Source organism: Microtetraspora fusca, assembly GCF_001570365.1.
GTDB classification, from domain to species: domain Bacteria; phylum Actinomycetota; class Actinomycetes; order Streptosporangiales; family Streptosporangiaceae; genus Microtetraspora; species Microtetraspora fusca.
This window is the reverse complement of sequence record NZ_BBYK01000046.1, coordinates 114,923-170,817: the sequence shown is the minus strand read 5'-3', so window position 1 is coordinate 170,817 and position 55,895 is coordinate 114,923. Positions and strand designations below refer to the sequence as shown.

Annotated in this window: 55 protein-coding genes, 1 tRNA gene and 2 riboswitches (2 of these 58 running past the window's edge); of the genes, 26 read left to right on the top strand and 30 right to left on the bottom strand. The window is 71.4% G+C overall.

The features are described from left to right. From clpS to AWQ68_RS16145, 5 genes are all read left to right on the top strand, one after another. Nucleotides 1-12, top strand: partial view of an ATP-dependent Clp protease adapter ClpS gene (clpS, locus tag AWQ68_RS16165; protein WP_373281525.1) — the final stretch only. Its footprint begins 258 nt before the window's first position; the window shows 12 of its 270 coding nt (coding positions 259-270); its start codon lies beyond the left edge, outside the window; it ends in the stop codon at nt 10-12. Between the two features lie 88 nt (nt 13-100). Beyond that, a complete protein-coding gene (locus tag AWQ68_RS16160) occupies nt 101-625 on the top strand; it encodes a DUF2017 domain-containing protein (RefSeq protein ID WP_066941163.1) in 525 nt (174 codons plus the stop codon). 4 nt (nt 626-629) lie between these two features. Next, a complete protein-coding gene (locus AWQ68_RS16155; RefSeq protein WP_066941161.1) occupies nt 630-1,046 on the top strand; it encodes a M67 family metallopeptidase in 417 nt (138 codons plus the stop codon). 234 nt (nt 1,047-1,280) lie between these two features. Next, entirely contained in the window at nt 1,281-1,559 is a 279-nt protein-coding gene (locus AWQ68_RS16150; protein WP_066941159.1) for a MoaD/ThiS family protein, read from the top strand. Between the two features lie 17 nt (nt 1,560-1,576). Next, a complete protein-coding gene (locus tag AWQ68_RS16145; protein WP_066941157.1) occupies nt 1,577-2,524 on the top strand; it encodes a PLP-dependent cysteine synthase family protein in 948 nt (315 codons plus the stop codon). 140 nt (nt 2,525-2,664) lie between these two features. Here AWQ68_RS16145 and AWQ68_RS16140 read toward each other — a convergent pair whose 3' ends face one another. After that, entirely contained in the window at nt 2,665-4,275 is a 1,611-nt protein-coding gene (locus tag AWQ68_RS16140; RefSeq protein ID WP_066941155.1) for a DUF3352 domain-containing protein, read from the bottom strand. Nucleotides 4,276-4,429: 154 nt separating this feature from the next. Here AWQ68_RS16140 and AWQ68_RS16135 point away from each other — a divergent pair, with 154 nt between their 5' ends. The 8 genes from AWQ68_RS16135 (at nt 4,430) to AWQ68_RS16100 (ending at nt 11,268) form a co-directional block, all read left to right on the top strand. Continuing rightward, entirely contained in the window at nt 4,430-5,224 is a 795-nt protein-coding gene (locus AWQ68_RS16135; RefSeq protein WP_066941154.1) for a thioesterase family protein, read from the top strand. Between the two features lie 99 nt (nt 5,225-5,323). After that, nucleotides 5,324-6,238: a glutamate racemase gene (murI, locus tag AWQ68_RS16130; protein ID WP_066941152.1), complete on the top strand. Its 915-nt coding sequence runs from the start codon at nt 5,324-5,326 to the stop codon at nt 6,236-6,238. Then, entirely contained in the window at nt 6,235-6,987 is a 753-nt protein-coding gene (locus AWQ68_RS16125; protein ID WP_066941150.1) for an MBL fold metallo-hydrolase, read from the top strand. Before murI ends, AWQ68_RS16125 begins: the two co-directional genes overlap by 4 nt. Before the next feature lie 5 nt (nt 6,988-6,992). Next, nucleotides 6,993-7,709 carry a ribonuclease PH gene (gene rph, locus AWQ68_RS16120; RefSeq protein WP_066941325.1) on the top strand — a complete coding sequence of 239 codons (717 nt, stop codon included), beginning with the start codon at nt 6,993-6,995 and terminating at the stop codon, nt 7,707-7,709. A gap of 48 nt (nt 7,710-7,757) precedes the next feature. Beyond that, a complete protein-coding gene (locus tag AWQ68_RS16115; RefSeq protein ID WP_066941148.1) occupies nt 7,758-8,366 on the top strand; it encodes an XTP/dITP diphosphatase in 609 nt (202 codons plus the stop codon). An 82-nt stretch (nt 8,367-8,448) separates the two neighbouring features. Further along, complete coding sequence (locus AWQ68_RS16110; protein ID WP_066941146.1) at nt 8,449-10,077, top strand: molybdopterin-dependent oxidoreductase; 1,629 nt, start codon at nt 8,449-8,451, stop codon at nt 10,075-10,077. Nucleotides 10,078-10,204: 127 nt separating this feature from the next. Further along, entirely contained in the window at nt 10,205-11,023 is an 819-nt protein-coding gene (locus AWQ68_RS16105; protein ID WP_245655940.1) for a toxin glutamine deamidase domain-containing protein, read from the top strand. Continuing rightward, on the top strand, nt 11,020-11,268 hold the full coding sequence (locus AWQ68_RS16100) for an SUKH-4 family immunity protein (RefSeq protein WP_066941142.1): 249 nt from the start codon (nt 11,020-11,022) through the stop codon (nt 11,266-11,268). Before AWQ68_RS16105 ends, AWQ68_RS16100 begins: the two co-directional genes overlap by 4 nt. 65 nt (nt 11,269-11,333) lie before the next feature. Here the strand turns inward: AWQ68_RS16100 and AWQ68_RS16095 are convergent, their stop codons facing one another. The 4 genes from AWQ68_RS16095 to AWQ68_RS16080 form a co-directional block, all read right to left on the bottom strand. Further along, nucleotides 11,334-13,835, bottom strand: coding sequence for an ABC transporter permease (locus tag AWQ68_RS16095; protein WP_066941140.1), 2,502 nt, complete (start codon nt 13,833-13,835; stop codon nt 11,334-11,336). Nucleotides 13,836-13,838: 3 nt separating this feature from the next. Next, the gene (locus tag AWQ68_RS16090) at nt 13,839-14,582 is read right to left on the bottom strand and encodes an ABC transporter ATP-binding protein (RefSeq protein WP_066941138.1); all 744 of its coding nucleotides are present in this window, start codon (nt 14,580-14,582) and stop codon (nt 13,839-13,841) included. 116 nt (nt 14,583-14,698) lie between these two features. Then, entirely contained in the window at nt 14,699-15,367 is a 669-nt protein-coding gene (locus AWQ68_RS16085) for a response regulator (RefSeq protein ID WP_218006893.1), read from the bottom strand. A gap of 67 nt (nt 15,368-15,434) precedes the next feature. After that, nucleotides 15,435-16,610, bottom strand: a complete 1,176-nt coding sequence (locus AWQ68_RS16080) for a sensor histidine kinase (RefSeq protein WP_066941134.1) — start codon at nt 16,608-16,610, stop codon at nt 15,435-15,437. A 169-nt stretch (nt 16,611-16,779) separates the two neighbouring features. On the opposite strand from AWQ68_RS16080, the gene AWQ68_RS42500 reads away from it, so the two are divergent. Then, a complete protein-coding gene (locus AWQ68_RS42500; protein WP_066941132.1) occupies nt 16,780-17,721 on the top strand; it encodes a hypothetical protein in 942 nt (313 codons plus the stop codon). Between the two features lie 234 nt (nt 17,722-17,955). On the opposite strand, the gene AWQ68_RS16070 is transcribed toward AWQ68_RS42500, so the two are convergent. From AWQ68_RS16070 to bcp, 9 genes are all read right to left on the bottom strand, one after another. Beyond that, a tRNA-Leu gene (locus AWQ68_RS16070) sits at nt 17,956-18,029 on the bottom strand. After that, nucleotides 18,020-18,499 (bottom strand): HNH endonuclease signature motif containing protein, encoded by a 480-nt coding sequence (locus AWQ68_RS40860; protein ID WP_084464052.1) that lies wholly within the window; start codon nt 18,497-18,499, stop codon nt 18,020-18,022. Before AWQ68_RS40860 ends, AWQ68_RS16070 begins: the two co-directional genes overlap by 10 nt. Before the next feature lie 263 nt (nt 18,500-18,762). Beyond that, nucleotides 18,763-19,857 carry a branched-chain amino acid ABC transporter permease gene (locus AWQ68_RS16065; protein ID WP_066941130.1) on the bottom strand — a complete coding sequence of 365 codons (1,095 nt, stop codon included), beginning with the start codon at nt 19,855-19,857 and terminating at the stop codon, nt 18,763-18,765. Next, nucleotides 19,854-20,720, bottom strand: coding sequence for a branched-chain amino acid ABC transporter permease (locus tag AWQ68_RS16060; RefSeq protein WP_066941128.1), 867 nt, complete (start codon nt 20,718-20,720; stop codon nt 19,854-19,856). The genes AWQ68_RS16065 and AWQ68_RS16060 overlap by 4 nt, the downstream gene beginning before the upstream one ends. A 58-nt stretch (nt 20,721-20,778) precedes the next feature. Continuing rightward, nucleotides 20,779-21,474 (bottom strand): ABC transporter ATP-binding protein, encoded by a 696-nt coding sequence (locus AWQ68_RS16055; protein WP_066941127.1) that lies wholly within the window; start codon nt 21,472-21,474, stop codon nt 20,779-20,781. Beyond that, nucleotides 21,471-22,247 carry an ABC transporter ATP-binding protein gene (locus tag AWQ68_RS16050; protein ID WP_066941125.1) on the bottom strand — a complete coding sequence of 259 codons (777 nt, stop codon included), beginning with the start codon at nt 22,245-22,247 and terminating at the stop codon, nt 21,471-21,473. The genes AWQ68_RS16055 and AWQ68_RS16050 overlap by 4 nt, the downstream gene beginning before the upstream one ends. Then, complete coding sequence (locus AWQ68_RS16045; RefSeq protein WP_066941123.1) at nt 22,244-23,446, bottom strand: substrate-binding domain-containing protein; 1,203 nt, start codon at nt 23,444-23,446, stop codon at nt 22,244-22,246. Before AWQ68_RS16045 ends, AWQ68_RS16050 begins: the two co-directional genes overlap by 4 nt. Before the next feature lie 325 nt (nt 23,447-23,771). Continuing rightward, nucleotides 23,772-25,121, bottom strand: a complete 1,350-nt coding sequence (locus tag AWQ68_RS16040) for an extracellular catalytic domain type 1 short-chain-length polyhydroxyalkanoate depolymerase (RefSeq protein WP_245655939.1) — start codon at nt 25,119-25,121, stop codon at nt 23,772-23,774. A 201-nt stretch (nt 25,122-25,322) separates the two neighbouring features. Continuing rightward, a complete protein-coding gene (gene bcp / locus AWQ68_RS16035) occupies nt 25,323-25,790 on the bottom strand; it encodes a thioredoxin-dependent thiol peroxidase (protein WP_066941121.1) in 468 nt (155 codons plus the stop codon). A 167-nt stretch (nt 25,791-25,957) separates the two neighbouring features. Here bcp and AWQ68_RS16030 point away from each other — a divergent pair, with 167 nt between their 5' ends. Next, nucleotides 25,958-26,272, top strand: coding sequence for a DUF3618 domain-containing protein (locus tag AWQ68_RS16030; RefSeq protein WP_066941119.1), 315 nt, complete (start codon nt 25,958-25,960; stop codon nt 26,270-26,272). Nucleotides 26,273-26,346: 74 nt separating this feature from the next. Here AWQ68_RS16030 and AWQ68_RS16025 read toward each other — a convergent pair whose 3' ends face one another. Further along, nucleotides 26,347-27,516 (bottom strand): amino acid deaminase/aldolase, encoded by a 1,170-nt coding sequence (locus tag AWQ68_RS16025; protein ID WP_066941117.1) that lies wholly within the window; start codon nt 27,514-27,516, stop codon nt 26,347-26,349. Between the two features lie 185 nt (nt 27,517-27,701). On the opposite strand from AWQ68_RS16025, the gene AWQ68_RS16020 reads away from it, so the two are divergent. Both AWQ68_RS16020 and AWQ68_RS16015 read left to right on the top strand, forming a co-directional pair. Next, nucleotides 27,702-28,304, top strand: coding sequence for a DUF6286 domain-containing protein (locus AWQ68_RS16020; RefSeq protein ID WP_157545345.1), 603 nt, complete (start codon nt 27,702-27,704; stop codon nt 28,302-28,304). A 2-nt stretch (nt 28,305-28,306) separates the two neighbouring features. Next, nucleotides 28,307-28,783 carry a hypothetical protein gene (locus AWQ68_RS16015; protein WP_157545343.1) on the top strand — a complete coding sequence of 159 codons (477 nt, stop codon included), beginning with the start codon at nt 28,307-28,309 and terminating at the stop codon, nt 28,781-28,783. Here AWQ68_RS16015 and AWQ68_RS42495 read toward each other — a convergent pair. The 3 genes from AWQ68_RS42495 to AWQ68_RS16000 all read right to left on the bottom strand — a co-directional run bounded on the left by AWQ68_RS42495 (nt 28,712) and on the right by AWQ68_RS16000 (nt 32,258). Continuing rightward, nucleotides 28,712-30,106 carry a hypothetical protein gene (locus AWQ68_RS42495; protein WP_066941111.1) on the bottom strand — a complete coding sequence of 465 codons (1,395 nt, stop codon included), beginning with the start codon at nt 30,104-30,106 and terminating at the stop codon, nt 28,712-28,714. The two genes, AWQ68_RS16015 and AWQ68_RS42495, sit on opposite strands and share 72 nt — an antisense overlap. A gap of 417 nt (nt 30,107-30,523) precedes the next feature. Then, nucleotides 30,524-31,483: a sugar kinase gene (locus AWQ68_RS16005; RefSeq protein WP_066941109.1), complete on the bottom strand. Its 960-nt coding sequence runs from the start codon at nt 31,481-31,483 to the stop codon at nt 30,524-30,526. Beyond that, nucleotides 31,476-32,258, bottom strand: a complete 783-nt coding sequence (locus tag AWQ68_RS16000) for a GntR family transcriptional regulator (protein ID WP_066941107.1) — start codon at nt 32,256-32,258, stop codon at nt 31,476-31,478. The genes AWQ68_RS16005 and AWQ68_RS16000 overlap by 8 nt, the downstream gene beginning before the upstream one ends. A 127-nt stretch (nt 32,259-32,385) precedes the next feature. Here AWQ68_RS16000 and AWQ68_RS15995 point away from each other — a divergent pair, with 127 nt between their 5' ends. The 3 genes from AWQ68_RS15995 to AWQ68_RS15985 are packed head-to-tail and all read left to right on the top strand — an operon-like array spanning nt 32,386 to nt 36,447. Next, nucleotides 32,386-33,762, top strand: a complete 1,377-nt coding sequence (locus AWQ68_RS15995; protein ID WP_084464049.1) for an MFS transporter — start codon at nt 32,386-32,388, stop codon at nt 33,760-33,762. Between the two features lie 26 nt (nt 33,763-33,788). Further along, nucleotides 33,789-34,997 (top strand): D-mannonate dehydratase ManD, encoded by a 1,209-nt coding sequence (gene manD, locus AWQ68_RS15990; protein WP_066941105.1) that lies wholly within the window; start codon nt 33,789-33,791, stop codon nt 34,995-34,997. Nucleotides 34,998-35,046: 49 nt separating this feature from the next. Further along, nucleotides 35,047-36,447: a mannitol dehydrogenase family protein gene (locus tag AWQ68_RS15985; RefSeq protein WP_066941103.1), complete on the top strand. Its 1,401-nt coding sequence runs from the start codon at nt 35,047-35,049 to the stop codon at nt 36,445-36,447. On the opposite strand, the gene AWQ68_RS15980 is transcribed toward AWQ68_RS15985, so the two are convergent. From AWQ68_RS15980 to gcvT, 3 genes are read right to left on the bottom strand one after another with little or no spacing between them, the layout of a single operon-like run. Further along, nucleotides 36,434-37,807: an L-serine ammonia-lyase gene (locus tag AWQ68_RS15980; protein ID WP_066941101.1), complete on the bottom strand. Its 1,374-nt coding sequence runs from the start codon at nt 37,805-37,807 to the stop codon at nt 36,434-36,436. The genes AWQ68_RS15985 and AWQ68_RS15980 overlap by 14 nt on opposite strands. A gap of 34 nt (nt 37,808-37,841) precedes the next feature. Then, on the bottom strand, nt 37,842-38,231 hold the full coding sequence (gene gcvH, locus AWQ68_RS15975; protein ID WP_066941099.1) for a glycine cleavage system protein GcvH: 390 nt from the start codon (nt 38,229-38,231) through the stop codon (nt 37,842-37,844). After that, nucleotides 38,228-39,313 (bottom strand): glycine cleavage system aminomethyltransferase GcvT, encoded by a 1,086-nt coding sequence (gcvT, locus tag AWQ68_RS15970; protein WP_066941098.1) that lies wholly within the window; start codon nt 39,311-39,313, stop codon nt 38,228-38,230. Before gcvT ends, gcvH begins: the two co-directional genes overlap by 4 nt. Before the next feature lie 30 nt (nt 39,314-39,343). After that, nucleotides 39,344-39,442: riboswitch (glycine riboswitch) on the bottom strand. Further along, nucleotides 39,443-39,540: riboswitch (glycine riboswitch) on the bottom strand. Nucleotides 39,541-39,708: 168 nt separating this feature from the next. Here gcvT and AWQ68_RS15965 point away from each other — a divergent pair. Together AWQ68_RS15965 and AWQ68_RS15960 are read left to right on the top strand one after the other, a co-directional pair. Further along, nucleotides 39,709-40,323 carry a VOC family protein gene (locus AWQ68_RS15965; RefSeq protein ID WP_066941096.1) on the top strand — a complete coding sequence of 205 codons (615 nt, stop codon included), beginning with the start codon at nt 39,709-39,711 and terminating at the stop codon, nt 40,321-40,323. Between the two features lie 213 nt (nt 40,324-40,536). Continuing rightward, nucleotides 40,537-41,001, top strand: a complete 465-nt coding sequence (locus AWQ68_RS15960; protein ID WP_066941094.1) for a helix-turn-helix transcriptional regulator — start codon at nt 40,537-40,539, stop codon at nt 40,999-41,001. A 150-nt stretch (nt 41,002-41,151) separates the two neighbouring features. On the opposite strand, the gene AWQ68_RS15955 is transcribed toward AWQ68_RS15960, so the two are convergent. Beyond that, nucleotides 41,152-41,703 (bottom strand): GNAT family N-acetyltransferase, encoded by a 552-nt coding sequence (locus AWQ68_RS15955; protein WP_066941092.1) that lies wholly within the window; start codon nt 41,701-41,703, stop codon nt 41,152-41,154. 51 nt (nt 41,704-41,754) lie between these two features. Here AWQ68_RS15955 and AWQ68_RS15950 point away from each other — a divergent pair, with 51 nt between their 5' ends. Next, nucleotides 41,755-42,387 carry a TetR/AcrR family transcriptional regulator gene (locus AWQ68_RS15950; RefSeq protein ID WP_218006891.1) on the top strand — a complete coding sequence of 211 codons (633 nt, stop codon included), beginning with the start codon at nt 41,755-41,757 and terminating at the stop codon, nt 42,385-42,387. A gap of 78 nt (nt 42,388-42,465) precedes the next feature. On the opposite strand, the gene AWQ68_RS15945 is transcribed toward AWQ68_RS15950, so the two are convergent. After that, nucleotides 42,466-43,464: a helix-turn-helix domain-containing protein gene (locus AWQ68_RS15945; RefSeq protein ID WP_218006890.1), complete on the bottom strand. Its 999-nt coding sequence runs from the start codon at nt 43,462-43,464 to the stop codon at nt 42,466-42,468. 150 nt (nt 43,465-43,614) lie between these two features. On the opposite strand from AWQ68_RS15945, the gene AWQ68_RS15940 reads away from it, so the two are divergent. After that, nucleotides 43,615-46,584: a S8 family serine peptidase gene (locus tag AWQ68_RS15940; protein WP_066941087.1), complete on the top strand. Its 2,970-nt coding sequence runs from the start codon at nt 43,615-43,617 to the stop codon at nt 46,582-46,584. Between the two features lie 220 nt (nt 46,585-46,804). Here the strand turns inward: AWQ68_RS15940 and AWQ68_RS15935 are convergent, their stop codons facing one another. Next, nucleotides 46,805-47,380, bottom strand: coding sequence for a PadR family transcriptional regulator (locus tag AWQ68_RS15935; protein ID WP_066941086.1), 576 nt, complete (start codon nt 47,378-47,380; stop codon nt 46,805-46,807). Between the two features lie 73 nt (nt 47,381-47,453). On the opposite strand from AWQ68_RS15935, the gene AWQ68_RS15930 reads away from it, so the two are divergent. Further along, the gene (locus AWQ68_RS15930) at nt 47,454-48,164 is read left to right on the top strand and encodes an ABC transporter ATP-binding protein (protein WP_084464048.1); all 711 of its coding nucleotides are present in this window, start codon (nt 47,454-47,456) and stop codon (nt 48,162-48,164) included. After that, the gene (locus AWQ68_RS15925; protein WP_066941084.1) at nt 48,161-50,971 is read left to right on the top strand and encodes an FtsX-like permease family protein; all 2,811 of its coding nucleotides are present in this window, start codon (nt 48,161-48,163) and stop codon (nt 50,969-50,971) included. Before AWQ68_RS15930 ends, AWQ68_RS15925 begins: the two co-directional genes overlap by 4 nt. 27 nt (nt 50,972-50,998) lie before the next feature. Here AWQ68_RS15925 and AWQ68_RS15920 read toward each other — a convergent pair whose 3' ends face one another. From AWQ68_RS15920 to AWQ68_RS15895, 6 genes are all read right to left on the bottom strand, one after another. Then, nucleotides 50,999-51,742, bottom strand: coding sequence for an SDR family NAD(P)-dependent oxidoreductase (locus AWQ68_RS15920; protein WP_066941082.1), 744 nt, complete (start codon nt 51,740-51,742; stop codon nt 50,999-51,001). 32 nt (nt 51,743-51,774) lie between these two features. Further along, on the bottom strand, nt 51,775-52,665 hold the full coding sequence (locus tag AWQ68_RS15915; RefSeq protein WP_066941080.1) for an SDR family NAD(P)-dependent oxidoreductase: 891 nt from the start codon (nt 52,663-52,665) through the stop codon (nt 51,775-51,777). A gap of 106 nt (nt 52,666-52,771) precedes the next feature. Continuing rightward, entirely contained in the window at nt 52,772-53,470 is a 699-nt protein-coding gene (locus AWQ68_RS15910; RefSeq protein ID WP_066941079.1) for a gamma-glutamyl-gamma-aminobutyrate hydrolase family protein, read from the bottom strand. A gap of 100 nt (nt 53,471-53,570) precedes the next feature. Beyond that, the gene (locus tag AWQ68_RS15905; protein WP_066941077.1) at nt 53,571-54,335 is read right to left on the bottom strand and encodes a 3-oxoacyl-ACP reductase; all 765 of its coding nucleotides are present in this window, start codon (nt 54,333-54,335) and stop codon (nt 53,571-53,573) included. A 6-nt stretch (nt 54,336-54,341) separates the two neighbouring features. Continuing rightward, nucleotides 54,342-55,679, bottom strand: coding sequence for an aldehyde dehydrogenase family protein (locus AWQ68_RS15900; protein WP_245655949.1), 1,338 nt, complete (start codon nt 55,677-55,679; stop codon nt 54,342-54,344). A 44-nt stretch (nt 55,680-55,723) separates the two neighbouring features. Then, nucleotides 55,724-55,895 carry the final stretch of a glutamine synthetase family protein gene (locus tag AWQ68_RS15895; protein ID WP_066941073.1) on the bottom strand. 1,232 nt of this gene lie beyond the right edge of the window, so 172 of the gene's 1,404 nt are visible here — the last part of the coding sequence; its start codon lies off the right edge, out of view; it ends in the stop codon at nt 55,724-55,726.

The window sequence follows — 55,895 nt, the reverse complement described above, 5'->3', positions numbered from 1 at the left end:
CAGGACAGATGATGGGCGCGGCGCGTGCGGGGCGGCCCCGGAGGTGTCGGCTCGGTGGCGGGCGAGGAGTTCGTCCGCCGTACGGAGAACGGAGTGACGGGTGAGCACCGGCTTCACGCCCGCGGGTGAGGGTGTGTCGATCGCCCTCGACTCCGGAGAGGTGGCGGTCCTCACGTCGCTCGTCTCCCAGATCCTCACCCTGGTCGAGCCCGGAGTGACAGGGGAGGACCCGCTGGAGCGGGCGCTCGGCATCGGCTCGGGCGAGGTCCCCTCCGATCCCGTGCTCGCCCGGCTGTTCCCGTCGGCGTACGCCGAGGACGACAAGGCGTCGGAGGAGTTCCGGCGCTACACCGAGGCGACGCTGCGCGACGGCAAGCGGGCCGACGCGCGGACGTTGCTGGACACGGCCGAGCCCGGCGTGGTGAAACTCACCGCGGATCAGGGGCGGGCGTGGCTGCGCGCGCTCAACGACGTGCGGCTCGCGCTGGGCGTCCGGTTGGAGGTCACCGAGCAGATCCACGAGGAGATGGCGGAGATGCCGGAGGAGGATCCGCGCTACCCCGCCCTCGCGATCTACGAGTGGCTGACCTACCTCCAGGACACGCTCGTCCGTGCCCTATGGTGAGGCCATGCTGACCATCGCACGGGAACTGGTGGACAAGATCGTGGCCCACGCGCGGGCGGATCACCCGGACGAGGCGTGTGGCGTGATCGCCGGCCCGGTGGGCTCTGACCGGCCGGAACGGTTCATCCCGATGGAGAACGCCGAGCGCTCTCCGACGTTCTACCGGTTCGACTCCATGGAGCAGTTCCGGGTGTGGCGGGACATGGACGACAGGGACGAGGAGCCGGTCGTCATCTACCACTCCCACACAGCGACGGAGGCGTACCCCTCGCGCACGGACGTGGCGTACGCGTCCGAGCCGAACGCGCACTACGTGCTCGTCTCGACCGCCTCCGAGGACGACGTGGAGTTCCGCTCCTACCGGATCGTGGAGGGCGTCATAACCGAGGAGCCAGTCAAGATCGTGGAGGCGTACGGCTAGACTGGCGCCATGCCTTTTGATGACGTCCGCCCCGGGATGTCGTCGGCTGTCCTCCCGGGCCGAGTGTGTCCCGGATCTCCCGTGCAGAAGTTCCTCTTCGCGCACACCCCTTCTGTCGTCGTCTACGACTGTCGCTGAGTTCCGTTCCGTATCGGAATCGCCGCCTGCCCGCCTCCGTTCCAATGAGGTGGGCTGTTCACCATGACGACCACTGATCAAGGAGACTGACCCGCGATGGCCATCGAGATCCGCATCCCGACCATCCTCCGCACCTACACCGGCGGCGCCAAGGCCGTGGACGGCACGGGCGCCACCCTGGAAGAGGTGATCGGCGACCTCGAGTCGCGCCACCCGGGCCTGCGGGACCGCCTGGTGGACGACTCGGGGCTGCGCCGCTTCGTCAACGTGTACCTCAACGACGAGGACGTCCGGTTCCTCGGCGGGCTGAGCACGCCGGTCGCCGACGGCGACACGGTGACGGTGCTGCCCGCCGTCGCCGGCGGCGCCCGCTAGGCGAGAGCCGTACGAGCATGCGTTTCGACTCTCTGATCGACTCGGTCGGTCGCACGCCTCTGGTCGGCCTGCCGCGTCTGTCCCCCTCGGACGACGTGCGGATCTGGGCCAAGCTGGAGGACCGCAACCCGACCGGGTCGGTCAAGGACCGCCCCGCGCTGTGGATGGTCGAGCAGGCGGAGAAGGACGGCCTACTCACCCCCGGCTGCACCATCCTGGAGCCGACGTCCGGCAACACCGGCATCTCGCTGGCCATGGCCGCCCGGCTCAAGGGATACAAGCTGATCTGCGTCATGCCGGAGAACACCTCCGAGGAACGCCGCCAGCTCCTGCGCATGTGGGGCGCGGAGATCATCTCCTCGCCGGCGGCGGGCGGCTCCAACGAGGCGGTCCGGGTCGCCAAGGGGCTCGCCGCCGAGCATCCCGACTGGGTGATGCTCTACCAGTACGGCAACCCCGCCAACTGGCGCTCCCACTACGAGTCGACCGGGCCGGAGATCTTCGCCGACCTGCCGACGGTCACCCACTTCGTGGCGGGCCTGGGCACCACGGGCACGCTCATGGGCGTCGGGCGCTACCTGCGGGAGAAGGTGCCCGACATCAAGATCGTCGCGGCCGAGCCCCGGTACGGCGAGCTGGTCTACGGCCTGCGCAACGTGGACGAGGGGTTCGTCCCCGAGCTCTACGACGCCTCGGTGCTGACCACCCGGTTCTCGGTGACCTCGGCCGACGCGCTGCGCCGGACCCGGGAGCTGCTCGCGACCGAGGGGATCTTCGCCGGCATCTCCACCGGATGCGCCCTGCACGCCGCCCTCGGCATGGCGCGCAAGGCCGTACAGGAGGGGGAGCGGGCCGACATCGTGTTCATCGTGGCGGACGGCGGCTGGAAGTACCTGTCCACCGGCGCCTACGAGGGCACCCTCGACGAGGCGGAGGATCGGCTCGAAGGCCAGCTCTGGGCCTGAACCTTCTTCGCGCGGACTCGTGAGCGAGGGCCGGTTCCGATCGATCGGAACCGGCCCTCGGCGTTCCGGCCGGGCCGAGGAGCCCGAACCGAAAAGCGCCCCCGATGGACGGGGGCGCTTTCCGACGACTGGGGACGATGTCAGTTGAACAGGACGCGGAGCGTGAATCCGGCGTTCTCGCCGGAGATCCGGCCGCTGAGGCCCACCGCCCGCAGCACCTGGAGGTTGGCCCGCTCCTCGGGCCGCATGTCGTCGTCGAGGTAGAACTGCTCGAACCGGTCGAGGTCGGCGTACAGGCCGAACGTGGCGTTGTCGGCGCCGGGCACCGCCAGCTTGAACGTCTCGTCGTCGCCGAGGGCGCCACCGGTGGAGAGCGTCTTCGCGTAGTCCTCCGAGGTCGCCGCGGCCAGCTTGCCGTCCCCGTCGACCTTGACGAGCAGGGGCACGCCCTCGCCCTCGGTCACGGCCGACTCGATCTTGGCCAGGACCTCGCGCGCCTTGGCCGGGTCGGTCCGCAGCAACACGCCGACGTTCGGCTGGTCGCCGCTCAGGCCTTCACGATCCACCGCCACGGCGGTGCTCTCGCCGAGCAGCGTGACCAGGTCGTCCGGCAGCTTGATGCCGTACTTCTCGCCGGACTGGGTGAGGGAGCGCCCCTCAGGGGTCTTCTCCGCCGCCTGCCGCAGCTTCGCCCACTGGTCGCGCACGATGTCGCCCAGGCCGGAGACGCCGAACGCGGCGGCGGTGGTGGCGGGCAGCTCGCCCAGCTTGACGGGCACGGTCTCGGTCTCGGCCGACTTGAGGCCCGTGCCGCTGACGAACCCCGTCAGCTCGGCGTAATTGTCCCCGAACCTGAGGGCTCCGGTGACGCGGCCGTTCCGTACCAGCTCGGCCGCGTCCTGCGCCTCGCCTACGTTCTTGGCGATCGCGCCCAGGTCGGCCCAGAAGGACAGCACGCCGGGCTCGCCGAGCGCGTCCGTGTCGCCGGCGAACCGCTCGTTCTGCGACAGCGGCGCCGCCTTCGCGTACTGGTCGGCTTCCGCCTGGGTGCGCGCGAGGATCGCGTATCCGTCGCGGAAGGCGATGCCCGACCCGCTCTCCTTCGTGCCGGCGCCCAGCTTGTTCAGGCCCGCGCGCGCCGCGGACTCGTCCTTCACCTGGACGGCGAGCACGACGTTCTCGCCCGACCGGTCCTCCGATGTCTGGGGCAGCACGGCGAAGCCCACGCGGTCGCCCAGCCAGGGCTCGACGTCCTTGGCGTAGTCGACCGCGGCGAGGTCGCCGGCTTCCTCGCGGAACACCTTGAACAGAGCCTCGCGAGGATCGTCTCCCGAGAAGACGTCCTTGGTCACGGAGAACTTGCGCGCGATGCCGAACAGCGCCACCTTCTGGTTGGCCGCCGGGTCGAGGTCGAGCCGCAGATACGCCACGGCGTTGCCGGGAAGCACGTCGTGGGGCTGGGTGCCCCCGCCGCTGAGCACGCTCGCGGCCCACACGCCGCCTCCGCCGACGACGCCCACGAGCACCGCCGCGATCAGCGCGATGATCCAGCCTCGGCCGCGCTTGGCGGTGACCGGCGGGGTGGGTGGCGCGGACGGCGGCCCCAGCTCCTCCGGCTGCGGCCACTGCCGAGTGCGTCCGTCGTCGAAGGGCTGCTGCGAGTACGGCTGGGGCTGGGGCTGTGGTCTCCGGTGGGGGATCGTCCGATCGGGATCCTGCCCTTGGGGGAACGGTGGGATGTCGGCAGGCATGGCTCTCTCACATGTCCGGTGACAGTGGGCAATTCTCAACGTAAGCGGCAGCGGTAGCGAAACGCTTGCACTTCGCTTGACCCGCAACATGACGGTTATCGAGGAGCCGATAAACTGACCGTTACCAGAACAACATTCGGGAAGCGGGGGTGCGGTGACCAAGTTCGACGAGGCGACGCAGGCGATCAAGGTGGACGACACGACCTACGACGTCTGCCTGGACGGCGGATACGCCATCGGAGGCCCCCTGAACGGCGGTTACCTGATGGCGGTCATGCTGCGCGCGGTGACCGACTCCTCAACGCACCGGCACCCCGTCTCGACCTCGGCCCAGTTCCTCAAGCCCATCCCGCCCGGACCGGCCACGGTCAGGCTGGAGCGCCTCAAGACGGGCCGGACCGCCGCCATGACGCGCGCCACCCTCGTCAGGGACGGCGAGCGGTACATCGAGATGCAGGTCACCACGGCGACGCTGGACCCGCAGGCCGCGCCCCACTGGTCGGGCGCCCCCCAGGTCGCCATGCCCGATCTCGCCGACTGCCTGCGGCTCCCCCAGCCGAAGCCGGAGTCGAACATGACGCTCGGCGAGCAGGTGGAGCTGCGGTTCGACCCGAGCTCGATCGGCTGGCTGCGCGGCGCCCCGAGCGGGCGGCCCGAGTCGCGGGCGTACTTCCGGATGGTCGAGCCGCAGGATCCGGACCCGTACATCATCGCGCTCGCCGTGGACGCGCTGCCGCCCGTCGTGTTCTCCGCCGGCGGCCGGGGGTGGGCGCCGACCGTCGAGCTGACCTGGTACCTGCGGGCGCTGCCCGCGCCCGGCTGGCTGACCGTGCTCGGCAGCGGCAGGCTGGTCAGCGACGGCTGGTTCGACGAGGAGGTCGAGGTGTGGGACTCGGCCGGCCGCCTGGTCGCCCAGTCCCGTCAGCTCGCCCGCGTCGGCCGCGGCTGAGCCGCGGCCGCCCTCCCGGAGGCGGCCGCGAAACACCACCGGCGGTGTGAGCATTCTTACCCTCAGCGAATCGCCGCCGGTCCCCTAACCTTGGGACTCATGCCGGAGAACAGCAGGCCGATCGGGATCTTCGACAGCGGCGTGGGCGGCCTCACCGTCGCCCGCGCGATCATCGATCAGCTCCCGCACGAGCCCATCGTGTACGTGGCCGACACCGCGCGCCAGCCGTACGGGCCGAAGGCGATCGCCGAGGTCCGCAGGTACGCCCTGGAGGTCATGGACCACCTGGTCGAGCACGACGTCAAGATGCTCGTCATCGCCTGCAACAGCGCCAGCGCGGCCGTGCTGCGCGACGCGCGCGAGCGGTACGACGTACCGGTGATCGAGGTGATCCAGCCGGCCACCCGGCGGGCCGTACGCGCCACCCGCAACGGCAGGGTCGGGGTGATCGGCACGCGGGCCACGATCGCGTCGATGGCCTACCACGACGCGTTCGCCGCCGCCCCGGACGTCGAGCTGATCGGGGTGCCCGCGCCCCTGCTCGTCGACTTCGTCGAACGCGGCGAGACGATGAGCGACGAGCTCATCGAGGTGATCCGCGGCTATCTCAAGCCGATCCAGGACGCCGGCTGCGACACGCTGATCCTCGGCTGCACCCACTATCCGCTGCTCACCGGCGCGGTCTCGTACGTCGCCGGGGACGGCGTCACGCTCGTGTCCAGCGCCGAGGAGACGGCCAAGGACGTCTTCCGCATCCTGCACGACCGGGGGCTCGCCAGCCCGCCGGGGGAGCCGCCGCGGCACGTCTTCCGCGCGACGGGCGAGACCGCCCTGTTCGAGCAGCTCGGGCGGCGCTTCCTCGGCCCGGAGATCCAGGCGGTCGAGCTCGCGCCGGTCGGCGACGGCTCATCCGCCGGTTCAGGAGACGGTTCCGGAGACGGCTCGAGAGGCGGTCGGCCGGCCGCCTCCTCGGCTCCCGGCGGCGACGGCTCCGGCGAGGGGAGGGCCCGATGAAGGTCACGATCGTCGGCTGCGCCGGCAGCTTCCCCGGCCCGGACAGCCCCGCCTCCTGCTACCTGCTGGAGGCGGAGGGGTTCCGCCTGCTCCTGGACTTCGGCAGCGGCTCGCTCGGGGCGCTGCAGCGGCACACCGGCCTCTACGACGTGGACGCGGTCTGCCTCTCCCACCTGCACGCCGACCACTGCCTCGACCTGTGCGCGTACCACGTCGTGCGGACCTACTCCCCGGACGGCCCGCTGCCCAAGGTGCCGGTCCACGCCCCGGCCGACGCGTCCCGCCGGCTCAACGCCGCCTACGCGATGCCGGACGAGCCCGTCATGGAGAGATCCTTCGACTTCGTACGGCTCCAGCCCGGCACCCGGCGCATCGGCCCCTTCGAGGTGGTCGCCGCGCCCATGAACCACCCCGTCGAGACGTACGGCTTCCGCGTCTCCCACGGCGGGCGCTCCGTGGCGTACTCCGCGGACACCGGCGAGTCGGCGGAGCTCGTCACGCTGGCCCGCGACGTGGACCTGCTGCTGTGCGAGGCGTCCTTCGTCGAGGGGCCGGGAGAGCGGCCCGACATCCACCTCACCGGACGGCAGGCGGCCGAGCACGCGGCGCGGGCGGGGGCGCGGAGCCTCGTGCTGACCCATCTCGTGCCGTGGTACGACCCCGAGCGGGTGCTCGCCGACGCGGCCACGGGCGGCTACCGCGGACGGACCGAGTTGGCCCGAAGCGGTGCGGTATATGACCTAGGGTGAAGGTCATGGCTCGTGCAGACGGACGTCGACCCGATCAGCTTCGCCCCGTGACGATCACCAGGAACTGGCTCGCCCATGCCGAGGGTTCCGTGCTCGTCGAGTTCGGCGGGACCAAGGTGCTGTGCGCCGCGACGGTGGAGGCCGGCGTGCCGCGCTGGCGCAAGGGCAGCGGCCTCGGCTGGGTCACCGCCGAGTACGCCATGCTGCCCCGCTCGACCAACACGCGCAGCGACCGCGAGTCCGTCCGCGGCAAGATCGGCGGCCGGACGCACGAGATCTCCCGCCTGATCGGCCGCTCGCTGCGCGCCTGCGTGGACTACAAGGCGCTCGGGGAGAACTCCATCCTCCTCGACTGCGACGTGCTGCAGGCGGACGGCGGCACCCGCACCGCCGCCATCACCGGCGCCTACGTCGCGCTCGCCGACGCGATCGCCTGGATGCGCGCCAAGAAGATGTGTCCGGGCAACCCGCTGGTCACCTCGGTGGCCGCCGTCTCCGTCGGCGTCGTCGGCTCCGTGCCGATGCTCGACCTGTGCTACGTCGAGGACGTCAAGGCCGAGACCGACATGAACGTGGTGATGACCGGCAAGGGCGACTTCGTGGAGGTCCAGGGCACCGCCGAGGGCGTGCCGTTCGACCGCGCCGCGCTGGACGGCCTGCTCGACCTCGCCGCCGCCGGCTGCGCCGAGCTCACCCGCCTGCAGACCGAGGCGCTCGCCTGAGCCGCCCGTACGGCCCGGCCGCCCTTGGCCGGTAGCAAGGGAGAAAGAATGCACAAGGTCGTCCTGGCCACCCGAAACGCCGGGAAGGTCGCCGAGCTGCGCCGGATCCTGGCGGAGACCGGCGCGCCGATCGAGATCCTGGGGATGGACTCCTTCCCCGAGATCCCGGACACCGCAGAGACCGGCCTCACCTTCGCCGAGAACGCGCTGCTCAAGGCGCACGCCGTCGCCTCGCGTACCGGCCTGCCCGCGATCGCGGACGACTCCGGGATCTGCGTGGACGCGCTGAACGGCATGCCGGGCATCTTCTCCGCGCGGTGGGCGGGCGCCCACGGCGACGACAAGGCCAACCTCGACCTCCTGCTCGCCCAGGTCTCCGACGTGCCGGACGGGCGCCGCCAGGCGCAGTTCGCCTGCACCGCCGCGCTCGCGCTGCCGACCGGCGAGGAGCACGTCGTCGAAGGCGTGATCGGCGGGGTGCTGACCCGCGAGCCGCGCGGCACCGGCGGCTTCGGCTACGACCCGATCTTCGTGCCCGAGGGCGAGACCCGGACGACCGCCGAGTTGTCGCCCGAGGAGAAGAACGCGATCAGCCACCGCGGCCTGGCCTTCCGGGCGCTCGCCGCCGACCTGCCCGAGCTGCTGCGCACGCTCTGACCACCTCCTCGCTGACCACCTCCTCGTCGCTGATTTCCCCTCGGCCTCCCGGTCGTGGCCGCGGAGGCATACCGTCGGACGTGTGAACACGAACGCGAGAGGCCCGCGCCCGCCCGCGTGGGCCGCCGCTCTCGCCGGGGTGACGGCGGGCGCGGTGGCGCTGGGCGTCGCCGAGCTGGTGGCCGGCCTGACCAGCGCGAGCGCGTCGCCGGTGGTCGCCGTCGGCGGCGCGACGGTGGATCGGACGCCTGCCGCGCTGAAGGAATGGGCGATCCGCGCCTTCGGTGAGAACGACAAGACGGTCCTGGTCGCCGGCATCGTCGTCGTGGTCGCCCTGATCGCGGCCGGTCTCGGCCTGATCGCCCGATGGCGCGTCGGGTACGGCGCCGCCGGCCTGGCCGCGTTCGGCGTGGTGGGGATCATCGCCGCGGTGAACCGCCCGGACTCCGGGCCGCTCGACGCACTCCCCTCGATGGTGGGGGCCGCCGCTGGCGCCTGGACGCTGGTCCTGCTCTTCCGCCGCGCCAGGGGCGGCGAACGGGCCGAGCCGATACCTCCCGCCGGACCTCCGGTCAGACGGGCCGAGCCGATACCTCCCGCCGGACCTTCGGTCAGACGGGCCGGGGCCGACCTCTACGCGTTCGACCGGCGGAAGCTGCTGACCGGCGTCGTGGTCGGCACGGGCATCGCCGGAGCCGGCGCGGTGACCGGGCGCCTGCTCGCCGGGCGCGCGGACGTGACCAGCGCCAGGAGAAGCGTGGCGAGGATGCTGCCGCGCCCCGCCGTCGCGGCGAAGCCGCTCCCCGCCGGAGCCGATCTGCGCATCAGGGGGCTGGCGCCGTTCGTCACGCCCAATTACGAGTTCTACCGGGTGGACACCGCGCTCGTCGTTCCCGGCGTGGATCCCCGGTCCTGGACTCTGAAGATCCACGGCATGGTGGACCGGCCGGTCGAGCTCACCTTCGCCGATCTTCTCAGGCGCCCGCTGGTGGAGGCGGACGTCACACTGACCTGCGTCTCGAACGACGTCGGCGGGCCGTACGTCGGCAACGCCCGCTGGCTCGGCGCCCGCCTGGCCGACGTGCTGCGCGAGGCCGGGATCAGGCGTGGCGCCGACATGCTGCTCGGCGTCTCGCAGGACGGCTGGACCAGCGGCACGCCGGTGGATGTCGTCATGGACGGCAGAGACGCACTGCTCGCGGTGGCGATGAACGGCGAGGTGCTGCCCGCGGCTCACGGGTTCCCCGTGCGCCAGGTCGTCCCCGGCCTGTACGGCTACGTCTCCGCCACCAAATGGATCACCGAGATCAAGGTCACCCGGTTCGACCAGGACACCGCGTACTGGACGCCCCGCGGGTGGGCCCCGCGGGCTCCGATCAAGACCGAGTCCAGGATCGACGTCCCGCGTGAAGGGGAGAGCGTTCCCGCCGGCCGCACCACCGTCGCGGGCGTGGCATGGGCACAGCACCGTGGCGTCGACGCGGTCGAGGTCCAGGTGGACGGCGGCGAGTGGCGGCGGGCGACGCTGGCCGAGGTGCCCGGTCCGGACACCTGGCGGCAGTGGTCGATCGACTGGGATCTCGCCCCCGGCGGCCACACGATCGCCGTCCGCGCGACGGACGCCACCGGATACACCCAGACGGCGGCCGTCGCCCCGCCCGTGCCGGACGGTGCCACCGGCTACCACACCATCATGGTCCGGGCCGGTTGACCGGGATGCAACGGGGCGAACCGGTGCGACCCGCCCGGGCGTGTGCGGGAATGGGACCTGCCGGGGGGCCGTCCCCCTCTAGCATCGGCATCCTGATACGCGCGTGAGTGGAGGGGAGCCGCGGCACGTGTCCCAGGAGATGACCCACCGGCAGTCCCGCTGGAAGTCCCACGGCACGTCCCGGTGGCGGTTGCCGACCGGCGTCTACAACCCCGTGGTCGCCTCCGACGGCCGCCGCTGGCGCGACTACGAGAAGGCCGCGGAGGTGCCGGCGTCGTCGCTCGACGAACCTCCCCTGAAGGTACGCGCACCGGTCGCGCTCGCCGGAGGCCGGGACTGGTTCGACCGGCCGACGCGCCCGCCCCGCCTCGACCTGGCCCGGCCGTACGGCGTGGCGGGCGGGCTCGCCGAGCCGGACTCGCAGGCGCAACGCGACCTCGACCAGGCGGTCGGCGGGCGTTTCCCCGACCCGCGCGGGACCTGGATCCGGCTCATCAACGCCGAGGGGCCCTCGGAGGACCCGTTCCGCTCCACCAACGCCGTCGACTGCGCGCTCTCCGTGCTGTCCACCTGGCACGGCGAGCCGGTCGTGGCCGCTCCGCGGCTCCCCGAGTACGACGAGAGCGGCGCCCCCGTACTGACCGGCGAGGCCAAGGGCGTGTCCCGGGCCGAGCGGTGGATCGGGCACCGGTTCGAGTACGTGGGACACGGCCGCCGGGCGTACGCCGTGATCGGCCGGCGGCTGCTCACCGGCGGGCACGGCGCCGCCGCGATCCTCATCACCCGCTGGCCGAGCGGCGGCAGCCACGCGTGGAACGCCGTCAACAGCTACGGAGAGATCGTCTGGATCGACGCCCAGCGCGGCCACATGGCGGTCGAACCGCCGTACGCCGACGTGACGGGCGTCTTCAGCGTGATCATCGATCGGGAGGGGCAGCGCCTTTGACGGTCTCACGCCGGAAGGCGCGCGAGCTGGCGGAGGCGTACTTCGCCGGCCGGTACGGCAAGGTGGAGATCTTCACCATCGGCCGCGTGTACGTGGCCTGGGCGCGCGGCGCGGACGCGGACGATCCCCGGTCGCTGCCGGAGACGGTCGGCGGCGGCTGCCTCGTCATCGACAAGGACACCGGCGGGATCGCGGTCCGCCCCCTGCTCGCCCCGCAGGCCGTCGCCGACCAGTTCCCTCGCTGACCGGCCTTCGGACGGTACGGGAACGCCTCCCGGGGTCGTCCCCGGGAGGCGTTTCCGCGTGACCATCAGCTGCTGGCGAGCGAGCCGACGATGGACGCGTTCGCCGCGCGCCGGGCGGGGAGGAGGGCGGCGACCACGCCGGCCACCCCCGAGAGGGCGACGAAGCCCAGGATCTGGAGGACCGGGGCCCGGAAGATGACGTCACTCACCATGGTCTGCGTCGCCGCCCACCCGAAGGTGACACCGAGGGCGACGCCCACGAGCGCTCCGATGAGGCCGAGTACGAGCGCCTCGATCGAGAGCATCCGGCGGAGCTGGGGCCGGGTGAGGCCGAGCGCGCGCAGCAGCGCCGACTCCCGGGTCCGCTCGTGTACCGACAGCGACAGGGTGTTGGCTATGCCCAGCAGGGAGATGAGGACCGCCAGCCCCAGCAGGCCGGTGATGATCATCGTCATCATGTCCAGCGCCTCGTCGAACGCGCCCCGGGTCTCGGCCGCGCTCTCCACCAGGACGGACGGGTACGGCTCGGTCGCCGCCTCGACGATCCTGCGCGAGGTGTCGGTGGCCACGCCGTCCTTGACCTTGATCAGGATCTGCTTGTCCATGACCCTGGGGAAGGCGGCGTCGAAGTCCTGCTCGGTCAGGTTCACGCCGTACACGGGCGAGGACTGGTCGGAGAGGAGCGCGACGACGCGGTAGTCCTTGCCGGCCGCCTTCACGGTGTCGCCGATCGTGACGCCGAGATCCTTGGCGGTCCAACTCGTCACCGCGGCCGTGCCCGGTCCGAAGTCCTTCATCGACCCCTTCACCGGGGTGACCTTGAACTCCGGATCGACGGTGAAGGCGCCGACGCTCACCGACTTCCCATTGACTCTGGCCTCGGTCTCCCGGACCACGACCACGGCGCCGAACTCGGGCTTGGACCGCAGTTCGGCGGCCACCGTGCGCGGGATCGACGAGTCGTGCTGCTGCGTGCCGATCATGTAGTCCACCGGGAACTGCTTGTTGAGCTGCTCCGAGACGGTCGCGCGGGTCGTGGTGGTGACCACGGAGATGAGCGTCATCAGCGTCACACCGATGGTGAGCGCGACCGTGGTCGTCGCCGCGCGCTTGGGGTTGCGCCGCGAGTTGTCCACCGCCAGCTTGCCCGGGACTCCGAAAAGCCGTGCGGGGAGCCATCCGACGAACGCGCTCAACGGCTTGACGATCAGCGGTGCCAGGACCAGCACGCCGAGGAAGAAGACGCAGCCGCCCGCCATGACGGTCAGCAGGGCGTCCTGACCGGGTTCCCCGGCCGCTCCCTTCGCCGTGACGGCCGCACCGGCCAGCAGGAAGAGCGCACCGAAGACGATCCGCAGCACGCCGGCACGGAAGGTGCTCTCCTCGACCTGGCTGCGCAGCGCCGCGATCGGCGCCACCCGGGTCGCCGCCCGGGCGGGCAACAGGGCCGCCGCGACCGTCACGATGATGCCGACGACGAGGCCCACGACGATCGTCTGGGGGGAGAGGGAGACGCCGACCCCGGTCGGGATGGGGGCGTCCACCGCGCCCAGCACCGCCAGCGCCGCCGCACCCAGACCGAGCCCGATGAGCAGGCCGAGCACCGAGGAGAGCACGCCGACGACGACCGACTCCAGCAGGATCGAGCCGAAGATCTGCTTCTTCGTCGCGCCGATGCAGCGCAGCAGCGCCATCTCACGGGTGCGCTGCGCCACCAGGATGTTGAACGTGTTGTAGATGACCAGCGCCGCCACGAGCATCGCGATCACGCCGAACAGCAGGAGGCCCATCCTGATGAACGAGGTGTCCATGTTGTTCTCGGCCGCCAGGTCGTCGGCGAGCTGCGTGCCCGTCTTGACCGTGTAGCCCGAGCCGAGCGCGGCGGTGACCGAGGCGCGCAGGTCCTCCGGAGAGACGTCGTCGCCACCGCGGACGTCGATCTCCCGGAACCCCTTCGCCCCCGTCATCCGCAGCGCGGTGTCCGCGGTGAAGCCGACCGCCCCCGTGAAGGACAGCTCCTGGTTGACGCCGACGTCGAACACCCCGACCAGGGTGAACTGGTGCTTGACCTGCTTCGAGTCGAGCACCGTGATGGTGTCGCCGATCGCGAACTCGCGGGTCTTGGCGGTGTCCTTGTCGAGCACCGCCTCCGTGGCGGCGGCGGGCGCCGAGCCCTTGGTGATCACCGTGCGGTTGAGCGCGCCCTCGGTGATGGAGATCCCCGACGTCGCCCTGCTCCCCGCGACCTTGCCGTTCTTGCCGATGAGAGGGGCGGTGCCCTGCACGATGCCCTGCGCGTCGGCGACGCCCTTCACCCCGCGTACCTTGGCCAGGTCGCCGGTGGTGAGGATCGGCTCCTGCTGCCGGTCGGCGTCGTCCCCCTTGGGGAGTACCGCGACGGAGATCTTGGCCGCGTCCGCGGTGAACTTCTGCGCGAACCCCGCGTCGATGGTGTCCGTCAGCACGAACGTGCCCGCGATGAACCCGACGCCCAGCGTGATCGCGAGCGACGTGAGCAGCAGGCGCAGCTTGTGCGCCAGCAGCCCGGCCAGAGTCGTCTTGAACACGGCTCAGGCCTCCAGCTTCATCAGTGTGTCGAGGACGGTCTGCGCGGTCGGCTGGTACAGCTCGGTCACCAGCAGGCCGTCCCGCAGGAAGATCACCCGGTCGGCGTACGACGCCGCGACCGGGTCGTGGGTCACCATGACGATCGTCTGGTCCAGCTCGCGCACCGACCGGCGCAGGAAGGACAGCACCTCGGCGCCGCTGCGCGAGTCGAGGTTGCCCGTCGGCTCGTCCGCGAAGATCACTTGCGGCTTGCTGATCAGCGCGCGCGCCACCGCGACCCGCTGCTGCTGGCCGCCGGAGAGCTGGGTCGGCCGGTGGCCCAGCCGCTCGCGCAACCCCACCGTCTCGATCACCCGGTCGAACAGGACCTGGTCGGCCTGCCGGCCCGCGATCTCCAGGGGGAGCCGGATGTTCTGCTCGGCGGTCAGCGTCGGCAGCAGGTTGAACGCCTGGAACACGAACCCGATGCGCTCCCGGCGCAGCAGCGTGAGCTGCTTGTCGTTCAACTTCGTGATCTCCACGTCACCGATGTGGATCTCACCCGCGGAGACCGTGTCGAGCCCGGCCAGGCAGTGCATCAGCGTCGACTTGCCGGAGCCCGACGGGCCCATGATCGCCGTGAACGCCCCCGTGGCGAACCCGACCTCGATCCCGCGCAGAGCGTGCACCGCGGCGTCGCCCTGGCCGTAAACCTTCTTGAGTCCCCTTGCCGTCACGGCCTGTCGGACGTCCGTAGTCATCGTCATGGGACCAACGCTATGGGCGTGATCTCGCGTTTCTCTCGGCTCGAGGAAGGGACCTGACCTGCGCCCTCCGCGCACCCGCGATGTCCGATGTACGACTTTCGGTGTACGTCCCGTTACTACCGTGGTCCACCGCTCGGCACGACCAGCCCGGTCTCGTACGCGTAGACGACGGCCTGGGCGCGGTCGCGGAGCCGCAGCTTGGCGAGGATGCGGCCGAGATGCGTCTTCACCGTCGCCTCGGCCAGGTGCAGCCGCGCGGCGATCTCCGTGTTCGACAGGCCCTGGGCCACGTGGACCAGCACCTCGCGCTCCCGGGCGGTCAGACCGTCCAGGTCGCGCGGCGCGTCGTTGTCGTCGGGCAGGTGGACGGCGAACCGCTCAAGCAGCCGGCGGGTCGTGCTCGGTGCGACCACCGCGTCTCCGGCGTGGACCGCCCGGATGGCGGTCAGCAGGTCGGCCGGCGGTACGTCCTTCAGCAGGAAGCCCGACGCGCCCGCCTTGATCGCCGCGAAGGCGTACTCGTCGAGGTCGAACGTCGTGAGGATGAGCACCCGCGGTCCGGACGACGAGGACGAGCAGATCTGGCGGGTCGCCTCCACGCCGTCCATGCGCGGCATGCGCACGTCCATCAGGACCACGTCGGCCTCGATCGAGCGCAGGGCCTCCACCGCCGCCGCCCCGTCCGCGGCCTCGCCGACGACCTCGATGTCCGGCTGGGCGCCCAACACCATCCGGAAACCCGTCCGCACCAGCACCTGGTCGTCCACCAGCATCACGCGTATCACAGTTCCTCGCTTCGTCCGGGGGCGGACTGGTTCACGCCATTTGCGGCGATCGAACCGTATGAGGCTCTCATGCCATCTGACCGATCGGGAGGCGGGCGGTCACCCGGAAGCCGCCTCCGGGGCGGGGCGCCGCCTGGACCGTGCCGCCGTACATCCCGACCCGTTCCCGCATGCCGATCAGGCCGTGCCCGTCGTCGGCGCGCGCGGCGGAGGCGCCCCGCCCGTCGTCGGACACGGTCAGCGTCACGTCGTGCGCGCCGTACTCCACCTGGACCGAGGCGCGGACGCCGGGGCCGCCGTGCTTGAGGGTGTTCGTCAGCGCCTCCTGGATGATCCGATAGATCACCAGTTGCTCTCCTTCCGGCACCTCGTGCCGGGGGCCGGACATGGTGAAGTCCACCGGCAGCCCCGACGCGCGGACCTGCTCGATCAGGTCGGCGAGCTGCTCCAGGCCCGGCTGCGGAGCGTACTCCTCGCTCGATGTGTGGTCGTCGCGCAGCACCCCCACCAGCCGCCGCATCTCCGCCAGCGCCTGCCGCCCCGTCGAGGACACCGCCTGTACGGCACGGCGGGCCTGCTCGGGATCGCTGTCGATGGCGTAACCGGCGCCGTCCGCCTGGACGACCATCACGCTGACGTTGTGCGCGACCACGTCGTGCAGTTCGCGCGCGATCCGCGTGCGCTCGGCGGCGGCCGCGATGCGCGCCTGCTGGTCCCTCTCGCGCTCGGCGCGCTCCGCACGCTCAAGGAGACTCTCGACGTACCGCTGCCGCATGTTGACGTAGATGCCGCTGACCCAGATCGCGACGACGAACACGGTCGGGCCGGGCAATTGATCGAGGACGTCATCGTAGGTGCGGAGCAGCCAGAGGACGATGCCGATCTCCGTGACCACGGCAGCCGCTATCGCCCATTTCAGGGGGCGGCGCGCGGCCACGCCGTACATGCCGACCAGGACCGCCACGTTGACGGGCAGAGTGCTGATCTCGACGAGCCACTGGACGAAGCACACCAGAGCGACGATCGCGAACGTCGCGACCGGGTATTTGCGCCGCCAGATCAGCGGCAGAACGAGCATCGCGCTGAGCAGGAGCAGCACGACCGTGCTGAACCTCCCGTACACCTCCGGGACGGCGGAGGCGACCAGGGCGGAGAGCAGGCCGAGCAGCATCAACGGCGTGAGAGCGAGCGTGTCAACGAGGAGGGAATGGCGTCGCTTCCAGGCGCGCAGTCTGCCGAACACGACACCAACGATAGGCAATGCGCAGGTAGGCGCGGTTCCCCCCTATGACGGATCCCGGTCTACGACCCGGGTCGCATAGCGACTTGTCCGCATTTACGCCACACTTACGGTTCGTCGGGCACTCTTTACAAGGGAGCCCTTGGGGGGCGAGTAAAGGGAGATCTGTGTGATGGCGGATCGCGACGCCGGGTCGCGCGGCGCAGAGGACGAGCCGCGCGACCCAGAAGGCCGGGAACTCGGGGATCGCCACGAGTCCGGTCCGGGCACGGCGGCGCATGCTGAGTCCGTGGCGCAGCCGTCTTCCGAGCGTGCCGGAATCGCGGAACAGCCCGCTGAAGATCCCGCCGCCTCCACCGACGCCCCGCCCACGACAGCCGACTCGATGTCCGCTCTCGGGCTCAAGCCCTTCACGTCGCCGAGCGGAGCGCCCGGCCCGCGTCCCGGCGGCTTCGGCCCTGCCGGACCCGCGCCGACCTTCGCGCCTCCGGCCGGCCCCGCGACCACGCCGATACCCGGCCCGGCACCCTACGGGCCGGCGCAGGGGCCCGGTCCCGCGCTTCCGCCCGGTCCCGCGCTTCCGCCCGGTCCCGCGCTTCCGCCCGGTCCCGCGCTTCCGCCCGGGTTCGTGTACGGACCGGGCGGCATGCCCGCGTCCGGGCCCGCGGTCACACCGATGTACGGCCAGCCCGCTGTGCTGGCCGGACCGGCTCTCGGCACCTACGCGTACGGCCCCGGCGGTCCCGGCTGGGCCGCGCCGGGATGGGCGACCGCGGCCGGAGGGGCCGGAGCGGGCTCCGGCGGCCGGGCACGGTCGGCCGCCCAGCGGTTCGGCGCGTTCGCGCGCGGGCGAGGGGGCCAGTTCATCGTCGCGGGGCTGATCGGAGCGATCATCGGCGGAGGCGCGGTCGCGGTCGGCACCGCAGTCTGGAACCGGGACCACGTGTACAGCGCGCCCTTCGAGGACGGCTATCAGGACGGTCGCGGTCAGTGGAACCGACCCTACGGCGGGGGACAGCGCCTGAAGGACCTGCAGGAGCAGTTGTCACAGCTCTGCCAGCAGACCGAGACCGGGTTCCGCTGCGCGGTACCCCGCTCCGGCCGCCTCCAGTAGTTGGGCGCCCACGAAACTTGGCCGGGTCGGTCACTTCGCCGGGGGGAACCCGCGGTCCTCGCGAAGCCCGCTTCGCTCCCTCGATCCCGGTGAACGTTGTGGACAGCGCACTGGAGATGAGGCGCCCCCGCGCGTTCTCCTGCTGATGAGGTGGGGCGCGAAATCGGCGCTTCCGTCAAAGAAAGAGAAAGCCGCCTCCTGTGAAAAGAGGCGGCTTTCGCTGAATTTAAAACGTGGGGTCGGCGGGATTCGAACCCGCACTGAAATGGACCTAAACCATTTGCCTCCTGCCGTTGGGCTACGACCCCTTGTTCTTTCCGGCGTAGGTGTCCGTCTGAGAATGGCAGTTCGGGCAGAGAAAGCGAAGGTTCTCTTTCCGGTTGTCGAGCCAGTCTCCGTTTATGTGGTCAACGTGCAGCGTGATCGAACGCCCTTGCCAGATCGCCTCGATCCTACAGGCATCACAGCGGTAGGGCACACCAACTGCGGCAAGGGCGCGTTTGAGCTGTGAGCGCCTCGGCCTCGGGGATCCCGGGGGAAGAACGACCAGGATCTCGTCCGGACGCCGCCTCCGCGGTGACTCTCGCCCTCGGTAGTGGGATTGGCCGAGGAAATGCGAGGTGTCGATGCCGAAGTGTTTGAGGCGGCGGCTGATGTGCGCGTGCGTCCCCCCGGACCATGGGATTCGGAGATAGCGGCGCACATCGGCGATGCTGACGGAGTTGGCGGCCGCCTCGGCGAGCAGCTCGGGGGTGTATTTGTACTTCTGGTTCGCCATGGCCGGAGCTTATTGGGCGGCACTGACAATTTCGGCCGGTCCGAATCCGGGGTAAATCCGGAAATATCCATGATGTGCAGGTTCCGGCGTCTCGTGACGACGGCGCGGATATGAATATCCGCGCCGTCGTCACGGGACGCCGGTATGGCTCACTGTCCCGATGCCGTAAACGGGAGGCTCCGCACGACCGGCGACCCGTGTGCGTCGGACGTGTCCTCAGGAAGTGCGGGGGCTCGTCCGTGGGCGAAGGGGACGGCGGTCCGTCATCGCGTACGGCCGCGTAGGCGGGCGGTGAGGCTGGCCAGGCCGCCCGGCAGGAAGTACACCATCACGATGAAGAGCACGCCGAGCACGAACAGCGGCTCGGACAGCGGCGCGCGCAGCACCTCCGGCAGGCCCGCGACGGCGTCGGAGGTGCCGAGCGCGGCGAGCCGGTGGTCGAGGTAGGTGTACAGCACTCCGCCGAGCATGGCGCCCCAGCGGCTTCCCGTACCGCCGAGCACCACCATGACCAGGAAGGCGAGGGTGAAGTTCGACGTCGTGATCTGCGGGCTCGACCCGCCGACCAGGAAGAGGTGGACGACCCCGCCCAGCGTCGCCAGGAATGACGCGATCACGAAGGCCAGCAGCCGGAACCGGTACGGCTGGAGGCCGAGGACCGACACCCTGCGCTCGTTCTCGCGGATCGCCTCCCAGACGCGGCCGGGCTCCGACGCCACCACCCAGGCGATCACCGCCAGCACGAGTACCAGGTAGCCGAGGGCGAGCCAGTACAGGTTCGCGGTGTTGGCCACGCCGGAGAGGAACGCCGGGATCGCGTCGGGCGCGAGCGGCAGCCCCTCCTCGCCACCGGTGAGCCGCCCCGGATCGCTCATCACGAGGATCGAGCCGACCTGCGCGGTCGCGAGGGTCACCATGGCGAACGCGATGCCGTTCACCCGCAGCGCCACGGCGCCGAGCAGCGCGGGCACGACCAGGCCCACGAGTACGGCGAGCAGCAGCGCGGCGGGGAGGGTGAGGCCGAGCTTCGTCACGGCGATGTTGACCGTGTAACTGCCCAGCGCCACGTAGAGCGCGTGCCCGAAGGACAGCAGCCCCGTACGGCCGAAGAGCAGGTCGTACGTGGCCGCGAGCCCGGCGAAGACGAGGCAGACGGCGAGTAGCTGCAGCGATCCCGGGCTGTTGGCCGGGCCGGGCAGCAGCCCGGGCAGGTCCAGCGTCGAGAACGGCAGGATCGCCAGCACGGCGAAGGCGGCCACCGGCACGCCGCGCCGTACCCAGCGGCGGCGGGGCGAGGCGGGACGCGGCCGGAGGTCGTCCACGCTCACGGTCCCGGAGGCGTCTGCTGTCGTGGTCACGCTGCCCTCCCTGCCAGGCCGCCCGGCCGGGCCAGCAGGACCACGGCGAGCAGGAGCACGACCGAGGCCTCCCCGACGCCCGCGGCGGCGTAGAAGCTGGTGAACTGCTGGACCAGGCCGACCAGCACGGCGGCGACCGCCGAGCCGGTGACCGATCCCATGCCGCCGATGACGACGACGATGAAGGCGAAGATGAGCAGGGAGGTGCCCTGCCCGGGGGAGACGTTGCCGAAGTAGACCCCGGCGAGCGCTCCGGCCAGCGCGGCCGCCGCGCCGCCGATGGCGAACACCAGCGTGAAGGCGGTGCGTACGTTGATGCCCAGGGCGGTGACCATGGTGCGGTCCTCGACGCCGGCCCGGACGATCAGGCCGAAGCGGGTCCGGCGCAGGAACACCTGGATCGCGACCAGCACCACGACGGCCGCGCCGATCAGCAGGAACCGGTCGTTGGGCACGATCGCGCCGAGGATGCGCGTGGTCCCGGTGGCCCATTCCGGCCGGGGGAACGTCAGCGGGTCGGCGCCGAACGCGGCCTGCAGCAGCGCCACCCCCGCCAGGCTGAGCCCGACGGTGACGAGCACCTGCTCGATCGTCCGGCGGTAGAGCGGCCGGATCAGCAGCGTCTCGACGAGTACGGCGGTCGCCGTGCCGGCCACGACGCCGAACGCGACGGCGGGCACGAACGGGAACCCGAGGTGTGTCGAGGACCACCAGGTGCCGTACGCGCCGACGGCGAGGAACAGGCCGTGGGCGAAGTTCAGCACGTCGGCCAGTCCGAAGATGAGGGACAGCCCGGAGGCGATGAGGAAGTAGAGCGCGCCCAGGCCGAGGCCGGTGAGCGCGAGGAGCACGACGTTGCTCATCGAATCTCCTCACGTGCGGGATCGCCGGGCCGCGGCCGTGAGAAGAGTGAGGAAGAGGTCACGCCACCCCCAGGAGTTCGCGGGTGAGGTCGGGGTCGGAGAGCAGGGAGGCGGCCTCGCCGGTGTGGACGACGGTCCCCTGCTCGATGACCACGACGTGGTCGGCGATCCGCCGTACGAGTGCGAGGTTCTGCTCCACCAGCAGGATGGGCACCTCGCGGGCGGCGCGTTCCAGCACGTCGGCCACCTCGGTGACGATCTTCGGCGCGAGACCCTTGGTGGGCTCGTCCACCAGCAGCATCCGGTTGTCGTTGAGCAGCGTGCGGCCGATCGCGACCATCTGCTGCTGGCCTCCGGACAGGGTGCCCGCGCGCTGCGCGCCCCGCTGCTTCAGCTCGGGGAACATCTCGTAGACCAGGTCGTACCGGTGCGGGCCGCGCCCGCGCTCGGCCAGCCGGAGGTTCTCGGTGACGGTCAGCCCGGCGAAGATGCCGCGGTCCTCGGGCGCGTAGCCGAGGCCGCGCCGGACGATCGCGTGCGTGGGCAGCGCGCCGATCTCCTCGCCGTCCAGGCGTACGCTCCCGGTCTTCGGCACGATGCCGAGCACGGCCTTCAGCGTGGTGGTCTTGCCCGCGCCGTTGCGTCCGAGCACGGCGGTGACGCCGGTGGCCGGTACGGCGAAGCCGACGCCCTGCAGGATGTGCGAGCTGCCGATCCGCACGTGCAGGTCGGCGAGCTCCAGAAGCGGTGTCACAGTGCCTCCCCGAGGTAGGCCTCCTGCACGACCGGGTCGGCCATGACGGCGTCCGGCGCGTCCAGGGCGAGCAGGCTGCCGTGGTGCATGACGGCGACCCGGTCGGCGAGGCCGAGCAGGACGTCCATGTGGTGCTCCACCATCAGCACGGTGCGGCCCTGTTCGCGGTGGACGGACCGGATCACCTCGGTGAGCGCGGGCACGTCCGCCACGCCGACCCCGGCCATCGGCTCGTCCAGCAGGATGAGGCGGGGGTCGGTGGCCAGCAGGATGGCGATCTCCAGCTTGCGCTTGTCGCCGTGGGACAGCGATCCGGCGGTCTCGCGGGCCCGGTGGGCGAGCCCCACGCGTTCGAGGGCCTCCGCGGTGGCCAGCCACGCAGCGCGGTCCGACTCGGCCCGCCGCCAGATCCGCAGGCAGGTGCCGCGGTGCGCGGCGGCGGCCAGCCGTACGTTCTCGGCGACGGTGAGGGCGGGGAAGACGCTGGAGGACTGGAAGGTGCGGCCGAGCCCCTGCCGGGCGCGGCGGTGCGGCGGCGCGTGGGTGATGTCGAGACCGTCCAGCTCGATCGTGCCGCCGGTTGGCCGGGTCAGGCCGGAGATCAGGTTGAACAGCGACGTCTTGCCGGCGCCGTTCGGGCCGATGACGGCGACGAACTCGCCCTCGGCCACGTCGAAGCCGACGTCCGAGACGATGTGGGCCCCGCCCACCGCCCAGCTCAGCCCACGTACGCGCAGGACCGGCCGGGCGGGGGCGGCGACGGTGCTCGTCACTTCTGCGCGGCCGCCGCGGGCGCGACGGCGTCGGCGTCGAGCTTCTTGACGACCTCGGCGGTGGGGGTCGCGCCGCCGGTCAGCTTGGCCTGGAACATCGGCTGCAGGAGGGCGTGGTCCTCGGCGCGCACGGTCATCGCGCCCTTCACGCCGTCGAAGCTCCATCCGGCGAGGTTCTTGACCATCGCGTCGGCGTCGTCGCCCTTCTCGGCGGCGTGCACGATCATCTGGGCGGCGGTGAAGCCGTCGCCGGTGAACAGGTCGACGGTGCCGCCCGCCTTGGTGACGCGCTCCGTCATGGCCTTCTCCACGTCGGTGCCCGCCGCGCCGGCGAAGTAGTGCGACAGGAAGTTGACCTTGTCCGCGACCGGTCCGTACGCGGGCCAGGTGGCGGTGATGTCGAGGCCCGTCACGACGGTCGTCGCGTCGAAGACGCCCTGCTGGCCGAGGGCGGTCCACATCGCCTGCGCGGTGGTGCCCGCCCAGGCGACGAACAGCAGGTCGGCCTTGGCCTCCTTGGCCTGGGTGGCGAACGGCGTGAAGTCCGTCGCGCTCGCCGGGACGAGCAGCGGCTCGACCGTCGCGCCCTTGGCGCCGAGCACGGCCTGCACGCCGGCCACGTTGGCCTGGCCGAACGCGCTGTCCTGGGCGAAGACGACGACCTTCTTGCCCTGGACGTCCCCGATGAAGGCGGCGGCGGTGTTGATGTCCTGCGCGGTCTGGCGGCCGGACCTGAACGTGTACGTGCCGGCGCCGGTGACCGCGTCGGTGGCGGCGGGGCCGGAGACGAAGAGCACCTTGTTCTGCTCGGCGATCGGCGCGACCTGGGTCGCGACGCCGGAGGACGTGGAGCCGGCGAGGATCTTGTACCCCTTGCCGATCAGGTCCTTCGCCGCGGACACCGCCTTGGCCGGGTCTCCGGCGTCGTCGACCTCGGTGACCTCGACGGCCCGGTCGCCGATCTTCTTGCTTCCGTTCGTGGCGTAGTCGAGCCCGGCCTGGAAGCCCTCGATGTACTGCTTGCCGTACGAGGCGAGCGGGCCGGACTTGGAGTAGACGAGACCGACCTTGATCGGATCCGTGCCGCCGCCGGCCCCCGAGCCGGCGCTGCCGGGGCTGCCGCACGCCGCGGCGAGGAGCAGGACCGCCGCGGTGGTCAGCGCCGCGGGTAGCCGGACCGGGTGAATCTTACGACCCATGGTCAACTCATTTCTGCAGGCATCGGGGAGATCGGGGGTAGCGCAGGCGGAGAACCTGACCGGATTGGCGCAAAGGCTAGGCAAAGCGTGATGGCGGTTCCATGTGCCGTGTCCCCACAACGGGCGGGGATGTGGTGTTAGGTCCCGCCATCTCGCGGTCGCGCCGGGCGCTCCCGGGTCCGCTTCGCCGGTTCCCGTACGTGCGCACCGGCCCGCCGACGCGGGAGTCGGCGGGCCGGCGTGTCCGGTCCATACGTGGCATGGGTGCGATGTGTCGGTCCGCCACGTGGCGGGTGGTGCTACAGGCGGGCCGGCCGCCGGGGGTTCAGCACTGACCGTCGGCGAGCTCCCAGTAGCCCGGCCCGGTCTGCCGGAGCGTGTGGGTGACGAAGACGTTCCACAGGCCCATGGCGGCATCGGACCCGTTGGCGTAGGTGTATCCGCCCTTCTGGTAGGCCCGGCCCGCGACCGTGTGGGCGTAGTTGCTGGCGGTCACGCAGACCGTGCTCGGCGTCGGTGACGGCGACGCGCTGGGTGACGCGCTGGGCGTGGGCGTCGGGCTCGGCGACGCGCTGGGGGTGGGGCTGGCCGACGGGCTGGGGGTGGTAGTGCCGTCGAGGCCGAAGAACCGGGTGTCGTAATAGGCGGAGCAGATGGTGTCGAGGAAGTAGGCCCCGGCCGTGCCGCACTGGTCGGCCGCGCCGCCGGGATCCACCGGAGTGCCGTGCCCCATCCCGGCGACCTGGTAGAACCGGACCGTGTCGTTGCCGTACCGCTCCAGGGTGGTGCCGGCGGGCAGGCTCTCGGTGGACGTCGGCGTCCGGCCGACCCCGAGCACGTCGGTGAACTGGTCGCGCAGCTCCACGCCGTTGGCCTTGTTGACGACGTAGTCGGCCTGCCCGTGCCAGACGGCGACCCTGGGACGCGGCCCCGCGTACCCCGGATAGGCGGCCCGGACGAGGTCGCCCCACTGGGCCGGGGTCTTGGCGACCGCCCCGGTCATGCAGGTGCTCGACGAGGCCGGCGGAGAGCATCGGTACGGCAGGCCGGCCACGACGGAACCGGCCTGGAACAGGTCGGGGTAGGTGGCGAGCATGACCGCGGTCATCGCGCCGCCCGCCGACAGGCCGGTGATGGAGATGCGCGCCGGGTCGAGACGGTACGTGCCGGTGGCGTAGCCGACCATCTGCGCGATGGACAGCGCCGCCCCCTGGCCGCGCTTGATGTGGGCCTCCTGATACCACTGGAAGCAGTTGGAGGGGAAGGCGGTGGCGTCGATCCGCTCGGGGAGGATCAGCGCGAAGCGGTGCAGGTCGGCGAACTTCCGCCACCCCGAGTTGGCGAAGTAGTCATTGGCGGTCTGCGTGCAGCCGTGCAGGGCCACCACGGCGGGCGCGCCGTCGGGCAGACCGTCGGGGCGGTAGACCCACATGTTGAGGCCGCCGGGGTTGGATCCGAACCCGGTGACCTTCTCCAGTCCGGCGGCCCGGGCGGGACGCGCCCCGGCGAGCAGGACGGCGATCAGCCCGAGCGCCGTGAGGGCGGCGACAAGGGCCGTGGACGCGGAGGCGGACACCCGCCGGCCGGGGTGTCCCGGCAGGCGGGTCGCGGGGCGGCTCGGTGAACGTTTCTGGGGGGAGGACAGCGGTGCTCCGCCGTCGGGGAGTGGGATCACGAGCGGCTCCTCGTTCACAGGCCCGACATCTGCCCGTGACGGTATAGACGACCGCCGTTTCGTGATATGTGGCCCGTCCCCCGTTCGGCCGCCGCCGGAGTATGGGAGCGCGACGTGTGCGCCGTCCACACAGCGTCGCCGCGCCCACACCGCCGCGCTGTCGTCGGCGGGGACCGCCCAGCGACATGCCTCCTTACGGGGTCAGGAGACGCCGAGCTCCTTGAGCAGGCGGGCGACGTGACCGGTGGCCTTCACGTTGTAGAGCGCCTTCTCGATCTTGCCGTCCGCGTCGATGACGAACGTGGACCGGATGACCCCCATGATCGTCTTGCCGTAGTTCTGCTTCTCGCCGTACGCGCTGTACGCCTTGTGGACGTCCAGGCCGGGGTCGGAGAGCAGCGGGAAGGTCAGCGCGTCGTGCTCGCGGAACCGCTGGAGCTTGGCCGGGGTGTCCTTGGACACGCCGAGGACGGCGAAGCCGTGGCCGGTCAGCGCGTTCAGGTTGTCGCGGAAGTCGCACGCCTGCTTGGTGCAGCCGGGCGTCATCGCGGCCGGGTAGAAGTAGAGGATGACCTTCCGGCCACGGAACGACTCGAGCGAGACATCGTTCCCGTCGGCGTCGGTAAGGGTGAAGTCCGGCGCGGCGTCGCCCGGCTCGAGCCTGCTCATCAAGTCCTCCTGCTATTGGACGGAAAAGCCCATGGTTCGCGCGCAACGCGGGTGACCCGCGAGGATGCGGGTAGGCGCTTATAAAGCTACCGGCTCGGCCGCCGTACGACGCGGCCACGTGAACTGGCAGACTGATCGGACATTTAGTACCACAGGAGGGGGTCGCCATGGCGGACACCGATCCCGATGCGCTTGAGCGGGAGATCGAGCGTACGCGAGTGGAGCTGGCTCGTACGGTCGACGCCATAGCTGACCGGGTGAGCCCGAAGCGCGTCGCCGAGCGGAGTGTGGCGAAGGTCAAGGCGAACGCGGAACGCCTGGTCGGGGGCACGCACCGGCAGGCCAGGCCGGGCGAGGAGGGGCAGGCCGATGTCTGGGAGGAGTACCCGCCCAGGGACATCAGCCCTGTTCTGATCGTGGTGGGCGCGGCCCTCGTCGTGGGCGCCGCCGTCCTGCTGTTCCGCCGTCGCAGGCGCAGCTGATCGCACGCCGCGGAGCCGGCAGAGCGTACGAGGACCTCTGATCGGAGACTCCCGATCAGGGGTCCTCTCGTGAGTCAGAGGAAGGTCTTGCCCTCGCCCCGATAGGTGGGGGCCTCCTCCACCACCCGGTCGCCCTCGATCAGGTGCAGGCTGGCGAACCGCTCGCACAGCTCGCCCGCCTTGGCGTGGCGGAACCACACCCGGTCGCCGACCCGCAGGTCGGAGGCGGCGTCGCCGAACAGCGGCGTCTGCACCTCGCCCGCGCCCTCGTTCGCGTCGAACCGCAGCCCGGCCGGGAGGTACGGCTGGGGCAGCCGCGTCGGCCCGGGGGCGCCCGAGGCGTGGTAGCCGCCGCCGAGCACCGTCGCGACGCCGGGCGCGGGCTTGCGCACCACGGGCAGCGCGAACAACGCCGCCGGGTGCCCCTCGAAGTTGCGGTAGAAGTCGAACAGCCGCGGGTGGAAGAAGCCGGACCCGGCGGCCACCTCGGTGATCGCCTTCTCGCGCACGGTCGTCTCGATGCTGCCGGTGCCGCCGCCGTTCACGAACTCCAGGTCGGCGACCCGTCGTACGGCCTGCACGATCCGGCCCCTGCGGACGATCAGCTCGCGGCGCGAGCGCGCCTGCATCCAGCGGACGACCCTGCCGTACGGGCCGGGGATCTTGTCGCCGACGCCGGCGATCTGCGCCTCGTACGCCATGAGCCCGGCGAGGCGGAGGCCGGGACGCCGGGCGATCTCGGCGGCGATCTCCGCGGCCTGCGCGGGCTCGCGCAGAGGGGAGCGCAGCGCCCCCACCCGCAGCTTGCCGGCGAACGCGACGAAGGCCGCGTCGATGTCCAGACATACCCGGATCTCGTGGGGCTGGCCCTGAAGCAGGTCCAGATGCTCGGGAGAGTCGACCATCAGCGTGATCTCCCGGGCGGCGACAGGGTCGGCGCCCAGAGCGCCGATGGCCTGGCGGTCGGCGGTCGGGTAGGCCACGAGCACGTCGCGCATCCCCGTGGAGACCAGCCAGAGCGCCTCGGGGAGGGTGAACGCCATGATCCCGGCGAATCCGTCCATCGCGAGGACGCGTTCGAGGATCGGACGGCAGCGGATCGACTTGCTGGCCACCCTGATCGGCTTGCCGGCCGCGCGGCGGGCCATGCTCTCCGCGTTCAACCGCAGCGCGTCGAGGTCGAGCACCGCGAACGGCGCCTCCAGGTGTGCGGTGGCCCGGTCCAGGCGCTGTCGGTCGTCCATGTCGGCAGCTTAGTACCGCTCCTCCGAAATATATGAGTAGGGTTCATATTAATCGCGGGGCAAATTTTGCGGCGGCGCACCTTCAAGATCCAGTCGATGGAGTGGTGCGCCACCCCCGCCGATCTTTTGCGGTGTACGCATATGCACGTGAGCATGCCTGTACACGGGAAGTGGTGATCGGCCCGATGAGCATCGTCGAGGACATCCTCGCGGCCTCCCCGACAGCGTCGGCGCGGACGGAACGGCGCACGCTGCGGCGCAACGCGGTCCGCACGCTGCGGCCCGGGCGCACTCCCGCGGGCGTCCTGGTCTCCGTCGCGATCGCCACGGCGACGTGGACCGTGCTCGCGGTGGCCATCGGGAGTCTCTTCGGCGCCCCCGCGGGGCCCCGGCTGGGCAGCCTGCTCTCGCTCACGTTCGGCGACCCGCTCGTCCGCAGTGTGGCGAGCGCGATGGTCGTCCTCGGAGCGCTGCTGGTCGCCCTGGCGCTGACCCCCGGGCGCCCCCGGCTCGTCGCCGTGGAGACCACCGACCCGCATCTCGTGATCGGCCTCACCCGCAGCGGCCTGCGCCGTACGCTGGCGAGCGCGGCGCGGGGGGTCGAGGGGGTCGAGGCGGCCCGCGTCCACATCCACCCGCGGCGCATCGAGGTGACCGTCGTCACCCGTGCGCAGGGCGCGGGCGAACTGCTCCGCGCCGTCGGCACCGCCGTCGGGGACCGGCTCGCCGGCCTCGGAGTCCAGGGCCGCCAGGACGTCGTCGTACGGCTGCGCCGGGCGAGGGGGTGACGATGCGCGCGTACATGGGAAACCGCATCGGCATCCTCGTGGTCGGCCTGGCACTGCTGATGGGCGGCGTCGTGGTGCTGCTCGCCGCCGGCGAGCGGCCCGAGGACCAGGTGCTCGACCTGAGCTTCTTCACCGAGAACGCCTGGGCGCGTCCCTTCGGCGTCCTCGTGCCGCTGGTGATCGGCATCATCGCGACGCGCTGGCTGCTCGTCGCCCTCGGCTGGGGGCGGATCGGCACGCGTACCGGCTCGGGGATCGCCATGCTCGGCGTGGCGCTCAAGGGCGTTCAGGGCATCGGCAAGCTGTACGTGCGGCTGGTCGGCGACAGCAGGATGCGGATCAGCATCGACCTCCTGCCCGAGGCGGACCCGGCCGAGGTGATCGGCCGGCTGAACGCCGAGGCGGTGTCACGAGTGCGCGGCGTCGTCGGCCGCGGGCAGCTTCCGACGCTGGTCAGGCTGCACATCCGGCGCCGCTGACCGCCGGGCGCCCAGCGCCAGCCCGGCCGCCAGGCAGGCGAGCGGCACCACCGGCACGATGTAGCGGTGGTCGAAGGCCGCGATCATCGGCGGCACGAAGAGCAGGGCCGCGGCGGCCGCCAGCGGCGGGATCACGGCCCACCGCCGTACGATCAGGCCGCCCAGCCCGATCAGCAGGATGACCGCGAGGAACGGCCCGCGCAGGTAGCCCTGCTCCTGGTAGGCGCGCAGCCACCCCGCCCACGGCTCCACCACCCGGGTCTCGCCGGAGGAGCCCTGGTACGCGGTGGTGAGCTGCGTCGCGGTGCGCCCCGCGGAAGCGATCTTGTCGGGGAACGGCTTCGCCGACTCGGGGAAGACGTACGCGCTCTGCGGTCCGGGGGAGGGGTAAACCCGGCGCTCCCACTCGAAGGCCCAGAGCGCGTCGCTCAACCCGGTGCGCAGGAAGTCGAGCGGCTGGCTGCGGATCGCCAGCGACGCGAACTCGCCGGCCAGCTCCTCCCGGTTCGCCCCGACGCGTTGGAGCGGGGAGGCGGCGTCCCAGATGTAGGCGGGCGCGGCCAGTCTCGGCTCGGTGGGGCAGAGCGGGGCGAGGCGCGGAGCGGGGTCCATCTTGGCGCAGTCGGCGAACGTCATGGTGCGCGACCACAGCCACGTGCTGCTGCCGCCCATGCCGTACGAGCCGTGCGCGCTGTGGAACCAGACGGCGTAGCCGCCGAGGACGACCGCCGCCGCCGCGACGCCCGAGACCAGTGCCCGCGCGCCCGCCCGGGTCAGCAGCAGCCAGACGGCGGCGATGACGATCAGCGGGAGCCCGATGGTCCGGGTGACGGTCGCCAGCGCCAGCAGGAACAGCGCCGCGGCGGCGGCCGTGACGGAGGGTTTCGGCCGCCACACCAGGATCGCCACCCCGGCCACGGCCAGGAAGGTGAACAGCAGGTCGGCCATCATCAGATGTTCGAGCTGGATCTGGTGGGCGTCCAGGAGCACCGGCGCGGCGACCAGCGCCGCGATCCATCCGCGCAGTGCCGTACGGCGTCGCAGGAGGACGTAGATGAGGACGGCGACGCCGATCCCGAGCAGATGCTGGACGATCACGACGGCCTGGATGTCGCGCAGCGGGCTGAGCAGCCACAGGAACAGCGAGTAGCCCGACGGGCGGGATGCCAGCGGGCGCAGATCGAGGCCCGAGCTCAGGTACGCGAACGAGTCGGCCCAGAACCACAGCGCAGGCCGGTAGCCGAGCACGGCCAACACCCGCAGCGCCACGCCGAGCACGAACAGGGCGAAGAACGCCAGGTGCGACCGCAGGAACGAGGCCACCTTCCCCCTTGCGGTTGCCTAACCGACCGACAAAACAGGAACCGTCAGGATAAAGCATGATCGCGCGAGGTGCGGCGACGCCTGGACTGAGGAACGAGTGGGCGACGGAGGAGCCCCGAGTGACGAGGGAAGGCGTTGCCTTGAGGCGCTGAGCGTTGTCATGCCGGAGGCGTGACCGTAAACAGGGGGGCGCGGCGACGCCTGGACTGGGCGACGGGGGAGTCCCGAGTGACGAGGGAAGGCGTTGCCTTGGGGCGCTGAGCGTTGTCATGCCGGAGGCGTGACCATGAACAGGGAGGCGCGGCGACGCCTGGACTGAGGAACGAGTGGGCGACGGAGGAGTCCTGAGTGACGAGCGAAGGCGTTGCCTTGGGGCGCCGAGCGCTGTCATGCCGGAGGTATGACGATAAACAGGGCTCAGCGGGCGACGCCCTCCTGGCGGGTGAGGAGGTCGAGTTCGGCGCGGGTGGGCAGGCCCTCCCAGTCGCCGGAGACGGTGCAGGCGAACGCCCCGGCGGTGACGGCGGTGTCCAGGCGGGTCTCGGGCGGCGCCCCGGCCAGCAGCTCGGCGAGGTATCCGCCGACGAAGGCGTCTCCCGCGCCCACCGGGTCGAGCACGTCCACGGGTACGGCGGGGCGGACCAGCGGACGGCCGTCCACCAGCGCGGCGCACCCCTCGGCGCCCAGCTTGACGACCACCTGCGACGGCCCGAGGTCGGCGAGGGCGGCGGCGAGGTCGAGCGGGTCGTCCTTGGCGGGCACGAACAGCTCGGCCTCCTCGATCCCGGCGAAGACCACGTCGCTGTCGCGCAGGATGCCCGACAGCCGTTCGGCCGCCTGTTCCCGGCTCCAGAGCCTGCCCCGGTAGTTGACGTCGAAGGAGACGGTGACGCCGTGGCTGCGGGCCAGGCCGACCGCATGGCGCACAGCCTCGGCGGCGGAGTCGGAGAGCGCCGGAGTGATGCCGGTGACGTGCAGCAACGCGGCGCCGGCCATGGCGTCCCCGGCCACGTCTGCGGGGCACAGCCGCGATCCGGCGCTGCCCGCCCGGTAGTACCAGACGTTCTGCGACCGGTTGGTGCGCCGTTCCTTCACCATGAGGCCGGTGGGCGCGCCGTCGTCGACGATCGCGCGTACGTCGAGGCCCTCGGCGCGCAGTTCGCGCAGCACCAGGTCGCCGAAACCGTCGGCGCCGACCCGGCCGATCCAGGTGACCGGGACGCCGAGCCGCCGCAGCGCGATGGCGACGTTGCTCTCCGCGCCGCCGATGCCGACGGCCATGCTGGGCGCGTGCCGGAGCGGACCGGTGCGCTCGGTGGTGAGCAGGGCCATGGTCTCTCCGAGCGTGACCACGCCCCGCCGCTGCGGCTCACCCATCGAGCGTTCCTCCGTTCTCGGCGGTTTCCCGGCGGTCCCGCGAGTCGCGGGGCTCACGGCGGGGACGGATCGGGGCGTCGTCCTCGCTGAACAGTTCGGGGTGCCTGGCTCTGATCTTCTCCACATCGCTCAGCACCAGCCGCAGGTGCCGGCGCAGCGCCTCGTCCGCGCTCGCCAGGTCGCGGCGCTCCAGCAGGTCGACAACATCGCGGTGCTGGCCGATCAGCAGGTGGAGCTGCTGGGTCAGCGGCAGCGACAGCCGCCTGGCCCGGTCGAGCTGGGCCTTGGCCTGGCTGACCACCGGCCACGCGTCGCCGTGGCCGCTCGCCGCCATGAGCCGCGCGTGGAACTCCTCGTCGAGCTGGAAGAACGCCTCGGTGTCGGCGTGCCGCTCGGCGTCACGCTGGGCGTCGAGCAGGGCACGCAGGTCGGCCACGTCGCGTTCTGTCGCCCGTTCCACGGCGTCGCGCAGCGCGGCGGTCTCCAGCGCCTCACGGATGAACTGGGCCGAGGCGATGTCGGCGAACCTGATCCGTGAGACGAACGTGCCCATCTGCGGATAGACGTCGACCAGGCCCTCGTCGGCCAGCAGGATCAGGCTCTCGCGTACGGGCGTCCGGCTCACGCCCAGCTCGGCGGCGAGGTCGTTTTCCGACAGGGCCGCGCCCGGCGCGAGCCGGAGGCCGATGATCCGCGTGCGCAGCAGCTCGTGCACGAGCTGGCGGGTGTTCCCGCCGCGCGCGCGGGCCGCGTGCAGCCCTTCCCTCGGTCTCATGAGAGACATTTCTACCACTGGACAAAGGCGGCTGGAGTACTTGTATGGTAGCCGACACCGTTACGGTGCCGTAGAGGGCGCCGCAGCGCTTGACCATCGCGGTTTGAACCATGCGAGGAGACCGCCCATGAGCGACAGTTCGGGCAGCAGGGTGGGCAGCACGGCGGACGGGACGGCCGCCGTGGCTCCCAAGGAGCTGCGGCGGACCGTCGGCGCGTCCGTCGTCGGCACCATCGCCGAGTACTACGACTTCTTCATTTACGGCACCGCGTCCGCGCTGGCCTTCAACAAGATCTTCTTCCCCGAGGTCGATCCGACGGTCGGCACCCTGGCCGCCTTCTCGACGTACGCGGTCGGGTTCTTCGCCCGGCCGCTCGGCGGGCTGGTCTGGGGGCACGTCGGCGACCGGATCGGACGCAAGAGGGCGCTGGTCTACACGCTGCTGCTGACCGGGCTCGGCACCTTCGTCATCGGCCTGCTGCCCACCTACGACCAGATCGGGTTGTGGGCGGCCGCCATCCTGGTCTTCGTCCGACTGGTGCAGGGCTTCGGCGTGGGCGGCGAGCAGGGCGGGGCGGTGCTGCTGACCGCCGAGGCGGCCCCGCCGGCCCGACGCGGCTGGTACGCGAGCTTCGTGCAGCTCGGCTCCCCGGCGGCGTACCTCGTGCCGACCGCGCTGTTCGCGCTGCTGACCGGTTCGCTGTCGGAGGAGGCGTTCCTGTCGTGGGGCTGGCGGGTGCCGTTCCTGCTCAGCGCCGTCGTCGTGGTGATCGGGCTGTTCATCCGGATGCGCGTGGACGAGTCGGAGACCTTCAAGGCGGCGAAGCAGACCCGCCAGTCCGAGGCCGCGCCGCTGCCGCTGCTGATGCGCAAGCACCGCAAGGAGGTGATCGGTGGGCTGTTCACCAAGTTCGTCGAGGCCGCGGTTTTCCCCTTCTACACGGTCTTCCTCGTGTCGTACGCCAAGGAGCACGGCGTGGACGGCTCGATCGTGCTCAACTCCGTCATCATCGCGATCGTCGCCGAGCTGGTCATGATCCCGCTCTTCGGGCGGCTGACCGACCGGGTGGGCCGCCGACCGGTCTATCTGGGCGCCGCCGTGCTGAACCTGCTGCTGATCGTGCCCGCCTTCAAGGCCGTCGAGACCGGCAACATGGCCGTCATCACGCTCCTGCTCATCGCGGGGCTGGCGGTCGGCCACGCCGGGACGTACGCGCCGCAGGCGTCCTACTTCCCCGAGCTGTTCCCCTCGGGCGTCCGCTACAGCGGAATCTCGGTGGTGTGGCAGTTCGGCTCGATGATCGCCTCCGGTCCGTTCACCGTCGTCGCGACCGCGCTGCTGATCGCGGGTGACGGCTCCTTCGGCTGGGCCGCCCTGTACGTCGGCGCGCTGGTCCTGGTCAGCATCGTGGCGCTGCTGTTCATGCCGGAGACCGCCCCGCGCCGGCTCGGCGGCCGGGAGTACGCGCACTGGCCGCAGGCCGCGCAGACCGAGAACGCCTGAGGAGACAGGGAGAACACGGGGGAGACATGGCCACCATCACCGACGCGAAGATCATCGTCACCTCGCCGGGGCGCAACTTCGTGACGCTGAAGATCACCACATCGGACGACGTGACCGGCCTCGGCGACGCGACCCTGAACGGCCGGGAGCTGGCCGTGGCGAGCTACCTGCGCGACCACGTCGTGCCGCTGCTCATCGGCCGGGACCCCGCCCGGATCGAGGACACCTGGCAGTACCTCTACAAGGGCGCGTACTGGCGGCGCGGCCCGGTGACGATGACCGCGATCGCCGCCGTCGACACGGCCCTGTGGGACATCAAGGGCAAGGTCGCCGGCCTGCCCGTCTACGACCTGCTCGGCGGCAAGGCCCGCGAGGGCGCCATGGTGTACGGCCACGCCAGCGGCGGCGACGTGGCCGAGTTGCTGGACGACATCGCCCGCTTCAAGGAGCTGGGGTACCGCGCGATCCGGGCGCAGGCCGCCGTCCCGGGCTCCCCGGGCAGCTACGGCGTGCGGCACGGCCAGGTCTACGAGCCCGCCAACGCCGCGCTGCCCGAGGAGCAGATCTGGTCGACCGAGGCGTACCTGGACTTCGCGCCCACCTACCTCACCGCGGTGCGGGAGCGGTTCGGGTTCGACTTCCACCTGCTGCACGACGTCCACCACCGGCTCACCCCGACGGAGGCGGGACGGCTCGGGCGGCGGCTGGAGGACCTGAGGCTGTTCTGGATGGAGGACCCCACCCCCGCCGAGCTGCAGGAGTCCTTCCGGCAGATCCGCCAGGCGACCACGACGCCCATCGCGGTCGGCGAGGTCTTCAACTCGATCTGGGACTGCGAGCGGCTCATCACCGAGCGGCTCATCGACTACATCCGCGCGTCGGTCGCCCACACGGGCGGCATCACCCACCTGCGGCGCATCTTCAACCTCGCCGAGCTGTACCAGGTGCGCACCGGCTCGCACGGCGCGACAGACCTGTCCCCGGTCAGCATGGCGGCGGCGGTGCACCTGGACGTGACCGTCCCCAACTTCGGCATCCAGGAGTACATGGGACACTCGCCCCTCACGCACGAGGTCTTCCAGCCGTCGTACGAGCTGCGCGACGGGGCGCTGTACCCGTCCGAGGCGCCCGGCCTGGGCGTGGAGCTGGACGAGGAGGCGGCCGCCCGCTTCCCGTACGAGCCGAAGTACCTGCCGGTCGGCCGCAGAGCCGACGGCTCGGTGCACGACTGGTGAGCCCCGGCGGGAGGTCCCGATGAGAAAGGAAGGCGGTGCCGTGAGCGCCATGGAAAGGCTGTCCGGCGCGACCCTGTCCCTCGTGCCCGAGCCGCTGCGGCCGGCGATGGATCCGGCGTCGCTGTGGCCGCGCATCGTCCACCTCGGCATCGGGGCCTTCCACCGTGCGCACCAGGCCGTGTACACCGAGCGGGCCGAGGCCCGGCACGGCGGCGGCTGGGGCATCGCGGGGGTCAGCCAGCGCAGCCGCGCCGTCGCCGACGCGCTGCGCCCGCAGGACGGGCTGTACTCCGTGACGCTGCGCGAGCCCGCCGGGCCGGTCACCCGGGTCGTCGGCTCGGTCACCGAGGTGCTCCACGCGGCCGACGACGGCGACCGGCTGACCGCACTGCTCGCCGACCCCGGCGTCACCGTGGTCACCCTGACCGTGACCGAGAAGGGCTACCGGCGGGACCCGGCGACCGGCGGGCTCGACCTGCGCGATCCACTGGTCGTCCGCGACCTGGCCGGCGCGCCCGTGCCGGCGACCGCGGTCGGGCAGCTCGCCACCGGACTGCGCGACCGGATGCGCTCGGGCGCGCCGATCTCCGTCGTGTCCTGCGACAACATGGCCGCGAACGGGGAGGTGACCGCGCGGCTGGTCCGCGACTACGTGGCCGCCACCGGCTGGCCCGAGCGCGACCGGCTGCTCGCCTGGATGAGTTCCGCCGTCGCCTTCCCCTCGTCCGTGGTGGACCGCATCGTGCCGGCCGCCACCGAGACCGACCTCAGCGCCGCCGCGCAGGCCCTGGGCGTACGGGACGAGGCCGCCGTGGTGGGCGAGCCGTTCAGCCAGTGGATCATCGAGGACGCCTTCGCGGCGGAGCGGCCGCGCTGGGAGAGCGCGGGAGCCGAGCTGGTGCCGGATGTGCGGCCCTACCAGCTCACCAAGCTCCGGCTGCTCAACGGAGCCCACTCGCTCATCGCGTACGCGGGCCTGGAGGCGGGCTGCGAGACCGTGGCGGATGTCATGGATCAGCCGTGGGGCGAGCGGATCGTCCGGGAGTACGCGGCGGAGGTGGCGGCGACCCTGGTGGGCGGTCCGGACCCGGGGCGGTACACCGACACGCTGCTGCGGCGGTTCACCAACCACGCCATGCGGCACCGGCTGCGGCAGATCGCCACGGACGGCTCGCTGAAACTGCCGGAGCGGTGGCTGGCCCCGCTGCGCGAACTGCGCGCCGCCGGCCGGGACACCCCGGTGCTGGAGTCGGCGCTCGCCGCGTGGGCCCGGCACACCCGCGACGACGAGCCGGACGACCCCGCGGCCGCCCGGCTGCGCGCCGCCTGGTCGGGACGCCGGGACGCGGAGGCCGTACGGGCGCTCCTGCTCGTCCTCGGCGCCGCCGACCTCGCGGACGACACCGGCCTGGTCACCGCCGTGGCCGGGCGCCTGGTCAGCACTCGATGACGTTGACGGCGAGGCCGCCCCGGCTGGTCTCCTTGTACTTGTCGAGCATGTCCCTGCCGGTGTCGCGCATGGTCTTGATGGCCTTGTCGAGCGACACGAAGTGGCGGCCGTCGCCGCGCAGCGCGATGCGGGACGCGGCGATCGCCTTGACCGACGCCACCGCGTTCCGCTCGATGCACGGGATCTGGACCAGGCCGCCGATCGGGTCGCACGTCAGGCCCAGGTTGTGCTCGATGCCGATCTCGGCGGCGTTCTCGACCTGCTCGGGGGTGCCGCCGAGCGCCTCGGTGAGCCCGGCCGCGGCCATCGAGCAGGCCGACCCGACCTCGCCCTGGCAGCCGACCTCGGCGCCGGAGATCGAGGCGTTCTCCTTGAAGAGCACCCCGATCGCCCCCGCGGTGAGCAGGAAGCGCACGACGCCGTCGTCGTCGACCCCCTCGACGAACCGCGTGTAGTACGACAGCACGGCCGGGATGATGCCGGCCGCGCCGTTCGTCGGGGCGGTGACGATCCGGCCGCCCGCCGCGTTCTCCTCGTTCACCGCGAGCGCGAACAGGGTCACCCAGTCCATCGCGCGCAGCGGGTCGCGGTCGGCCTCGGTCTGCAGGCGGCGGTACAACTGGTTCGCCCGCCGCCTGACCTTGAGCCCGCCCGGGAGGACGCCCTCCTTGGTGGTGCCGCGCCGTACCGACTCGGCCATGACCGACCACAGGTGCAGCAGCCCCTCGCGGATCTGCGCGGGCGTGCGGCCGAAGGCCTGCTCGTTCTCCAGCATGAGGGCGGAGATCGACAGGCCGGTCTCCGCGCACCGGTCGAGCAGCTCCGCCCCCGTGGTGAAGGGGTGGGGGAGCACGGTGTCGTCCGGCTTGATGCGGTCGGCGCCGGTGGCGTTCTCGTCCACGACGAACCCGCCGCCGACCGAGTAGTAGATCTTCTCGCGCAGGATCTCGCCCGAGTCGGTGAAGGCGGTGAACCGCATCCCGTTCGGATGGTGGGGAAGCGTGATCTTGCGTTCGAAGACGAGATCCTCGCCGACGACGAAGGGGATCTCGCGGGAGCCGTACACGGTGACCGTGCCCGACTCCCGCATGGCGGCGAGCCGCTCGTCGACCGTGTCCACGTCGACCAGTTCGGGCTTCTCCCCGGACAGGCCGAGCAGCACCGCCTTGTCGCTGCCGTGGCCCTTGCCGGTCAGGCCGAGTGAGCCGTACAGGACGACCTCGACGCGCGAGGTCTTCTCAAGCAGACCGTCCTGGTGAAGGCCGCGGGCGAACTTGTGCGCCGCCGCCATCGGGCCGCCCGTGTGGGAGCTGGACGGCCCGATGCCCACCTTGAACAGATCGAAGACACTGATCGCCATGATCCATGCCCTTATCTGGAGATGTCAGGGAATATCAGGACTCGCCCGAGGTGAGGGTGGCGTACTCGGCGGCCGAGAGCAGCTCCTCCGGCTCGCCCTCGATGCGCACGCGGAACAGCCAGCCCTCGCCGTACGGGTCGGAGTTGACCAGCGAGGGGTCGTCCACGACCGCCTGGTTGGTCTCCACGATCTCGCCGCCGATCGGGGCGTAGATGTCGCTCACCGACTTGGTGGACTCCACCTCGCCGACCGCGTCACCGGCCTCGACGGTGCTGCCCACCTCGGGCACCTGCACGAAGACCACGTCACCGAGCTGCTCCGCGGCGAACGCGGTCACGCCCACCGTCACGGTGAGACCGTCCTCAACGCCGGCGATCCACTCGTGCTCCTTGGTGTAGCTCAGCTCTTCGGGAATGCTGCTCACTTGCTCCTCCTGTAGAAAGGCAGATCGACGACGTCAACGGGTTCTTGGCTACCACGGATGTCCACGGTCAGACCGCCCTTGTCGAGGGCGTCGGCCGAGACGTAGGCCATGGCGATGGGCTTGCCAAGAGTCTGTGAAGGCGCGCCGCTGGTCACCACACCCACGACCTCGCCCTCCCGCGTGACCGGATATCCGTGGCGGGGGACCCGGCGGCCGCGCGCCACCAGGCCGACCAGGCGCCGCTCGGGGGCCGGGCGCCCGGACAGCGCGGCCTTCCCGACGAAGTCGCCCGGCTTGTCGAACTTCACGACCCGGCCCAGCCCGGCGTCGAAGGGAGTCATCTCCGCGGTCAGCTCGTTGCCGTACAGGGGCATGCCCGCCTCCAGCCGGAGGGTGTCGCGGGCGGACAGGCCACACGGCCGCAGCCCCAGCTCCGCGCCCGCCTCGGTGAGGGCGTTCCACAGGCCGGCGGCGTCCTCGGGCCGGGCGAACAGCTCGAACCCGTCCTCGCCGGTGTAGCCGGTACGCGCGATCATGACCTCGAACCCGGCGACCGTGCCGGGGAGGCCCGCGTAGTACTTGAGTCCGTCCAGGTCGGCGTCGGTCAGCTTGCCGAGGATCGCCGTGCTGTTCGGCCCCTGGATCGCGACCAGCGCGTACGCGTCCGACCGGTCCTCGACCTGGGCGTCGTACGGCTTCGCGCGCTCGGTCAGCTCCTGCGCGACCCTGGCGTAGTTGGACGCGTTGGCGACGACCATGAAGTCCTCCGGAGCGAGCCGGTAGACGATGAGGTCGTCCAGTACGCCGCCGTCCTCCGTGACGATCATCGTGTATCTCGCCCGGCCGGGTTCGAGCACGCTCAGGTGGCCGACGAGGGCGTAGTCCAGCGCCTCTCCCGCCTGCGGGCCGGTGACGTGGATCTCGCCCATGTGGGACAGGTCGAACAGCCCGGCCGCGGTGCGCACCGCGTTGTGCTCGGCCGACTCGCTGCCGTAGCGCAGGGGCATCTGCCATCCCGCGAAGTCGGTGAGCGTGGCGCCGAGGCCTTCGTGAACCTCACGCAACGGGGTAGATCGTGACATGATCGCACCTCAGGAAGACGGATGAGAGCATCCTCCCCCTCTGTCATCGGTGCCTGAGAGCTTCGTCCGTTTATTGCCCGGACTTTCACCTTCGGCGAGGCCGGTCGCGGCCTGCTTTCCAGAGGTCACCTGGCCCGCACGGTCCTTTGCCTTGAGAGGTTCGCGGGGAGGGCTTGCTCCTTCAGGGGACCTGACCGGCTGTCAGGACGCTCTCCCGCACGGGTTCATCGGTGCCCCGCCAGCCTAGTGGTCGGACGCCGTCTCGCGAAACCGCGTCCCACCGCTCACCTCGGAACCGGCCGCGCGCCGCCGGGTGGCTCGCGGCCACAGGGTGGTAGCAGAGCGATCAGGAATCGAGAAGCGCCGGTCACGGGGCCGCAACTAGCGTCATCGCCATGGCTTCCATCGAAAGCGTCACCCTTGAGGTGGCCGACCCCTCCGCCGTCAGACGCTTCTACACCGACGCCTTCGGTTTGGATTCGCAGGTGCGCCTGCGGGCCTCGGAGGCGCCGACGACCGGGTTCCGGGGGTTCACACTGTCGCTCACGGTGTCCCAGCCGGCCGACGTCAACGGTCTCATCGGCGCCGCTCTGGACGCCGGCGCTTCGCCGCTGAAGCCGGTCACGAAGTCGCTCTGGGGTTACGGCGGCGTCGTCCAAGCCCCGGACGGGACGATCTGGAAGGTCGCGACCTCGGCGAAGAAGGACACCGGCCCGGCCACCCGGAAGATCGACGAGATCGTGCTGCTGCTGGGAGCCGCCGACGTGGCCGCGAGCAAGCGGTTCTACCTTGACCGTGGCCTCGCCGTGGCGAAGAGCTTCGGCCGCAAGTACGTCGAGTTCGCCACGGGGTCGAGTCCCGTCAAGCTGGCGCTCTACGGGCGCCGTGCCCTGGCCAAGGACGCCGGCGTCTCTCCCGACGGCACCGGATCGCACCGGCTCGTGATCGGCAGTGACATCGGGTCCTTCGCCGACCCGGACGGGTTCGCGTGGGAGACCGCGTCGCGTTGAGCCGGGTGGCGCGGCCGTACCGGCCTCTGCCGCTCCTGGTCCCGCGGCATCGCCGGAAGCCGTCGAGATCGGGCGTCCGGCCTGTGCGCGGGCGCGGGACGAAAGCCGCGGACGAGAGCCGCTGGCTCGACCACGACACCGGGTTCGGCGCCGCGGTGGCTACCCCGGGCATGCGCCCAGGTGCTCGCAGGCATCGATGAATGGAGTTCTGTCATGTGTCACCCCTCGTGGACGCGCGCGCTCAACGAGGCCCATCGCCTGAACGACCTCGCGCGGCTGCGGCGCGTTCGGGACCGGATCGACCGGGAGTACGCGCAGCCGCTGGACGTGGAGGCGCTGGCCCGTGGCGTGCACATGTCGGCCGGCCACCTCAGCCGTCAGTTCCGGCTCGCCTATGGGGAGTCGCCGTACTCCTATCTGATGACCCGTCGGGTCGAGCGTGCGATGGCATTACTGCGGCGTGGCGACCTGAGCGTCACCGAGGTCTGCTTCGCGGTCGGCTGCTCCTCGCTGGGCACCTTCAGTACGCGCTTCACGGAGTTGGTCGGTATGCCGCCGAGCGCGTACCGGCGCGAGGTGGCACGCGCGACGGCGGGGATGCCGTCGTGCGTGGCCAAGCAGGTGACCAGACCGGTCAGGAACAGAGAAGCGCCGGCCCCCGAGCCGCACCCGGCCTGACCGGCGCGGACATCACCATTCACCTGGCCTTCAGCGCTCGCCGCACTCCGGAGTGGGGTCGGTGGTGCCGCGGCCGGGCGGTGTCCGTGGGCGGATGTGGGGCTTCGGGGGCATGACGCTCGCGGTGTCCCGTGCGCCGCCGTCCGCCGGTCACCGGCCCCGGGCTCGCCATTCGGGAGCAAGGATCGCCCAGATCTGCTTGTCGTAGCGCACGCCCTCGTACGGCCATGCCTCGCGTCGCACGCCCTCGAGCGTCATGCCGAGCCTCTTGGCCACCGCTGCGCTGCGGTCGTTGTCGGCCCGGCAATGCCACTCGGCCCGGTGCAGCCCCCGGGACGTGAACGCCCAGTCCAACAACGCCTCACACGCCTGCGTGATCAGGCCGTGGCCCTCGGCGGACGGCTCCAGCCAGCACCCGATCTCACACCAGCCGGCGGCGGCATCGAAGTCGGTGAACAACACACCGCCGACCAACACTCCATCCCGCCAGATGCCGTACAAGCGGGCACCGTCGCCGGCCTGGCGTTCGGCATACCGCTTGAGCGTGGCCCGCGCCCCGTCCACATCGTGGGTGACGAACGCGGACCCGACCCACGGACGAATGTGCTCGCGAGCCCGATCCAGATGGTCGGCGAACTCCTCGGCATGCCAGATCTCCAGCCCGGCAAGGCGGGCGCCGTCGCGCAGCGGCAGCGAGAACATGAGGGCCTCCCCATTCACATAACAAGCGTTATGGCAATGTACCGTGGCAGCGTGCCACGTACCAAGGGAGATCACGAGGCCCGCCGACGCGATGTCTCCGAAGCGGTCTGGCAGGTCATGGCCACACGCGGCTTCGCCGGCCTGACCCTGCGCGCCGTCGCCGCCGAACTCGGCGCGACCACCGGCCTGCTCACGCACTACTTCCCCACCAAAAACGCCTTGGTGGCGTACGCCCTCGACCTACTCGAACAGCGCACCATCTCCCGCCCCCGCCGCCACACGGGCGAAGGTCTGGCCGCCCTCAGGGACGCACTACTGGACATCCTGCCGCTGACCCCTGAAGCCATCGACAGCAACCGAATCTGGGTCTCCTCCTGGGACGCCGCACTCTCCGACCCCGCCCTGAGCACCGACTACGCCCGCAAGTACGCCCAAAGCCGCAACGGGCTGAGCGAGCGGGTGGCCGCGGCCCAGAAGCTCGGCGAACTGCCCCCCGGCGACCCCGCGCACATCGCGGCCGGCGCTCAGTTCTTCGTTCTCGGCCTGGTGGTCCAGGCCCTGTTCGACCCGGCGGCGTTCCCGCCGCAGCGGCAGGTCGAGCTCCTGGACGACTACCTGGCCACCCTGACCGCCCGCACCGATCCGACGACGATCACTCGGGACGATCCCGGCGGAGGGCTCTGAGCACCGATCGATCGCCGGCCACCGACCCCGGCGTCGCCGACGACGGGCGCCGCACCACCGCGAACCGAGGCGAGTCCCTCAGAGCCAGCCGCGCGCGGACGCTTCGACACCGGCCTGGAACCTGGTGGAGGCGCCCAGCCGTTCGACGACCGCGGCGATCCGGCGGGTGGCGGTGCGCGCGCTCACTCCGAGTTGCCTGGCGATCGTCTCGTCCTTCAGCCCGGCCTTGAGCATCCGGAGCACCAGCAGGTCCTCCTCGTCCGGCCTGTCGCCAGCAGGCGGCGGGGCCCCGGTGAGCGGCTGGCCGCGCTCCCAGTAGGCGTCGAACAGTTCGATGAGCGCGTCGAGCAGGCCGGAGGGACGGATCAGTGCCACGTTGTCGTAGACGCCGTCCACCAGGGGCATCAGTGCCAGCCGCCGGTCGGCGATCCGCAGTTTGAACGGCAGGCTGGGCAGGAACCGGGACCGTTCACCCTCTTCGGCCAATCTGAGGAGGGTCTCGAACCGGCGGGGGCGTTGCAGGGAGTCCGAGCAGTACACGACCCGGATGTCCACCCCCCGTGCGATCAGCTTCCGGGTCCCGGTGATCTCCGATTCGTTGGTGTCCGCCGATTCGTCGGGCCACCCCAGGTAGGGCGGCCGGTCGAGCACCAGCACCTCCGACGTGATCGCCCTGTTCAACTCCGTCATCTGCCGCTTCACCGCGTCCTCGCCCGAGAGGATCTCCACCAGGCCGGCCGGGTCGGCTCCCAGCCGGCCTGACTGGTAGAGCTGCGCGAAGTCGGCGACCGTGGTGCGGACCTCGGCCAGCCCCGCCTCGGCCTCCAGACGGCGCCGGTCGATCAGCCATCCAAGCGCCGCCTCGGGCGCCACCGGCTCGTACCTGCCCGGCCCGGTCCGTCGCAGCAGTCCGAGGTCGGCCAGCCGGGCGAGCGCGTGCCGCACCCGTGCGGTGCTGACTCGCAGCGAGCCGGCCAGGTCGGTGACTGTGCGGTCGGGGTGGCGGAGCAGGAATCGGTAGACCTGTTCGTCGAAATCGCCGATGCCCACCGCACCGAGCACTGGCTGGTCTTCCACCTACCACCTGACCAGATAGTGACGCTTTTCGCCATGTGACCGAAATTGCCAGCACTATATCTCGACAACTGATCCTCACGGGCCGTTCACTTCTACCTGCCTCCCAGCGACCTTGCTGCCGGGCGGCACCCCCCATCTCGAAGAGGAGCAATGGCCCGCAATACGCGACGAGCGAGTGCCTTCGGCGCGATGGCACTCGCCGCCGCCGTGGCGATCACCGCGGCACCCACGCCGGCTTCGGCCGACCCCCTGACTACCGGCCTCCTGACCGCCGGCCCGACCGGCAGCTACATCGTCACCCTGGCCGAGCAGCCGCTCACCACCTACCAGGGCGGCGTCGACGGCATCGCCGCCACGAAGCCCGGCAAGGGCAGGAAAGTGGACACCGGCAGCGCGAACGCCAAGCGCTACCGCGACCACCTCAAGAGCCGGCAGAACCAGGTCGCCCAGAGCGTGGGCGCCAGGCCGGGCAAGCAGTTCTCCGTCGCCGTCAACAGTTTCGTCGCCGACTTGACGCCGGCCCAGGCGCTCAGGCTGCACCAGAGAAGCGACGTGATTTCGGTCGAGCCCAACGAGCTGCTCAAGCCCACCAATGACCGAAATTCGACCGACTTCCTCAAGCTGTCCGGCGAGAACGGCCTGTGGTCCACGCTCGGAGGTACGGCGAACGCCGGCAAGGGGATCGTCGTCGGCGTGATCGACACCGGCATCTGGCCGGAGAACCCGTCGTTCGCCGCCCCGGCACTCGACGCCGCCCCGCCCACGGACGCCGATCCGTACCGGCCCTATCTGCAGGGCGAGACCTCCGTCATGAAGAAGGCCGACGGCGGCACCTTCACCGGCACCTGCCAGACCGGTGAGCAGTTCACCGCGAACCTGTGCAACCAGAAGGTCATCAGCGCCCGGTACTTCGGCGACGCCTGGATGAGCATGGTCCCGCCGGAGAAGCGGGCCGACTACGCCTCGCCCCGCGACGCGCAGGGCCACGGCTCGCACACCGCCTCGACCGCGGCGGGCGACACCGCCGTGAAGGCGAGCGCGAACGGCATCGATTTCGGGGAGATCTCCGGAGTCGCCCCCGGCGCGGCGATCGCCGTCTACAAGGCGCTCTGGCAGGGCGCCGACGACGACTCGACCGGCGGTGCCACCTCGGACCTCGTCGCCGCCATCGACCAGGCCGTCGCCGACGGCGTCGACGTGATCAACTATTCCGTGGGTGGCTCACAGGAATCCTCCTACTACTCCTCGATCCAGCTGGCCTTCCGCTCCGCCGCCGCGGCCGGCATCTTCGTGGCCACCGCCGGCGGGAACAGCGGGCCGGACGCCAGGTCGCTTGACAACACCATGCCGTGGACGACCACCGTGGCCGCGAGCACGATCGCGCCTTACCAGGCCGACGTCGAGCTGGGCAACGGCGCCCGCTACCGCGGCAGCAGCACGTCGGTGGTCGAGGCGCTCGGCCCCAAGCCGCTGGCGACGGCGCTTTCGGTGAAGAACGCGGCCGCCACGGACGCCGACGCGAGGCTCTGCTCGCCGGACACCCTCGACCCGGCCAAAACCGCCGGAAAGATCATCCTCTGCGAGCGTGGCGTCATCGCGCGGGTGGCCAAGTCCGCGGAGGTCAAGCGGGCCGGTGGTGTCGGCATGGTGCTGGCCAACACGAGCAAGCTGGACACCGACGGCGACCTGCACGCCGTACCGACCGTGCACGTCGACTGGCCCGACGCCAAGGCCGTGCTCGACTACGCCGGTATCGACGGCGCGACGGTCACGCTGCTGCCGGCCGGTTCGGACGGCCTCCCCTATCCGCAGGTGGCGGACTTCTCCTCGCGTGGTCCCTCGATCACCAACAACGGGGACCTGCTGAAGCCGGACATCGCCGCTCCTGGGGTCAACATCCTCGCGGCCGTGTCGCCGACCGGAAACGACGGCAAGGACTTCGACTTCTACTCCGGCACCTCGATGGCCACCCCGCATGTCGCCGGTCTGGCCGCGCTCTACCTCGCCAAGCACCCGGCGATGTCGCCGGCGGCGATCAAGTCCGCGATGATGACCACCGCCGTCCCCACCAAGGCGGCCGACGGCACGGACGCCAACGACCCCTTCGCGCAGGGCGCGGGCCACGTCGTCGCCGACGCCATGTTCGACCCCGGCCTCGTGTACGACGCCACGGACCAGGACTGGCTCGGCTACCTCAAGGGGCTCGGCTACGCGTGGGACACCACCGGGGCGGCGCCGATCGCGACGAGTGACCTGAACTACCCCACCATCGCGGTCAGCCGGCTCCTGGGCGGCAAGACCGTCACCCGCAGGGTCACGGCCCTGACGCCCGGCGTGTACCACGCCAAGGTCGACCTGCCGGGAATCAAGGCCAAGGTGACCCCGTCCACGCTGAACTTCAAGAAGGCGGGGGAGACCAAGGAGTTCGCCGTCACCATGGAGCTGGCGAAGGACGCGTCGGCCGACGTCCTCACCGTCGGCTCGCTGACCTGGACCGGCGCGGGCAAGACCGTCCGCAGCACCGTGGTCGTGACCCCGCAGAGCGCCCTCGCGCCCGCCGTGGTCAGGGGCACGGGAACGGAGGGCTCGGTCTCCTTCGAGGTGACCCCGGCCGTGAAGCACTTCCCGGTCACGACCTACGGAATGGTCTCCGGCCCGCTGACGCCCGGCTCCGCGCCCGCGGACGGCGGCTACACGACGGTCGACTTCACCGTCCCGGCCGGGGCCAAGGCCGTCGAGGTCACGCTCCGCGCGGACGACCCCCGGCAGGAGCTCGGCGGGATCGTCTACCTCGAGGAAAACGGCACCTATGCCTACTCGTCCTGGCTGGACGACAATGGCGGCAGCACCCCCGGGATCGTCATACAGAGGCCGAAGGCAGGGACGTACACCGTGATCGTGGTCGCCATGTCCATGGCGGAGACGCCGTTCACCGCGCAGGCGAACGTGGTGACCCAGAGCGGCGGCGCGGGCACGCTGACCGTCTCGCCCAAGAAGCCCACGGTCACCCCGGGCGTCCCGGTCACCTACACGGCCACCTGGTCGGGGGTTCCGGAGGGACGCCACACCGGCTACATCGAGTACCCCAATGGGGCCGGAACCGTGATCAGCGTCAACTGACGTGACCCGAAGGGGATGTCCGGGGATCCCGGGCGGGGCCGTACGGCCGGAACGCCGCCGCTCCGCCAGGTTGATCCGGACATCCCCATCAGAACCTCGGCATTCCCCCGTTGCCTTCGGGCGACGGGGGAATGCCGCTTCTCCGGGTCGTACGGGCGCCCCGTGCCCACGGTCGCGTCGAGCCAGTGCCCTCCGGGCAAACCTGACAGCCACAGGCTCCTCAGGCGGTGGCCTGGTCGTCGGTGGTGGCGGCGGTGCGGACCTGGACGTCTCCCGAGGCGAGGCCGGCCAGGCGTTCCTCGGCGGAGTCGATCACCTGCAGGTCGGCCTTGATGTGCGCGGCGGCGGCGTCGATGAGCAGCGTGACGAGCGGGTCGGCGGCGTGCGCGCGGCGCTGCCTGGTGAGCGCGCCGAGGTCGGCCAGGTGGGCCTGCCGCTGGGCGGAGACGAACGCGGCCAGCGCCTCGGGGCCGAGCCGGCTCGCCCCGAGGAGCTTGAGGAACAGTTCGTCGCGGAAGCCGGAGGTGCGGACCCATGGGGTGGTGGCCCAGGTCCGCAGTTCCTCCGCGCCTCCGGGCGTGAGCTGGTAGATCGTCTTGTCGGGGCGGTCGCTCTGCGCGATGTGGTCGCGGACGACGTGCCCGTCCCGGACCAGGCGGTCGAGGATCTGGTACAGGTGCCCGATGTTGAGTCCGCCCCATTGAGGTCCGACGGCCGCCTCGAACCTGGTCTTCAGTTCGTAGCCGTGACTGGGGCCGTCGGCGAGGAGGGTCAGGACGGCGTGGCTGAGCGGCAACCGGAGCCACCTTCCTCAATTGCGACAATGTAGGATCTCCCATGCTGCCCTACATTGTGACAATGTATCGTCCATGGGAGTCGAAGTCAGCCTGCGAAGCGTCACCCGGAAGTACGCGTCGGCCGTGGCGCTCGATGAGGTGAGCCTGGACGTCGAGCCGGGAAGCGCGGTCGCGCTCATGGGGCCGTCCGGTGCGGGGAAATCGACGTTGCTCTATCTGGTGGGCGCGATGGACCGGCCCGACGGAGGTGAGATCGTGGTCGACGGCGAACGCGTCCATGATCTGTCGCGACGGGGACTCGACCGATACCGCCGCCGCATCGGGTTCGTCTTCCAGCGCTTCCACCTGCTGCCCGCGCTCAGCGCGCTGGACAACGTGCTGGCTCCCGTGCTTCCCCGACGGGTGGATTTCGACCGCAGGGCCAGGGCCATGGAACTGCTGGAGGCCGTGGGGCTGGCCGACCGTGCCTCGGCCTTGCCGAGCCGGCTGTCCGGGGGCCAGCAACAACGGGTCGCCATCGCCCGCGCGCTCATCGCCCGGCCGCCGCTGCTGCTCGCCGACGAGCCCACGGGCAACCTCGACAGCGCCACCGGACACGAGATCGTCGATCTGCTGCTCACGCTGCGGGAGACGCACGGCATGACCATGCTGATGGCCACGCACAACCCGGAGCTGGCGGCCGTCTGCGACCGCGTCGTACGGATGAAGGACGGGAAGGTCGTCTCCGACGAGCGGCTCACGCCGTCGCAGGACGTGCTCGACCGGATCGGACGGCTCGGATGATCCGCCTGGCATGGGCCCGGCTCCGCCGGGAGCTGGGCCGTTCCCTCGTGCTGCTGGCCGGCATCCTCGTCGCGGCCACCGGGTTCACCGTGCTCACCGGAACGGCCGAGACCCAGCGTCTGGAGATCGTCGGGACCGTCGGGAAGAACTTCCGCGCGCAGTACGACATCCTGGTCCGCCCCAAGGGATCGATCACTGAGCTGGAGCGGACCCGCTCGCTGGTGCGGCAGAACTACCTGTCGGGCATCTTCGGCGGCATCACCCTCGACCAGTACGAGAAGATCAAGCGGATCAACGGCGTGGATGTCGCCGCGCCGATCGGCATGGTCGGCTACGTCACCCGGGGCGGCTCGGCCAGTGTCGACGTCACCGATGTGCTCCACAAGGGCGACCGCACCATGCTGCGGGTGGACCAGACCCGGGTCGCCGACCGCGGTCTCACCCGCATCCCCTACGGCGGCCCTCTTTACCAGTACGTCACCCGCCGCCCGGTGCGGGTGGACGTGGGACCCGGGCGCAGCGGCGACGCCCGCCAGTTCGCCAAGGAGAAGCTGGCATCGGGACAGGAGGTCGGGCTCGGCCCGTCGCTGCTGACGTCCGGCGAGGCCAAGAAAATGCCCGTGAGGGTGTTCCCGTCCGAGCGGGAGACAGCGGTGGGGTTCTGGTCCACCGAGACGGCGGACGGCTTCGAGATGACGCCCGAGCGACTCCGGGACGTGCCGCGCGGGCATGCTCTCGTGCAGGTGGACCAGGAGTTCCCGTTCATGCTGGCCGCCGTGGACCCGGACGCGGAGGCGCGGCTGGCCGGCCTGGACCAGGCGATGGTCGCCGGGCGCTATCTTCGGGCCCGGGAGGACTACCACAAGTACCGCACTACGCCCGGCAACGAGGTCAAGGAGATCCTCCTGCTGGCCGCCGCCCGGCCGTACGTGGACCAGCGCGACGAGGTGGTGATCCGCCGACTGCCCGCGGCGGCCGCGGAGAAGGTAGTGAAGGGCACGCCGGCGGCGGCGCTGAAGGCGTACCTGGGCGGTCAGGACGGCGAGGTGGTCAAGCGGGCGACGCTGGACGCGGAGTACTCCTACACTCGCATGCTCGACGCATGGGAGATCATCCCGGAGAACTGGTGGACGCCGCTGACCCGCTACTGGACGGCGGGGCCGACCGAGTACCGCGAGCAGAGCGAGAGCCGGCTGGCCGCGATCGCCGCGCACAATGCCCCGGAGATCTGGAAGAACCCGGCCAACGAGAAGATGTTCGGAGAGGTGGCGACTTACATCGGCGGAGGGGAGCGCTACGCGAGCGCGCCCGCAGGGGCAGCGGATGCCCAGTTCCGGCCGTTGCATCCGGTCTTCGTTCCGGACATCGGCATGCTCGCCACCCGGGTGATCGGGCGGTTCGACCCGGAGAAGCTGCCCGGGTTCAGTGAGCTGGCGGGACTGCCGATGGAGACGTACCAGCCGCCCGCCGCCCGGCCCGGCGACAGCCGTACGGGGAAGCTGCTCGGCGGGCGGGACCTGCTGCCGAACGACAACGTCGGCGGATACCTCCAGATGCCGCCCCTGCTGCTGACCAACCTCGAAGGGCTGGGACGGATCAACTCGGTCACCGGGGGCACGGCCCCGCTCAGCGTGGTCCGGGTCCGCGTCGCGGGGGTGACCGGCCCGGACGCGGTCAGCCGCGAGCGGATCAGCCAGGTGGCCAGGGACATCGTGGCGGCGACCGGCCTGGACGTGGACATCACCATCGGCTCCTCGCCGTCGCCGATGACGGTGGACCTGCCCGCCGGGTCGTACGGACGGCCCGCGCTCACTCTTGAGGAGGGGTGGGTGAACAAGGGGGTGGCCTACCGGATCCTGACCGCGGCCGACCGCAAGTCGCTGATCCTCTTCACGCTCATCCTGGCCGTGTGCGGCATGTTCGTGGTGAACGCCGCGTCGGCCGCCGTACGGGCATGCCGGGTCGAGCTGGGCGTGCTCGGCTGCCTCGGTTGGTCGCGCCCGCGGATGTTCGGCGCGGTGCTCACAGAGGTCGGCGTGATCGGCCTGCTCGCGGGCTGCCTGTCCGCCGCGCTGGCCGCTCCGCTGTCGTCGTGGGCCGGTCTGCCCGATCCGGGTGTGCGAGCGTGGCTGGCCGTGCCCGCCGCGCTGCTCCTCGCGCTGCTCGCGGGGCTGGCGCCGGCCTGGCAGGCGTCGCGGGTGCCGCCGGTGGAGGCCGTCCGTCCGGCCGTACGGCTGCCGGCGCGGGCGAGGTCGCCGCGAGGCGTGACCGGACTCGCGCTCGCGGGGCTGAGGCGGGCGCCCGGCCGGGCCGTGCTCGGCGCGTCGACGCTGACGGTGGCGGTCTTCGCGCTGACGCTGCTGCTCGGCGTGACGTACGGCTTCCGTGGCCGGGTCGTCGGCTCCCTGCTGGGGGACGCGGTCGTCCTGCAGGCGCGCACGGCCGACTATGTCGCGATCGCGGTCATGTTCGCGCTGGCCGCGCTGGCGCTGGCCGACGTGCTCTACCTCGGCATCCGCGAGCGGGACGCCGAGCTGGCGGCGCTGCGGGCCACCGGGTGGTCGGGTGGCGCGATGGCCCGGCTGATCGTGACGGAAGGGGTGGCCATCGGCCTCGTCGGCGCGCTCACCGGAGCCGTCCTGGGACTCGCCGCGTCGCTCGCCCTGGCCGGTGAGCTGCCCGTCGCCGTGATCGCGGGGGCCGGGGCGGCGGGGGCTGTCGGGAGCGTGCTGGCCGCGCTCGCCGCCGTGGCCCCCGCGCTGTTCGCCCAGCGGCTGCCGCTCGCCCGGCTGCTGGCCCAGGAGTGACCGTTCAGGTTCCGCCGGGGAGCCGGGTCACTGGGTGACGGTCCAGCCGCCGTCGATGGGGAGGACGGTGCCGTTGACGTAGGAGGCGAGGGGCGAGAGCAGGAAAAGGATGGCGTACGCGATGTCGTCGGGCTGCGCCATCCGGCCCAGCGGGATGCGCTGCAGCGTGCGCCGGCCGACGTCGCTCGCGGCGAAGCCCGCCAGCCGCGGCGTGTCGACCATGCCGGGGGCGACCGCGTTGCCGCGCACCTCGTTGCTCCGGTACGCCGCGAGGTGCCGCGTGTATCCGGCGATCGCCGCCTTCGCCGCGCAGTACCAGTCGGACGCGGTGCCGACGATGTTCCCGGCGACGGAGGCCACGTTGACCAGGGCCGCTCCGTCGGCTGCGTGGCCCGCGAGCCAGGTGTCGGTCATCCGGCGGACGCTGCCCAGGGAGATCCGCACGGCCTCGTCGAACTCGTACTCGCCGGACGAGGCGGGGCCGGCGTTGTTGACCAGGTAGCGGATGGCGCCCAGGCGGCTCCGGGTCGCGGCGAACCCCGCCTCGACGTCGTCCGGCTCGGACACGTCCGCCCGTACGGCGACGGCCGTGCCGCCCGCCGCGGCGATGCGCGCCGCCGTGTCGGCCACCGCGTCCGCGGCGAGGTCCCAGGCGGCCACGCGCAGGCCGAGCTCGGCGGCACGCAGGGCGGTGGCGCGGCCGATCCCGCTGCCCGCGCCGGTGACGAGGACGACGTCGCCGGGGGTGAATCCGAAATGAACCGTCGGCATGGGCACTCCTGCCTCCTCTTGTGGCGAAGCGGTCATACGCCGTAGCCGCCGTCGACGTCCAGCTTCTGTCCGGTGATGAACCGGGCCCGGACGGAGGCGAGGAAGCAGACCGCCTCGGCGACGTCGTCGGCGGAGCCGAAGGTCCGCAGCGGGATGTTGCCCATCGCCGCGTCGAGGGCGCGCTGGTCCAGGTCGCCGGAGGCCTGCAGGCGGGCGGACATGCCGTCGGTGAGCATGCCGGGGCCGACGCAGTTCACCCGGACGCCGAAGCGTCCCTCCTCCGCGGCCGGACCGCGTGCCAGCGCCTCCACCGCGCCCTTCGGCCCGGCCGACAGGCCGTCGCGTACGGGGTACCGGCGGGTCGCGGCGGTGGTGACGGCGACGATCGCCCCCCGGGAGGCGCGCAGGGCGGGCAGCACGCTCTGCGCGACGGTGAAGAAGCCGGTGACGTCGGCGTTCATCTGCTCGGCGAGCGCCGCCGGGCTGACCTTGGAGAGATGGACCATCGGCACGTGCGGGCCCGCGGCGTGCACGAGGGTGTGGATCGCGCCGAACCGCGCGACGAGCGACTCGACGTAGGCGGCGACCGCGTCGGCGTCCGTGACTTCCAGGCGCGCGGCGGTCACGACGGCCGGATTCGAGGGGCGCGCCCGGTCCGCGCGTCCAGGGTTCAACGCTTGCGCCTGGTTCGCGCGCCCAGGGTTCACCGGTTGCCCCCGGCTCGCCGGCCGTCCGGCGGGTACGGCGGTCGCCGGGGCCGCGGAGAGTTCCGCGACCAGTGCGTCCGCGGCGGCCGCGTTCGACCGGTACGTGAACGCGACCATGGAGCCGCGCCGCGCGAGGTGGCGGCACACGGCCGCCCCGATGCCGCCGGAACCGCCGGTGACCAGGGCCACGCCCGGCCTGCCTTCGAAGTCCCTCACCCGTGAGCCTTCCTGCCCGAGCCGCACGAACAAGCGTTTGGTCAGGTTAGGGACTTCGGGATCGGCCGTCAACGGGCGGCCGTGGTCCGCGATCTGTCGCGCGGGCTTAACGTCCTCGGCGGGTGGCGGCGCGTACCAGGGCGTCGAAGAGGGGCGCGTGCTCGTCGGCCTCCGGGTGCCACTGCACCGCGTGGCCGAAGGGGTGGTCCGCGACTTCGACCGCCTCGATCGTGCCGTCGTCCGCCTCGGCGGTGACCGTGAGGCCGTCGCCCAGCCGGTCGACGGCCTGGTGGTGATAGTGCGCGGGAGTCGCCTCCTCGGCCTCGTAGATCTTGGCCAGTGTGGGCGAGAGCCGTACCGGGAGCCGGCCGAAGGCGCCGGGCGCGGGGGAGTGCCCGAGGTGACCGACGACATCGGGCAGGTGCTGGTGGAGGGTGCCGCCCGTCGCCACGTTCAGCACCTGCATCCCCCTGCAGACGCCGAGGAACGGCAGGCCGGTGTCGAGAGCGGCCCGCACCATCCCGAACTCCGCCGCATCACGAAATTTCCGGATATAGCCGGTCGTGGGGTGAGGGTCGGCGTCGTACCTGGCCGGGTCCACGTCACCGCCTCCGGCGAGGACCAGCCCGTCGATCCGCCCGGCGAGCCCGGCCGGGTCGCCCGCCGGGGGCAGGACGACCGGTTGCCCACCCGCGCGGGCCACCCGTTCGACGTACATGTACGGCAGCAGCGCCGCCCTCATCTCCCAGACGGTGAACTTCGCCGGCTCGACGTAACACGTGATCCCGATGACCGGACGGGCCATGCCGCCGCCTTTCCTCGTGCTCCCCGATGGCGCGCCACGAGGAGCGCCCGGTCGCGGTGACCAGGCGCGTCCACGTGACACGAACGATGTGTACCCCCGCCTACAGCGGCGTGACGTACGCGCTGGAGATGCCGCCGTCGACCAGGAACTCCGCCGCGGTGATGAACGAGGCGTCGTCGGAGGCGAGGAACGCGACCGCCGCCGCGATCTCCTCCGCCCGCGCGAAGCGGCCGATCGGGATGTGGACGAGACGGCGCTGCGCCCGCTCGGGATCCTTGGCGAACAGCTCCTGCAGCAGCGGGGTGTCGACCGGCCCGGGGCACACGGCGTTCACCCGGATGCCCTCGCGGGCGAACTGCACGCCCAGCTCCCGGGTCATCGCCAGCACGCCGCCCTTGGAGGCCGTGTAGGAGATCTGCGAGGTGGCCGACCCCATCACCGCCACGAACGACGCCGTGTTGACGATCGACCCCTTGCCCTGGCGGCGCATGTACGGGATCACGTGCTTGCAGCAGTAGTACACCGAGGTCAGGTTGACCTCCTGCACCCTGCGCCAGGCGTCGATGCCGGTGGTGAGGATCGAGTCGTCGTCCGGCGGCGAGATGCCGGCGTTGTTGAAGGCGATGTCCACGCTTCCGAAGGTGTCGTGCGCCGTCTGGAACATCCGGACGACGTCGTCCTCGACGGAGACGTCCGCCTGGACGTACAGCCCGCCCACCTCGTCGGCGGCCTTGGTCCCCGCCACCTCGTCGAGGTCCACCACGACGACCTTCGCGCCCTCCTGGGCGAACCGGCGCGCGGTGGCGAGCCCGATGCCGCTGCCCGCCCCCGTGATGACGGCCACGCGATCCTGCAAACGCTGCATAGGTCCCTACTCCGTTGCGATGAAGACGTTCTTGGTCTCGGTGAAGGCGGCGAGGGCGTCCGGGCCGAGCTCCCGGCCCAGGCCCGACTGCTTGAACCCGCCGAACGGCGTCCAGTAGCGCACGCTCGAATGCGAGTTGACCGACAGGTTGCCGGCCTCGACCGCGCGGGCCACGCGCAGCGCCCGGCCGACGTCGCGGGTCCAGATCGACCCGCTCAGCCCGTACGGCGTGGCATTGGCCAGGCGCACCGCGCGCCCCTCGCCGTCGAACGGGACCACCGTCACGACCGGCCCGAAGATCTCCTCCTCGTACGCCCGGCGGAACGCCGAAGCGTCGGAGGAGTCGAGCGGGTCGAACCCGGGCGGGGCGGCGAGGACGGTCGGCGCGTACCAGTAGCCGCGGCCCTGCGGGCAGGCGCCCTGCGCGTACGGCGTGAGTCCGGGCCCGGCGAACGACGCGACCCGGGCGAGGTGTTCGGCGCTGACCAGCGGCCCCATCTGGGTCTCGGGGTCGAGCGGGTCGCCGACCCGGACCTCGCGCACCGCCGCCGCGAGCCGCTCCAGGAAGTCGTCGTAGATCTCGCGCTGCACGAGCAGCCGCGAGCGGGCGCAGCAGTCCTGCCCGGAGTTGTCGAAGACGGCCATCGGCGCGGACGTGACGGCCCGGTCCAGGTCGGCGTCGGCGAAGACGATGTTCGCGCTCTTGCCGCCGAGCTCCAGCGTGACCCGCTTCACCCGCGCGGCGGCCGTGGCCCCGATGAGCCGGCCGACCTCGGTCGAGCCGGTGAACACGATCTTGGGTACGTTCGGATGCTCGACCAGCCGGGCGCCCGCGACCTCCCCGGCACCGGGGAGGATCTGGAGCACCCCCTCGGGCAGGCCGGCCTCCAGGGCCAGCTCGGCCAGCCGGAGCGCGGTGAGCGGGGTCCACTCGGCGGGTTTCACGATGACCGCGTTCCCGGCGGCGAGCGCCGGTGCGACACCCCACATCATGATCACCATGGGGAAGTTCCACGGCACGATCACGCCCACGACGCCGAGCGGCTCGTGGAAGGTGACGTCCACGCCGCCCGGCACCGGGATCTGCGCGCCGTGGTGGCGTTCGGGCGCACCGGCGTAGAAGTCGAGCACGTCGCGGACGTTGCCCGCCTCCCAGCGGGCGTTGCCGACCGTGTGCCCGGCGTTGGCGATCTCCAGCCGGGCCAGTTCCTCGGCGTGGTCGTCCACCACGCGGGCGAACCGCCGCAGCAGCCGGGCCCGGTCGCCCGGCGCCGTCGCCCGCCAGGACGCGAACGCGGCCCTGGCACGCTCCACCGTGCGGTCGACCTCGGCCGCGTCGGCCATCTCGATGTCGGCGATCACGTCCTCGGTCGCCGGATTGACGATCTTCACAGTCGCTCGAACCCCCGGAAGAGCTCCCAGTCCGTCACCGCCGCGTCGAACGCGGCGATCTCGACCCTGGCGTTGTTGGCGTAGTGGTCCACGACGTCTTTTCCGAACGCCTCCTCGGCGAGCGCCGAGCCCTCCCACAGGGCGAGCGCGTCGCGCAGCGTGCCCGGC

Bases quoted from the DNA above. Each gene is read 5' to 3' on its own strand.
- AWQ68_RS16155 (WP_066941161.1), top strand. From the start codon at position 630: ATGCTGACCATCGCACGGGAACTGGTGGACAAGATCGTGGCCCACGCG.
- AWQ68_RS16150 (WP_066941159.1), top strand. From the start codon at position 1,281: ATGGCCATCGAGATCCGCATCCCGACCATCCTCCGCACCTACACCGGC.
- AWQ68_RS16145 (WP_066941157.1), top strand. From the start codon at position 1,577: ATGCGTTTCGACTCTCTGATCGACTCGGTCGGTCGCACGCCTCTGGTC.
- AWQ68_RS16140 (WP_066941155.1), bottom strand. From the start codon at position 4,275: ATGCCTGCCGACATCCCACCGTTCCCCCAAGGGCAGGATCCCGATCGG.
- murI (WP_066941152.1), top strand. From the start codon at position 5,324: ATGCCGGAGAACAGCAGGCCGATCGGGATCTTCGACAGCGGCGTGGGC.
- AWQ68_RS16125 (WP_066941150.1), top strand. From the start codon at position 6,235: ATGAAGGTCACGATCGTCGGCTGCGCCGGCAGCTTCCCCGGCCCGGAC.
- rph (WP_066941325.1), top strand. From the start codon at position 6,993: ATGGCTCGTGCAGACGGACGTCGACCCGATCAGCTTCGCCCCGTGACG.
- AWQ68_RS16115 (WP_066941148.1), top strand. From the start codon at position 7,758: ATGCACAAGGTCGTCCTGGCCACCCGAAACGCCGGGAAGGTCGCCGAG.
- AWQ68_RS16090 (WP_066941138.1), bottom strand. From the start codon at position 14,582: ATGACGATGACTACGGACGTCCGACAGGCCGTGACGGCAAGGGGACTC.
- AWQ68_RS42500 (WP_066941132.1), top strand. From the start codon at position 16,780: ATGGCGGATCGCGACGCCGGGTCGCGCGGCGCAGAGGACGAGCCGCGC.
- AWQ68_RS40860 (WP_084464052.1), bottom strand. From the start codon at position 18,499: ATGGCGAACCAGAAGTACAAATACACCCCCGAGCTGCTCGCCGAGGCG.
- AWQ68_RS16060 (WP_066941128.1), bottom strand. From the start codon at position 20,720: ATGAGCAACGTCGTGCTCCTCGCGCTCACCGGCCTCGGCCTGGGCGCG.
- AWQ68_RS16045 (WP_066941123.1), bottom strand. From the start codon at position 23,446: ATGGGTCGTAAGATTCACCCGGTCCGGCTACCCGCGGCGCTGACCACC.
- bcp (WP_066941121.1), bottom strand. From the start codon at position 25,790: ATGAGCAGGCTCGAGCCGGGCGACGCCGCGCCGGACTTCACCCTTACC.
- AWQ68_RS16030 (WP_066941119.1), top strand. From the start codon at position 25,958: ATGGCGGACACCGATCCCGATGCGCTTGAGCGGGAGATCGAGCGTACG.
- AWQ68_RS16025 (WP_066941117.1), bottom strand. From the start codon at position 27,516: ATGGACGACCGACAGCGCCTGGACCGGGCCACCGCACACCTGGAGGCG.
- AWQ68_RS16020 (WP_157545345.1), top strand. From the start codon at position 27,702: ATGAGCATCGTCGAGGACATCCTCGCGGCCTCCCCGACAGCGTCGGCG.
- AWQ68_RS16015 (WP_157545343.1), top strand. From the start codon at position 28,307: ATGCGCGCGTACATGGGAAACCGCATCGGCATCCTCGTGGTCGGCCTG.
- AWQ68_RS16005 (WP_066941109.1), bottom strand. From the start codon at position 31,483: ATGGGTGAGCCGCAGCGGCGGGGCGTGGTCACGCTCGGAGAGACCATG.
- AWQ68_RS16000 (WP_066941107.1), bottom strand. From the start codon at position 32,258: ATGAGACCGAGGGAAGGGCTGCACGCGGCCCGCGCGCGCGGCGGGAAC.
- AWQ68_RS15995 (WP_084464049.1), top strand. From the start codon at position 32,386: ATGAGCGACAGTTCGGGCAGCAGGGTGGGCAGCACGGCGGACGGGACG.
- manD (WP_066941105.1), top strand. From the start codon at position 33,789: ATGGCCACCATCACCGACGCGAAGATCATCGTCACCTCGCCGGGGCGC.
- AWQ68_RS15985 (WP_066941103.1), top strand. From the start codon at position 35,047: ATGGAAAGGCTGTCCGGCGCGACCCTGTCCCTCGTGCCCGAGCCGCTG.
- AWQ68_RS15980 (WP_066941101.1), bottom strand. From the start codon at position 37,807: ATGGCGATCAGTGTCTTCGATCTGTTCAAGGTGGGCATCGGGCCGTCC.
- gcvT (WP_066941098.1), bottom strand. From the start codon at position 39,313: ATGTCACGATCTACCCCGTTGCGTGAGGTTCACGAAGGCCTCGGCGCC.
- AWQ68_RS15965 (WP_066941096.1), top strand. From the start codon at position 39,709: ATGGCTTCCATCGAAAGCGTCACCCTTGAGGTGGCCGACCCCTCCGCC.
- AWQ68_RS15960 (WP_066941094.1), top strand. From the start codon at position 40,537: ATGTGTCACCCCTCGTGGACGCGCGCGCTCAACGAGGCCCATCGCCTG.
- AWQ68_RS15955 (WP_066941092.1), bottom strand. From the start codon at position 41,703: ATGTTCTCGCTGCCGCTGCGCGACGGCGCCCGCCTTGCCGGGCTGGAG.
- AWQ68_RS15940 (WP_066941087.1), top strand. From the start codon at position 43,615: ATGGCCCGCAATACGCGACGAGCGAGTGCCTTCGGCGCGATGGCACTC.
- AWQ68_RS15930 (WP_084464048.1), top strand. From the start codon at position 47,454: ATGGGAGTCGAAGTCAGCCTGCGAAGCGTCACCCGGAAGTACGCGTCG.
- AWQ68_RS15925 (WP_066941084.1), top strand. From the start codon at position 48,161: ATGATCCGCCTGGCATGGGCCCGGCTCCGCCGGGAGCTGGGCCGTTCC.
- AWQ68_RS15920 (WP_066941082.1), bottom strand. From the start codon at position 51,742: ATGCCGACGGTTCATTTCGGATTCACCCCCGGCGACGTCGTCCTCGTC.
- AWQ68_RS15910 (WP_066941079.1), bottom strand. From the start codon at position 53,470: ATGGCCCGTCCGGTCATCGGGATCACGTGTTACGTCGAGCCGGCGAAG.
- AWQ68_RS15905 (WP_066941077.1), bottom strand. From the start codon at position 54,335: ATGCAGCGTTTGCAGGATCGCGTGGCCGTCATCACGGGGGCGGGCAGC.
- AWQ68_RS15900 (WP_245655949.1), bottom strand. From the start codon at position 55,679: ATGGCCGACGCGGCCGAGGTCGACCGCACGGTGGAGCGTGCCAGGGCC.